This is a genomic window from Falsiroseomonas selenitidurans (genome assembly GCF_012103215.1).
Classification (GTDB): domain Bacteria; phylum Pseudomonadota; class Alphaproteobacteria; order Acetobacterales; family Acetobacteraceae; genus Falsiroseomonas; species Falsiroseomonas selenitidurans.
The window spans coordinates 110,398-157,048 of record NZ_JAAVNE010000007.1; the positions used below are offsets into that span (position 1 = coordinate 110,398).

Genomic DNA, 46,651 nt, shown 5'->3' on the forward strand with positions numbered 1-46,651 from the left:
TACGACGCGGATTTCGACCACGCGGCGATGGTCGCGCAGGCCGATGTGGTGGTGGTGCATGAATGGACCGACCCGGCGCTGGTGGCCCGGCTCGGCCGGCTGCGCCGCGCCGGCGGGCGCTTCTGCCTGCTGTTCCACGACACGCACCACCGTGCCGTCTCGGACGAGGAGGCGATCGCCGGGATGATGCTGCAGGATTACGACGCGGTGCTGGCCTTCGGCGAGACGCTGCGCGAACGCTACCTGGCCACCGGCTGGGGCCGCCGTGTCTTCACCTGGCACGAGGCGGCGGATGACCGCCTGTTCCACCCGATCGACACGCCGCGGCAGCGCGACCTCGTGTGGATCGGCAATTGGGGCGATGACGAGCGGACCGAGGAACTGCACCGCTTCCTGATCGAGCCCACGGCGGCGCTGGGCCTCAGCGGCACGGTGCATGGCGTGCGCTGGCCGGAGCCGGCACTGGCGGCGCTGCGCGAGGCCGGGCTGGACTATCGCGGCTGGCTGCCCAATGCCGCCGTGCCGCGCGCCTTCGCGCAGCACCGGCTGACGCTGCACATCCCCCGCCGCCCCTATGTCGCCGCGCTGCCCGGCATCCCGACCATCCGGGTGTTCGAGGCGCTGGCCTGCGGCATACCGCTGATCTGCGCGCCCTGGTCGGATGCGGAAGGGCTGTTCACGCCGGGCCAGGACTTCCTGATGGCGGGCGACGGCACGGCGATGCGGGGCTGCATCCGCGACGTGCTGAATGACCCCGCGCTTGCCGCCTCCCTCGTCCGCTCCGGCCTCGCGACGATCCGCGCGCGCCACACCTGCCGGCACCGGGTGGAGGAATTGCTGGCGATTCTGGCCACGCTGGCGGCGCCGGCGGAGGCGGTGCCATGAGGATCGCCTTCTACGGATCGAGCCTGCTGTCCTCCTACTGGAACGGCGCCGCCACCTACTACCGCGGCCTGCTGCGCGCCCTGGCCGCGCATGGCCACGCCATCACCTTCTACGAACCCGATGCCTTCGGCCGGCAGCAGCACCGCGACATCGAGCCGCCGGACTGGTGCCGCGTGGTGGTGTATCCGGCGACACCGCAGGGCGTGGCGCAGGCGGCCGCGGCGGCGGCCGGTGCCGAGGCGGTGGTGAAGGCAAGCGGCGTCGGCTACGCCGATGATGCGCTGCTGCGCGCGGTGCTGGACGCGGCGCCGCCACGGGCGCTGCGCCTCTTCTGGGATGTCGATGCGCCGGCGACGCTGGCGGCGTTGCGCGCCGCGCCGGATCATCCCGGCCACGCCGCGCTGCGCGAGCTGGACCTGGTGCTGACCTATGGCGGCGGCGATCCGGTGGTCACCGCGTATCGTGAGCTGGGCGCGGCGGATTGCGTGCCGGTCTACAACGCGCTGGACCCCACCACGCATCATCCGGTGCCGGGCGATGCGCGCTTCGCCGCCGACCTCGGCTTCCTCGGCAACCGTCTGCCGGACCGGGAGGCGCGGGTGGAGGAATTCTTCCTGGCCACGGCCGAGGCACTGCCGGCGCGCCGCTTCCTGCTCGGCGGCGCGGGGTGGGAAGCGCGCGGCCTGCCGGCCAATGTGCGCCATCTCGGCCATGTGCCGACCGCCGCGCACAACGCCTTCAACGCCACGCCCACGGCGGTGCTGAACATCAACCGCGCCAGCATGGCGGCCACCGGCTTCTCCCCGCCCACGCGGGTGTTCGAGGCGGCGGGCGCCGGCGCCTGCCTCATCACCGATGACTGGCCCGGCATCGCGATGTTCCTGCAACCGGGGGAGGAGGTGCTGGTGGCACGCGATGGGCGCGATGTGGCCGAGCATCTGGCGGCGCTGCACCCGGCGCGTGCCGGCGCCATCGGCCGCGCCGCGCTGCGCCGCGTGCTGGCCGAACACACCTATGAACGCCGCGCCGTGCTGGTGGACCTGCTGCTGCGCCGCGCGCTGGCGGCGAAGGCGGAGGGCGTGATGGCATGAACCTCCTCGTGCTCGGGCTCTCGCTCTCCTCCTCCTGGGGCAATGGCCACGCCACCACCTTCCGCGCCCTGCTGCGCGGCTGGCAGGCGCTCGGCCATCGCGCCACCTTCCTGGAACGTGACGCGCCCTGGTACGCCGCGCATCGCGACCTGCCGGCACCGGATTTCTGCGGCTTCGCCCTTTACGGGGATGTGGCGGGCCTGCTGGCGCGGCATGGCGCGGCGATCGCGCAGGCCGATGCCGTGCTGATCGGCTCCTTCGTCCCCGACGGCGTCGCGGTGATCGATGCGGTGGCGCGGATCGCGCGCGGGCCCGTCTGCTTCTACGACATCGACACGCCGGTGACGCTGGCCCGCCTGGCGCGGGGCGAGGAAGCGTATCTGGCGGCGCGGCAGATCCCCGGCTTCGACGCCTATTTCTCTTTCACCGGCGGGCCGCTCCTGCACCGGCTGGAAGCGCAGTACGGCGCACGGCGCGCCCTGCCGCTGTATTGTTCGGTGGAGCCGGAGCGCTATCGCCACACGGGCGCCGCGCCGCGCTGGGACCTCGGCTATCTCGGCACCTACAGCGCCGACCGGCAGCCGGTGCTGGAGCGCCTGCTGATCGAGCCGGCGCGGCGCCTGCCGCATCGCCGCTTCGTCGTCGCCGGGCCGCAATACCCGGAGGACATCGCCTGGCCGCCGAACGTGCAGCGCATCGCGCATCTGCCGCCGGACGCGCATGCGGAATTCTACAGCGCGCAGCGCCACACGCTGAACGTCACCCGCGCCGACATGGTGGCGGCCGGCTGGTCGCCCAGCGTGCGGCTGTTCGAGGCCGCCGCCGTCGGCACGCCCCTCCTCTCCGATGTGTGGGAGGGGCTGGAGGCGCTGCTGCCGGATGCCGTGCACCTGGTGCGGGACGCGGCGGATGTGGTGGCGGCGCTGGAGGCGCCGGAGGACGGCGCGCGCCAGGCCATGGCCGCCCGCGCCCGGCGGATCGTGCTGGAGGGCCATACCGGCCAGGTGCGGGCGGGTGAACTGGCGCAGGCCCTGGGCAGCCTGGCGGCGCCGCGGCCGGCCCTGGCGGCGGGGGGCTGAGGCCCATGGCATCCCAGCGCAGGGCGGCGCCACGGCGCCAGGATGATGGCGGCGGCGCGGCGCCGGCCCGGCGCCGCGTGCTGGTGGCGGGCGGCGCCGGCTTCCTCGGCGGGCATCTCTGCGCCTTGCTGCTGCGCCAGGGGCATGAGGTGATCGCGCTGGACAGCCTGCAGACCGGGCTGATGGCCAACCTGGCGCCGCTGCTGGAGCATCCGCGGTTCCGCTTCATCCACCATGACATCTGCGACAGGCTGCACGACGCGCCTTCGGTGGACCAGGTGTTCAACCTGGCCTGCCCGGCCTCCCCGCCGCAGTACCAGGCGGACCCGGTGCATACCATGCTGACCAATGTGCTGGGCACGCACAACCTGCTGGAGTTGGCCGCCGGCTGCGGTGCGCGCTTCCTGCAGGCCTCCACCAGCGAGGTCTATGGCGACCCGGAACAGCATCCGCAGACCGAGGCCTATCGCGGCCATGTCTCCCCCACCGGCCCGCGCGCCTGCTACGACGAAGGCAAGCGCGCGGCGGAGACGCTGTGCTTCGACATGCTGCGGCTCGGCCGCGTCGATGCGCGGGTGGTGCGCATCTTCAACACCTATGGCCCGCGCATGCGTGCCGATGACGGGCGCATCGTCTCCAACTTCATCTGCCAGGCGCTGGCCGGGGAGCCGCTGACGATCTACGGCAGCGGCACGCAGACCCGCTCCTTCTGCTTCGTCAGTGATTTGATCCGCGGCATGGCGGCGCTGATGGCGCTGCCCGACAATCCCCGGGAGCCGGTGAACCTCGGCAATCCCGGGGAACGCAGCATCGCCGAGATCGCGGAGCTGGTGCGGTCGATGACCAACTCGGCCTCCCGCATCGTACACCGGCCGCTGCCGGTGGATGATCCGCGGCGTCGCTGCCCGGATATCGGGCGTGCCCGGGCGCTGCTCGGCTGGCAGCCGGAGGTGGCGCTGGAGGATGGGCTGCGGCCGACCATCGCCTGGTTCGCCGGTGCCGGGGCACCGAAGCGCCTGCCCGCCGCCGCGGCGCCCTGAAGTCACACACCAACTGATGCAAGGTTGAGCGGCCGCAGCGGGCGGATCCGGCCGCTTGCCACATTCTTGCCTTAGATAGCCTGTGGAACGGGTGCGACTAGCGGCAAGCGCAGTTTTAGCCTGATTAGTATCACCCTATGGGAAAGGCGATACAAACACGACGGCGGGCGCTCATTTATTTGACCCTATTCGGCCTATTTGGCACGCCACAGCGAAGCTTCTCACTTCTATACCCGTGGGATGAAGCGAGACGAGGGTGGGGGCTTGTGGATGGCGGGTGCCGGTCACGGCGAAGCCACGTCTGGCGTGCGGCAGGAGGATGACCGGGTCGCCCTGGTCGTGCTGGCTGGCGGCACGCGGGCCTGTGCTGCCCTTCTGGCACGTCTGCCGGCGGCAGACGGCCTGCCCGCGATCCTGGTTCTGCCGGGCGAGTTGGCGGCCGAGACGATGCGCGCCGCCCTGGCCACGGCAGCGCCGATGCCCGTGCTGCTGGCGGAGGCCGGCATGGTTCTGCGTCGGAACCGGATCCACCTGGTCCCGCGCGGCCTTGGCCTCGCGGCGCGGCAGGACCGGCTGGAGGCGGCGCCGGGTGGCTCGGTCGAGGATCTGATGGGCGCGGTGGCGCGGCGCGGCGCGGCGACCGGCGTGCTGCTGGAAGGCGCTGAACCGGCGGCGGTGGCGGCGCTGGTCGCGCTGAAGCGGGCGGGCGGCCGCCTGCTGGTGCAGGCGCCGCCGGAGGGGGCGCCGGGGGCAGGGGCGCCTGGCGCGGATGCGGTGCTGACGGCGCCCGAGATCGCCGCCGTGCTGGCGGCGGCGCAGCCGATGCCGCCCGCATCCAGGCCGGATGCCGAACCGGTCCCCGGAACCGCCGCCTGGCAGGTGCTGGACGGCATCGCCGCCCTGGTTCTGGACGAGGCGCTGGCCATCCGCTTCTTCACCCCCGGCGCCCGCGCGCTGCTCCGGCTGGCTCCCGGCGCTGTCGGCCGGCCGCTGGCCGATCTGGCGCCGCTGTCGAAGGACCCGGCCCTGCTGGACGATGCGCGCGCCGTGCTGGACGGCGCTGCCGAGGAGGTGCGGGACGTGCCGGGACCCGGCGGCGCCTGGTTCCTGCGCCGCATCCGCGCCACGGGGCAGGGTCTCGTCGTCAGCTATGCCGAGGTGACGGCGCTGCGCCGCGCCGGCGAGGCGGCGGAAGCGGCACGCCTGCATCTGGAGGCGATCCTGCGCGCCATCCGGCTGCCGCTGGTGGTGCTGGACCCGGGGCGGCGCATCCTGCAGGCCAATCCGCGCTTCATCGCGCTGTTCGGCGGCATCGAGCCCGGCGCCCCGCTGCCGCCGACGCTGGCCGCGGCGTTGCGCGGCACGCCGGCGCTCGATGCCGTGCTGGCCGCCGCGCCGGGCGCGCCGGAGGCGGTGGAGGATTGCGTGGTGGAGGTGATGCTGCCGCGGGCCGGGCCGCGCATCCTGCAACTGGCTGCCAGCCGGCTGCCCGGCGCACCGCCCAAGGCGCTGCTGACGATGAAGGACATCACGGAGCGTGCCCGGCTGGCGGAACGGCTGGAGGGCGCGCGCGCCGCGGCCGAACAGGCCGACCGCGACAAGTCGCGCTTCCTGGCGGCCGCCAGCCACGACCTGCGCCAGCCGCTGCAGAGCATGAGCATGCTGCACGGGCTGCTGGCGGCGAAGGCGAGCGACCCGGCCATGCTGAAGCTGATCGGCCGGCTGGACGAGACGATCGATGCGATGTCCGGCATCCTGGACGCGCTGCTCGACATCAACCAGATGGAAGCCGGGCGCATCCACGCCGCCGTGGCGCCAGTGCCGCTGGGCGCGCTGCTGGCCAGCCTGGACCGTGAATTCGCCGAGGTGGCGCGCGCCGCCGGGCTGGGCTGGCGCCTGGTGCCGAGCGACGCGGTGGTGCTGACGGATGCGCGGCTGCTGCGGCAGATCCTGCGCAACCTGGTGTCCAACGCGCTGAAATACACGCGCCGCGGCCGCATCCTGGTGGGCTGCCGGCGCGCCGGGGCGATGCTGCGGATCGAGGTGTGGGACACCGGCATCGGCATTCCGGCGACGCAGACGCAGAAGGTGTTCGAGGAGTTCCACCAGATCAACAACCCGGCCCGCGCGCGCAGCCTGGGGCTCGGCCTGGGCCTGGCCATCGCGCGGCGCCTGGCCGACCTGCTGGGGCACCGCATCGGCGTCCGCTCCCGCGAGCAGGTCGGCTCCGTCTTCCATATCGACGTGCCGCTGACCGGGGGCGCCGAGGCGCAGGGGCCCGGGCACCAGACGAGGATGGCGGAGCCCTGGACGGCATCGCGCATCCTGGTGATCGAGGATGATCCGGCGGTGGGCGACGCGGTGCTGATGCTGCTGCAACAGGCGGGCTACGAGGTGATGCTTGCCGGCGACGGCGCGCAGGCCATCGCGATGGCCGCGCAATCGCCGCCTGCGCTCATCATCACCGACTTCAACCTGCCGGGCGCCTTCAACGGCGCCGAGCTGACGCTGCAGCTGCGCCAGCTTCTGCACACGCCGCCCGCGGCGATCATCCTGACCGGCGATACCTCCGCCGGGGCGCTGCGCGCGATCCGGCTGCTCGACGTGGCGCATGTGCCGAAGCCGGTGCGGGCGGATGACCTGCTGGCGCGGGTGCGCCGGCTGCTGCCTGCGGCGGCAGAGCCGCCACCGCGCGAGACACTCTTCCGCGCGCCAGCGGCGGGCGAGCAGCCGGCGCCGGCCGCCCTGGAGGAAGCCCAGGCGCCCGCGCCACGGCCCGCCGCCGGGCGGGACCGGGTCTTCATCGTCGACGACGATGCCGTGCTGCGCCGCGTCGTGGCGGAATGGCTCGGCGCGAATGGCTGGCAGGTGGAGACCTTCGGCTCGGCCGAGGCCTTCCTCAAGGCCGACGCGCCGGGCCGGCGCGGCTGCGTCCTGGTGGATGCCGTGATGCCGGCGATGGACGGCATCGCGCTGCTGGAGGCGTTGCGCCCGCATGCGCGGCGCCTGCCGGCGATCATGGTGACCGGGCATGGCGATGTCCGCATGGCGGTGCAGGCGATGGCGGCCGGCGCCACCGACTTCATCGAGAAGCCGATGCTGCGCGAGGACCTGCTGCGCAGCATCCACCGCGCCATGGCGCTGATCGCCGACCAGGCAGGGGAGGTGGCGGCGCGGGCGGAGATGGCGGGGCGCCTGGCCCGGCTGACCCCGCGGCAGCGGCAGATCCTGGACCGGGTGATCGCCGGCTCGCCCAGCAAGGTCATCGCGGCGGAGCTGCGGCTGAACCAGCGCACGGTGGAAAACCATCGCGCCGCGATCATGGCCAAGCTCGGCGTGCGGTCCTTGCCGGAGCTGATCCGCAAGGTGGTCTCGGTGGCATGAAGACGGTGGCATGAAGACGGGGGCGTGAAGGCGGCCCGGGCCTCCGCCCGGCGCGCCCCGGCTGCGGTCCGCGCCCGCGCCGGGCCGGCTATTCCGGCGCGGGCGCGGCGCCGGGCGCGGCCAGCGGCTGGCCACGCGCCACGGCCCGCGCGAAGGCCATCAGCGCGTGGCGCCGCCGCGGATCGTTGATGGTGGAGAACACCTGCACCAGCTCCACCAGCTCATCCGTCGCGCCGTCGGTGAAATCCACCAGGGTTTCGCTGCGCGGCGCGGCGGTGCCGACCAGCACTTCCGGCCGCACGCCCAGCGCCGTGGCGATGCCGAGCAGGCGGCTGGTGGCGATGCGCGTTGCGCCTGTCTCGTAGCGATGGAACTGCGCGCCGGTGACGCCGACGATGTCGGCGATCTCCTTCTGCGTGCGTCCGGCGGCGCGGCGCAGCTCCTTGATGCGGCCGCCGACGGAAGCGTCGGCGGAGGTGGGCGAGCGATTGCCGACCGCAACGGACGGCGGGGGGGACTCGATCGCGGTCTCCGCCCCGGCCAGGCCCTGGGGTCTCACGTCCATGGCGGCGGCCCGGGGGATGACGGGGATCGTCTTGGTCATGCCGTGCATAATTGGGTCCTCGGACGTTGGCGGCGGCCCGTGCCGCCGCTGGTCGCTGGCGCAGAAGCGTCTCACCGGGGAAGCCGGTTCCCGCATGCTGATGGCAGGGACACCCGTTTGGGCATCGATGCCAGAAGCCGCGGCGCTTGCACCGGCCTACAGGGATTTGCACCCCCGTGGCAGGACCGGAAAATACTCACGTAAAGAACAGCGTCAGGCGGCGCGCAGGGCATGACCCCGCGCGCCGCCCATGGTCCTGTCTCGTCAGGCTTGCTCAGAACTGCAGAAAGACGTCGCCGTTGCTCATCAGGGCGGCATGGCCCGCCACCGCGTCGCCATTGAGCGAGAGTTCGTCAACGTACAGGTTCCGGTCCTTCGCGGCGCTGCCGCCCCAGGCATCGTTCAGGAAGCGGATGCCAAGCACGTGATCGCCGGCGTCGAAATCGCCGAGGATCTCGTAGCGCTCGCCATGGCCCGTGGCGTGCGAGACGTGCGCGGCCTGCCGGCCGCCGATGGCGACGCCGTCGAGGTAGAGCTGGAACTCCGCATTGCCGTTCCAGGCATCCTGCGAGACCTCGAAGGCCAGCACGTCCGGCCCGCGGCCGAGCTGCACCGCGGCCGTCGGGGTTTCCTGGCCGAAGCCGAACTCGGCGGTGCCGTTGCTCTTCAGCGTGCCGCTGCGGTGCAGGTCGGCGCCGTTGAGCGAGACGGAGTCGACATACAGGTTGCGGTCCTTCGCCGCGCCGCCGCCCCAGGCATCGTTCAGGAAGGTCACGCCGAGCGTGTGCCGGCCGTCGAAATCGCCTGCCACCTCGATGAGCTGGGTCTGGCCCTGGCCATGCTGCGCGGTGGCGTTGCGGACGCCGCCCTGGACCACGCCGTCGACCGTGATGGTGTACTGCGCGTGGCCGTTCCAGCTGTCGCCGGAGATGCCGATGGTCAGCACATCCTGCTGCGGCGAGACGACCGGCGCCGGCGTGGACAGCGCGCCATCAATGGTGAAGTCGACCTTGCCGTTGGCGTTCATGAACCGGGTGTGGCCGGTGCCGGTGCCATTCACCAGCACGTCCTCGACGTACAGATTGCGGTCCTTCGTCGCGCTGCCGCCCCAGGCGTCGTTGGTGAACCGCACCGTGACCACATGGTCGATGCCGGCGGTGAACCTGCCGAGCTCCACGATCTCGCCGCCCGCCGCGTGCTGGACGTCGATGGTGCCCTGGAACACCTGCTTGCCGTCGACGAGGACCACCGCGTTGGGGTCGCCCTTCCAGCTCTCGGCACCCAGCCTCACCGCCAGCGAGACCAGCTCGGCAGGCGGGGGCGCGGGGGGCGGCGCCGGCGCGGGTTCCGGCGTCGGTTCCGGTGCGGGCGTCGGCGCCGGGGCTGGGGCAGGGGTTGGGGCGGGGGCGGGCGTTGGCAGCGGGGCGCCGATCAGCTCCGGCATCGGGTCGTAGCCCGACTTGTCCGGTGCGGCGATCGCATAGGTCGGGTTCTTCGCGTAGTCGGCGGTCTTGGTGAAGGGCGGCGCCGTCGCCAGCACGCGCTGGTAGGCGTCGCGCGCCTCGGCGGAGCCGGTCAGCTCCCAGATCCCGCCGAGCGTCGCCAGCGCCAGCTGCGCGTAGTCGCCATTGCTTTTCGCCCAGCCCTGCTCGCCATTGCTCCAGCCCTGCGCTTCGGTCTTCGCGCCCATCTCCTCCCACGTCGTGTAGAGGCGGCCGGTGGCGGGGTCGCTGATGGCGATGAGGTAGGCGGCGCCGTCGCGCAGGTCGAAGCCTTCATCCGCCGCGTTGAAGCGGCCGACCAGGAAGTTGGACTGCCATTCCAGGAAGGTCAGCGCATCGGCATTGCCGGCCCGCGCCGCGGCCAGGGCGGTGGAGGCGAAGTAGTCCTGCTGCCAGGGGGGCAGCGCGCCCTTGATGCCGTAATCGCCGGGCACCCAGCCATGTGCCTCGCCCTGCTGCGCGGTCCATTCCGGGATCTTGGAGACCAGCCACTTCCAGTTCGATTCGGAGGCGGCCTGGAAGAAGGCCTTTTCCTTGCTGCCATCAGGGCTGAGCTCGGCCGCCGCGTCCACCTGACGCAGGGCCCAGGCGGCGCTGCGCACCTGCATGCCGTTCACCACCAGGTCGGTGGCATCCAGCCGGTAGGCCGGCCAAGCGGTCATGATGCTCCAGGAGGCCTGGGCCTGGAGGTTGTCCAGGATCCAGCGCTCGCCGGTCATCAGGTAGGGCACGGAGGACAGGTCGGGCTGGTGCGCCGAGTCCATGGTCCAGCCGGTGGCGCTGTCCACCTGCTGCGTCAGGCCGGTGGATTTGGCGTCGCCGGGCTTGCCGGTGCCGCCGCGGCCGTCCACCCACAGCTTCGGATAGGCGTCCGTGTTCAGCCAGGTGTCGTTCGCCTCGTCCCAGAAATGCCAGGGCACGGCGGCGGCGGCTTCGGCCTGGCCCAGCGCATGGGCCGCGGCGCGGGCATCCTGGCTGATCAGCCAGGCGGTGTTGGATTCCGTGGTGAAGCCGATGTCGTCGCGCCCGCCCGCGGCCGGCATGTACTTGGTGACATCATTGGCGGCCAGCGGCGCGCCCCAGCCCGCCGCGGCGATTTCCGTGCTGAATTCCTTCAGCAGGCTGTCATCCAGCTTCAGGCTGAGATCGTAGTTGGCGACCGCGCCGGCATCCTGCATGTGCGCGACGTCGTGGCGGATGTTGAGCCAGCCGGAGCTGGGCGAGCCGAGGCCCTGGCCGCCATCCTTCGCGGTGGCGGAGAAGCCTTCGTGCCAGGTCTGGTACTGGCCCTGGTCCAGCGTCTCCTTCGCCACCTGCCTGCCGTCCATGGTGACGGTGGCGGTGTAGGCGGTGCGGCCGCCGCTGGCCTGCATGGCCTGGTCGTTGGCCAGCTGCATGTCCACGGCGAAGCCGCCGCCCTTGTAGATCGACACGTCGAAGATGCCGCGCATCGAGCCGGGCAGGTCGATCTCGACCCGCGCCTCGGTGGTCAGCGGGCCCTTCTGCCAGAAGCTGGCGGTGCCGTCCTTCAGCGCGGTGCGCAGCGCGGCGACCACGTCCACCGTCACGTCGGGGCCGGTCGCCATGTCCAGCGCGACGGTGAAGCTGTGGCCGTTCAGGCCCTTCGCCATGTCCAGCGCGGCCGGGGCAGAGGCCGGGGCCGCGGCCGCCTTCAGCACCATGTCGTAGCTGGCGCCGGCGGCGAGCGCGGGGCGGTCCACCGCCAGCACCGCCATCTTCACGGAGCCGTCCTCGTAGCGGGACTTCACGTCCATCTGGACCGGCAGGGTGGTGCTGCCATGCAGCACCGTCACCGTGGAGCCGGCCGGAATCTCACCTTTCTGGAAGGTTTCGCCAAACGTGGCCACACCGGCCGCGAGCGGCGCCGTGCCGGCGTTCTGGAAGACCAAATCGTGGGTTGAGCTCATTGGAAGCAACTCTCCAAGAGGGTGCCGGACGGGCCCCGCGTAACCGGAAGTTGCATCATATTCGCGCGAAGTTTGATGAAGATCACTACAGGAATAGCCCGCTTGCTGTAAAGTAAAGTCACCTACCGCCTATCACGGCCATTTGTGGCGGAAAACTGTAAGGAAACGTTTGTAACCAGACAGGTATCAACTGCAACCATGCGTGGTAGCACCACGCCGGTTCCATAGTTTCTCCACCAAAACCGCCGCAGTTACATGGCGATTTCTGAAGGCATTTGTGGCGGTGTTTGTGGCGAGGTGATGGCTGGCCCGGGAATCAGAGACCGTTTGAAAATGCCGCCGGACTGACCCGCCGGTGTTCTCGAGGGGTCTCTCAAGCCCGGTCCTGCAGAGTTGCCCGGCGCGCCTGACGCGCGGTGGCATCCTCGTGGCTGTGGATCACCGGGACGCGGCCGGCACGGGGCCGCCGGCGCGGGGCGAACCGGCTGGCCGTCCCGCCGCCGGCCGGGAAGTCTGAAGGGGGTGGGCCGGGCGCTTCGGCGCGCCCCGGTCAGGCCATGATGCGCGCGCCGGTCAGGCCGGGGTGGCCTGGCCCTCGATCAGCGCGGCATAGGTCTGGAACATCGTCTCCTCGCCGAAATCCAGCACGGCGCGGGACCGGTTGGCGGCGCCGATGGCGCGGCGGCGGCCCGGATCCTCCAGCAGCCCGGACAACGCCTGGGCATAGGCGGCATCGTCCAGCGGGGTGACGAAGGGCCCGTTCTCCCGCGTCACCATCTCCGCCACGTCGCCGACATCGGTGGCCGCCACCGCCAGGCCGGTGCCCATCGCCTCCAGCACCGAGAAGGGCATCTGTTCGGTGTCGGAGGTCAGGGCAAACAGGTCGAAGCCGCGATAGGCGGCGGCCGGGTCCGGCACATGGCCGGCGAAGGTCACCTGCGCGGCGATGCCCAGATGCTGGGCCAGGGCTTCCAGCCGGCCGCGCTCCGGCCCATCGCCCACCAGCACCAGGTGGAAGCGGATGCGCCGCCGCGCCACCAGCGCCGCGGCGCGCAGCAGGCGGTCCAGCGCCTTTTCCGGCCGCAACGCGGCGACGGTGCCGATCACCGGCGTGCCATCCGCCGGCGCCAGCACCGCCACCGGCCCGTCCGGGCGGAAGCGGTTCAGGTCCAGCCCGTTGGGCACGTAGTGCAGCCGCGCCGGCGGCAGCCGCCAGGTGTCGCGCGCCATCCGCAGCAAGGTGAGGGAGGGCAGCACCACCGCGCTGCGGCCAAGTGCCACGCGGCGCGCCAGCACGCGGCGACGAAACTGCGCCTGCGCCTCCTCCGGCCCGAAGCCGTCCTCGATATGCAGGTGCCGCAGCCCGGGCAGGGCGCGCTGGGCGATCGCCCAGTCCATGCTGCCCCAATTGCCGGTCACCAGCGCATCCGGCTTCAGGTGGCGCAGCAGCGCCTGGATGCGCCAGAGCCGCCCGGGCAGGCCGCCGCCGCCGGCGGGCGGGTCCAGCAGTGTCAGCGGCACCTGCGGGCCGATCCGCTCCTCGCAGGCGGCGTTGCCGTCCAGCGCCACCACCACATGCCGCCAGCGGGCGCGGAAGCGGTTGGCGAGCGCGGCAAAGCGCACCTGCGCGCCGCCCACGGCGAAGCTGGGGAACACATGCATCACCAGCGGCGCGAGGTTCTGCCGCTCCGCGCCGCGCGCCGTGATGGCGGGCGGCGCGGCGCGCGCGGCGAGATCGGCCGGCGGGGCCAGGCCGGCCCTCATGCCGCGGAGCCTGTGGCGAGCCCTGCGGCGCGGCCTTCCGGGCGGCGCGCCGCGCGCTCCGCCTCCGCGATCGCCACCACCCGGCGGGCATTGCCGGCCCAGGTCAGGTCACGGCGCAGCACCTCCGCCCGCGCTGCCGTGCCGAGCCGGGCGCGCAGCGCGCCATCCTGCGCCAGCCGCGCCACGGCGGCCCAGAAGCCGGCCGGGTCCGCCGGGTCGAACAGCAGGGCGGTCTCCCCCTGGTCCAGCACTTCCCGCAGATTGGGCTGGTCCGGCGCGACGATGGCGCGCGCGGCGGCCATGTACTCGAACACCTTCAGCGGCGAGGCGTAGGGCACCGCGGCCGGCTGCAGGGCGATGTCGAAGCCGGCGACGAGGCGCGGCACCTCCTGGCGCGCCGCCAGCCCGGTGAAGTGCACGCGCTCGGCGATGCCGAGGTCGCGGGCCAGCTGCTCCAGCCCCGGCCGCGCCGGGCCGTCGCCGACGACGACCAGCGACAGCGGCGTGGCGCCGCGCCAGGCGGCGATGCCGTGCAGCGCCTTGTCCAGACCGTGCCAGTCCCGCACGAAGCCGACGAAGCCCAGCACCAGCGGCCGGCCGGTCTCGGGCGGTGGCGGGGCAGGGTCCGGAAATTCGTCGGGGTGGATGCCGTTCGGCACCACGGTGATGCGCCCGGCGGGCACCCCGGCGGCGGCGATGCGCCCGGCCAGCACCGCGGTCACCGGCAGCACGCGGTCGGCACCGCGCCAGGCGAAGCGCTCGATCCAGGCGGAGAGCCGCGGCAGGCCAAGCCCGCCGAAGCGGGCGCGTTCCTCGGCCAGCGGGGCGTTCACCTCCAGCAGCAGCGGCACGCCGCGGGCGCGCGCCACCAGGCGGCCGGCCACGTGGTACAAATTGGCGCGTTCATAGATCACCTCCGGCCGGAACTGCCCGGCGGCGCGGTGCAGGCGCCAGGTGGCGGGCACCGCATAGGCGATCTCCGCCAGCGCCTGCGCCCATGCCGGCAGCAGTCGGCGCAGCCGCGCCAGGCCGCGGCTTTCGTCGCCCAGCGCCGCGGTGTCGTAGCCGGCGGGGCCGACCACCCGCACCACATGCCCGGCGGCGCGAAGCGCGTCCACCATGGCGTCCAGATGCACGCCCTGCCCATCGCGGGAGCGGATGCGGTGGCTGTAGAGAATCCTCATCGGCGCCATCCCGCCAGGGTCTGGCGGGCGATGGCCAGCAGGCCCGCCGGGTGGCCGGAATGCGCCAGCACCAGGCCGATGCGCTGCCGGCGGGTGCCGACCCAGAGCTTCTTGTAGGCGTCGTCGCCCCGGCCGAAATCGAGTTCCTGCACGGCGTCCTCCTCGATCAGGTGGCGGATCATCATCGCGGTCAGCGCCGTGCCCGGGGATGCGGCGCGGCTGGCCTCGTCATGCGCCAGCTTCAGCAGCCAGGCGCGACGGCCGGAGACGATCCAGTACTGGGCGGCCACCGCGGTGCCGTCCGGCAGCCGCAGCAGGCCGAGCCGCAGCAGGCCTTCGGCGGCGGCGGCGCGCATCAGCGCCGGATCGAAGCCGGGCGAGGGTTCCGCCGGCTTCCAGCTGCGCGCCAGCACGTCCAGGTAGCCGGCGATGCCGGCTTCCAGCGCCGGGCCGGGACGGCGCGGCATCTCGAAGCGGAAGTCGCGGCGGGCGCGATCCAGCTTGCGGCGGATGGTGGTGCGCAGCGCCGGCGGGCGGTCGGCCAGGTAGCCCTCCCAGCCGGCACCGGGGCGCAGCACCTCATGCCAATTGCCGAAATGGCGGTAGGGCAGCACCCGCAGCCCGGCGCGCTGCAGCCCGTCGCGCCAATCCGCCAGGCCCGGCGCATCCTCGGCCAGGGCTTCCAGGCGCATGGGCGGGCGGAAGCGCCGTTGCGCGCCGAGGCTGGCGCCGGCGGTCTGCAGCGCCGTGGGCCCGGCCAGCAGCGCCGGCAACGGGCGCCAGGCCAGCGAATAGGGCGTGGTGAGGCTGGTCAGGCCGCGCGGGCCGCGCAGCAGCGGCAGCAGCGCGACCTGCGCCGCGCAGAGGCCCAGCAGCGGCACCGCGCCGGCCGGCACGGCGTGCGCCAGGGTGGTGTCGTACCACAGCCGGGTGGCGAACAGGTCGCCGGCGTCCGGCGGCAGCAGGAAGGCGTCGCACCAGCCCGGCAGGTGGCTGCCGCCGGGCGGCAGCAGGCGCAACGCCTCCCCGGCGGAGCGCCCCGGGCTTTGCAGCGGTGTCGCGCCGGCCGGCAGCACGACCCGGATATCCAGGCCGGGCAAGGTCAGCCGTGCCGGGCGCGCGGGCGTGCGCCCGATGCGGCGGAACGGCCGCCGCCGCACCCGGAGCGGGCGGCGAGGGGGTGCTGCTTCACGGGGCGCAGGCGCATGCTCCGGTTCTCCTGGGGTGCGATGGGGTGGCGGGTGGCTTGGCGTGGCACGGTGCCGGAGCGACCGGACCGCGGCGCTGCCCCGCCCCGCGAAGTGCCAATGCAAGGAAGAGGCCAGGGTTTTTCACCACGGAAAACAAAAAGATACGCCCGACCCCGAGGGCGGGACGGCCCGCGCGTCAATGATTCCGACAAACGCCTCATGCCGGCACGCGGTCTGGTCGCGCCGCCACTGGTGCCCCGGCTTCGGCCACGCCGCGCACGTCGCGCCAGCTGCCGCAGCGGCCGCCGACCTCCTCCCGGAAGAAGGCGTAGTAGTCGTCGAGCCAGCCCAGGAAGCGGTGCAGCTGCGCCGCATCCCGCACATAGGGCGTGTTGCCCGGCGCCAGGGACGGCGAGTGGTAGGTCAGCACGAAGGTGCGGTGGCCGGCGGCCAGCATGTGCCGCGTCAGCCGCTTGGCTTCGTCGATCGTCATGCCTTCCGGGCTCAGCCGGATGCGCTCCATCAGCCCGGCGCGGGCCAGGGCGCCGCCCAGGTGCAGGCGCTGGCCGGCAGGGCCGAAGGCCAGCGGTGCCAGCCGTTCAGCGCGCGTGCCGGCCAGCCGGCCGACCAGGGCGGCGGAGACCGGGATTTCCATCAGCCTGCGCGCCTGGTCCGCCCAATAGGGCCGGGCGGAGAAGACCCAGTTGCCCGCCGCGCCGCCGGCCACGCCATGCGGCGGCCAATGCGGCGTCACGCTGCTGTCGGCCAGGTAGCCCAGCGCCTTCAGGATATCAGCCGTGCGCGGCCCGGCACCGAAGCGGCCGGTGCGGTAGATGCGCGGCATCTCGCCGAAGGCCTCCGCCAGCGCATCCGTCAGGCACCGCGCCTTGGCCAGTTCCAGGTCCACCGGCAGGTTGCCGGCGTAGCTGTTGCGTTCCGACAGCGCCTCCGTGAAGGGCGGCGTCACCCAGGGGTGCATCTGTGCGCCGATCTCGCAGGCGCCATCCGCCAGCCATTCGCGCAGCGGCGCCCGGCCGGCATCCTGCGAGGCCACCGGGTGGTCCACCAGGTACAGCGGCACCACGCCGTGGCGCTCGAAGACCCGGTGCGCATGGCGCTGCGCGGCCATGGAGGTGACGTCCGGCGCATCGCGGCGGAACGGGCCGGACCAGTCGAAGGCTTCCTCCGCATCCACCATGGTGACGAGCAGCGGCTGCGCGTCCGGCGCCGGCGTGATCGGGACATGGAAGCGGCGATCGAGGACGGAGGCGGTGGCGCCGAGGCGCGTTTCCTCCGGCAGCGCCGGCTCCACCGGCGCGCCGTAGACCGCCAGGTAGCGCTGCGCGACGCCGCGCATGCCGAAGCGGGCGCGCGCCAGCTTGCGGCCTTCCGTGCCGAGCCGCGCGCGCGCCGCGGCATCGCCGGCCAGGCGGAGCACGGCGGCGACGTAGCCATCCGCGTCGTCGAACAGGTGGCCGGTCTCGTCCTCCCGCACGAAGCTGTCGTTCACGCCGGGCAGGCGCCGCACCACCACGGGCAGGCCATGCGCCATGGCTTCCGGCACCACGGTGCCGAAGCCCTCCAGGTGGGAGGCGAAGACCAGCATGTCGGCGGCCTGGAAATAGGGGTGCGGGTCGCGCTGCTCCCCGGCCAGGATCACGTGGCGTTCCAGGCCGAGCTCGGCCACCGCGGCCTGGATCGCCGCCAGGTGGCCGGCTTCCAGCACCGGGCCGACCAGCACCAGCCGCGTGTCCGGATGCCGCGCCAGGATGCGCGGCAGGGCGCGCACCAGGAACAGCGGGTCCTTGCGGGCGCCGAGGCCGCCGACGAACAGCAGCACCAGCGCCGGGTCGCCCGCCGCCAGGCCCAGCGCGCGGCGCAGGGTCGCGCGCCCGTCCGGCACCGGCGTGGGGATGCTGACGCCGCACGGGATCAGGTGGCAGCGCGCCGGGTCGGCCATGGTGCGGGTCTCCGCGTCCAGTTTCGGGCTGATTCCGATGAAGGCGTCGAACAGTCGGAAGCCGCGCCGGGCGAGCGGCCGCAGGCTGGGCCGGTACTGGCCGACCAGCACCGGCAGGCTGTCGTCCAGCGTCGCGGACAGCACCAGGCGGCGTCGCGCCAGGCGGGTCAGCAGGTAGGTGGTGAAGTACCAGTCGGCATGGGTGCGGACATGCACCGTGTCGTAGCGATGCAGGCTCGCCGCGAACCACGCCGCCATCCGCAGGTGCAGTGCCAGCGCCCCCAGCGGCCGGTCGGCCAGGTAGATGACCCGCGCCAGTGTGGAACAGGCCGCCGGGTCCTGCGCCGGGCGGGGCGTGTGCGTCACCAGCAGGTCGTGCCCGACATCCGGCGCCAGTTCCTGCATCACCGCGCTGCTGCGTTCCAGGAACACGCCTTCGCCGGTGAAGGCCGGGCGGTAGTATTTCAGCACATGCAGCACCCGGCGGGGCCTGCGCACATCCGCGCGGGTCATGCCACGCCCCCTTGCGGCGCCAGCAGCCTTCGCGCTGCATGGTGGCAATGAAGATCGACCTGATCCCGCGCCCGGACCTCGACCAACTCGGACTGGACTGGCGTGCGCTGGAGGCGCTTGTGCCGGACCTGTCCTTCTTCCGCAGCTGGAGCTGGGTGGGCTGCCTGGCGGCGGAGCGCTTCGATGACGCGCTGCTGCTGCGCGCCGAGCGTGACGGGCAGGTGGTGGCGCTGGCGCTGTGCAACCGGCGGGGTGGGCGCCTGTGTCTGGGCGAGAGCGGCGATGCGGCGCGGGATGCGCCCTTCGTCGAACATAACGGCCCCCTGATGCTGGATGAACCCGGGCTCTGTGCCGCGCTGCTGGCCCGCGCCGCCGCCGCGCCGGGCGTGCGGCGGCTGGTGCTCGGCGGCGTGACGCCGGCGGTGCGGGCGGCGGCGCCCGGCCTGGTGCTGCGCTGCCAGGAACGCCAGGCGCCCTGCATCGACCTGGAGGCGGTGCGCCGCGCCGGCGGCGACCACCTGGCGACGCTCAGCGCCAATGCCCGCCAGCAGATCCGCCGCTCGATGAAGCATTTTGGCGGGCAGGGTCCGGTGGCGCTGCACCGCGCGGCGACGGAGGCGGAGGCGCAGGCCATGCTGGCCCGGATGATCGCGCTGCACGAGGCAAGCTGGCACGCCCGCGGCCAGCCCGGGGCCTTCGCCACGCCATATCTGCGCCGCTTCCACGCGGCGCTGGTGGCACGCAGCCTGCCACGCGGGGAGCTGGACCTGCTGGAATTGCGGGCCGGCGCGGCGACGCTCGGCATCCTGTACAATTTCCGCCTGCGCGGCCGGGTCTCCGCCTACCAGAGCGGCTTCGCGCCGGGCGAGGGGGCGCAGGCGCGGCCGGGGCTGGTGGCCCATGCGCTGGCCGCCGCCCGCAGCCTGGCGCAGGGTGATGCCGCCTATGACTTCCTCGGCGGCGCCGACCGCTACAAGCGCAGCCTCTCGAATGCCGAGGGCAGCCTCTACTGGGCGGAGATGGTGCCCTCCCGCAGCCCGACCGGCCTGGCGCTGCGGCTGGCCCGGCGGCTGGGCCTCGCCCGGCTGTAGCTGGCTCATCGGCTGGCTTCCGTCGCCTGGCGCAGCACGGGCAGGCGGCGCAGCAGGGGAAGCCGGCCGAGCAGGCGCCACAGCAGGCCGAACAGGTCGCGCTCCGCGCCCGCCGGACGGCCCGAGACGGCCCAGAACAGGGACAGCGCCGCCAGGTAGCCACCGGCGCCCAGCGCCATCGCCGCCAGCAGTGGCGCCACCGCCTGCCCCGCCGCGCCGGGCGGCGGCGCCCAGCCCAGGCCCGCCTGCCACAGCAGCAGCGCCATCAGCGCCGCCGCGGCGGCCGGCCGCCACAGCCGCGCCAGCAGCGGCGCCAGGCCCAGCCCGACCAGCCCCAGCCCGCGCAGCAGCAGCGCCACATGTTCCGCCAGCAGCGCCAGGCCGACGGCGATCGCCGCCCCCGGCAGCCCCATCGCCGGCACCAGCACCAGCAGCAGGCCGAGCCGCAGCACGCCCGCCGCGACCACGATGGCCACCAGGGTCGCCAGCCGCGCATGCGCGTTCAGCATCGCCGCGCTGACATTGCCGAAGGAGGTCAGGATGCCGGCCAGCCCCAGCACGGCCACCACCGGCACGGCTTCCAGCCAGGCCTGGCCGAAGCCCAGCGCCACCACCGGCCCGGCGACGGCGGAAATGCCGAGCCCCGCCGGCAGCGTCAGCAGCGCCAGCAGCGCCATGATGCGCAGGTAGTCCTCGGCCGGGGAGGCGCCCTCGCCCCGCCGGCTGGCGGCGAAGCCCGGCATGCAGGCGCGGCAGATCGGGTCGATCAGCTCCGTCGTCGGCAGCGTCGCCAGCTCCGCCCCCACGGCGTAGTGGCCGACCGGGGTGGTGCCCATCAGCCGGCCGATCACCAGGCTCTCGGAACGGTCCTTGGCGGTGATCGCCAGGTTCAGCAGCCAGCTCCAGGCCGAGATGCCGGCCAGCTCGCGCCAGGCGGAGAGCGTCAGCCGCGGCCGCCAGGGATGCATGGCATAGCCCATGCCGAGGATGCCCAGCCGGTTGACGAAGATGCCGGCGACCAGCGCCCAGTGGCTGCGCACCAGGAAGGCCATGCCGATGGCCACGACGATGCTGGCGAAGCGCGGGTAGATGTACAGCGCGAATTCGCGCTCGAACTGCAGGTTGCGGCGGAAATCCGCCACGCCGATGGACGCCAGGCCGCTGATGGCAGCGGAGACGGCGAGTGCCAGCAGCACCGGCTCCAGCCGCGCATCGCCGAAGAATTCGGCCGCCGGCGCGGCGGCCAGCGCCACCAGGGCGCCGACCAGCAGCCCGCGCAGCAGGTTCAGCGTGAAGCCGGTGTCGTACAGGGCGCGGCTGGGCGACGGGGCGCGTATGATCTGCTCCTCCACCCCGATCGCCAGGCAGATGTCGAGCGCGATGGCGAAGGTGGTGGCCAGGGCGATCAGGCCGAAATCCTCCGGCCCCAGCAGGCGTACCAGGATCAGCGTGTTGACCAGCCCGAGCAGGCGCGTGGCCAGGCGCCAGCCGACCACCCAGAAGGCGCCCCGGGCGGTGCGGGCCAGGATGCTCGGCGCGGGGTCCGCCACGGTCAGGCCTGCGCCATCTCGGCATCCGCCGGCTGGGCGGTGCCGCGCAGGAAGCCTTCCAGCACCAGCATCTGCCAGATCGGCTGGGCGTGGTCGGCCTGGCCGGCCGCATGCTCGTCCACCAGGCGCCCCAGGGCCGCGGCGTCGAACAACCCGCTGTCCAGCATCGCCTCGCCGGTCAGGCGGGCGCGCACGGCATCGGCGCGGTCGCGGAACTGCCCGGCCAGGCCCTGAGCGAAGCCGCGCTTCGGCCCGCCCAGCACCGATTGCGGCAGCAGCGGCGCCATGGCCTGGCGCAGCACCTGCTTGCCGATGCCGCCGCGCAGCTTCTGCGCCGCCGGCAGCGCCAGCCCCCATTCCACCAGCGGATGCGCCAGCAGCGGCGGCCGCACCTCCAGCGACACGGCCATGCTGGTGCGGTCCAGCTTGGTCAGAATGTCACCCGGCAGGTAGCTGTGCAGGTCGGCGTACTGCGCCTGCAGCAGCGGGTCCTCCGGGTCGCATTCCGCCATCAGCGCGGGGAAGCGCGCGGCGGGGTCGTAGCCGTCCAGCGCCGTGCGCAGGCTGGCGGAGAGCAGGCCGCGTCGGCGCTCCGCATGCAGCTTGCAGACGGTGCGGTAGTAGCCCAGCGCGCTGTCCAGGCTGAGCTCGGTCAGCGTGTTGCGCGCGCGCAGCCAGCGCGGCGCGCGGGCCAGAGCGGGGTAGGCGGCGGCCAGCCGGCCGATCACCTGCCGCCGCACGCCGGCCGGCAGCAGCCGGCGCACCCCGTCCGCCAGGCTGTGGAAGCGGTAGCGGCGGTAGCCGCCGAACACCTCGTCCCCGCCATCGCCGGACAGCGCCACCGTCACATGCTTGCGCGCCAGGGTGCAGACGGCCAGCGTCGGCACCGCCGAATGGTCGCCGAAGGGCTCGCCGAACAGCGCCGCCTGGCCGCGCGCGGCGGCCAGGTAGTCCGCAATCGCCGCCTGGGCGCGATGCGTGGTGCCGTGCCGCGCGGCGACCTCGGCGGCGATGGCGCTTTCATCGTCCGGCCCCTCGAAGCCGATGGTGAAGCTTTCGATCCCCGGATGCGCACGGGCGGCCAGCGCGGTGACGGCGCCGGAATCGAGCCCGCCGGACAGGAAGGCGCCGAGCGGGACATCCGCCATCAGCCGGTCGCGCACCGCCGTGTCCAGCCGCCGCGCCAGTTCCGCCGCCGTGCCCTCGGTGGCCTGGGCGGCGCGGATCGGCGGCTGCCAGTAGCGGTACAGCGCCGCCGGCTCCGCCCGCCCGCGCTGCAGCAGCAGCGCATGCGCCGGCGGCAGGCGCTGGATGCCGGCGTGGATGCTGTGCGGGTCCGGCACGTAGCCGAGCGCGAGGAAATCCTCCAGCGCCGGCAGGTGCAGCCCCTGCGCCACGCCGGGCAGCGCCAGCAGCGGCGCCAGTTCCGAAGCGAAGGCCCAGCCGCCGCCCGGCGTGCGGGCGTAGTGCAGCGGCTTCTCCCCCAGCCGGTCGCGCGCCAGCAGCAATTCGCCGCGCCCGCGGTCCCACAGGGCGAAGGCGAACATGCCGTCCAGCCGGTCCAGCACACCCAGGCCCCAGGCGCGCCAGCCCAGCAGGATCGCCTCGGTGTCGGAGCGGGTGCGGAAGCGGTGGCCCAGGCTTTCCAGAGTCTGGCGAAGGGCCGCGTGGTTGTAGATCTCGCCATTGAAGGTGATGACCACCTGGCCATCCTCCGTCGCCATCGGCTGCGCACCGCCGGCGAGGTCGACGATGGCGAGCCGCCGGTGGCCGAAGCCCAGATGCGGCTCGGCATGCAGCCCTTCCCCATCCGGCCCGCGATGGCGCACCGCCTCCGCCATGCGGTGCAGGACGCGCTGGTCGGGCGTTGCCGGGTCAAGCGGGTGGAACAGGCCGACGATGCCACACATGCGGGGCTACTCCTGGTGGTCGAGCCGTGGGGCTCGCGGATGATCCGCCGCGGCGCTGCGCTTGCGGGCGGCCTGGGCCGGCATCAATCTGACAATGGCAACGGTGGAGGCGCGGGACGGTGCGGCAGCGTGGCCGAGGGGCAGGCCCGGTGCTGGGTGCCAGGCGGGCCGGCGGCGCCGGGGGGGCGCGCTAGGTGCCGCGTCGCTGGTCCTGGCGGGCGTCCCTCGCCGTCATCCTTGGCCTGTCCGTCGCCTCCTGGCTGGTGGTGGGGGTGTTCCTCGGCTGGGTCTTCGGCTGAAGCCGGCGTGGCCGCGGCTTGGCCCGCGGCAGGGCGGCATCCGCCAGCCCGGGGCTGCCGGCGCGCAGCCAGGCAATCACCTGCGCCAGCCCGTCATCCAGCGCGACCGGCGGCGCCAGCTGCAGCGCCTGGCGGGCGCGCAGCACGGAGCCGACGGAATGGCGGATGTCGCCCAGCCGTGGCGGCTGGTGGCTGACCTGCGGCGGCGTGCGGCAGACCCGCCCGATGCTCGCCACCAGCTCCAGCAGCGAGGTGGGCTGCCCGGTGCAGACATTGAACACGGGTGCCTCCGCACGCGCCGCCGGCAGCGCCGCCAGCAGGGCGGCGACCACATCGGCGACATAGACGAAGTCCCGCGTCTGCCGGCCATCGCCATGCACCGCGATCGGCTGTGCCCGCGCCAGGCGTTCGCAGAAGATGGAGATCACCCCGGAATAGGGGGAGCGCGGGTCCTGCCGCGGCCCGTAGACATTGAAGAATCGCAGCCCGACGCTGGGCACGCCATGCACCACGCCGGCGACGCGGGCATGCAGCTCGCAGCCCAGCTTGTCGGCGCCATAGGCGGACAGCGGCCGGGCCGGCGCGTCCTCGTCCAGCGGCACCAGCTCCGGCACCCCGTAGATGGCGGCGGAGGAGGCATAGGCCACCGGTATGGGGCCGTTGGCGCCGGCCCGCGCCGCGTCCAGCACCGCGATGGTGGCGGAGAGGTTGATGCGGTGCGTCTCCAGCCACGCCTCCGTGCAGCGGGCGACGGAGGCGATGGCGGCGAGGTGGAAGCAGCCATCCACCCCCTGCATCGCCGCCCGCACGGTGGCGGGGTCCGCCACGTTGCCGACGAGGAGGCTGGCGCCCGGGGCCAGATTGGCGCGGGAGCCGGTCGAGAGGTCGTCCAGCACCCGGACCTCATCCCCGCGCGCCACCAGGGCGGCGCAGAGATGCGAACCGATGAAGCCGCAACCGCCTGTCACGAGAAGTAATGCCACTGGACTACCGCACCGTTTCCATGCGGACATCTTAATCATAAAACCAACAGAAAGAGACGGTTCGGATTATTGGTTCTCATGTTATTGATAAACTGTATGGTAATTATCCGGTTTGCACCAAGGTTAATTTGGTTGATTCAATTGCATCTGAAGTAAATTGCTTATTTTGGTTGGAACTTCGCAGGATGTGGAAAACCTCCGCGGCGGGCCCCAGAGACCCTTTGAGAATGCCGCCGAACCGACCGGCCCCTGTCGCCAAACGGTCTGTCAGCGGCAGCCGCGCCGAAGCCCGGGCCGGCGGGGCCGGTCGCGCGGCGTGATGTTGAAGGCCGGGTTGCGCTGGTAGTCGGCGATGGCGGTGTAGGGCGCCCCCGCCTCCACCAGCCAGCCATAGGCACGCCGCGCCTCCACCGAGCCGGTGACGTCGGACAGCGCCGCCAGGCTCTGCAGCGCAAGCTGCGCGTAGTCGCCCTGGGAACGCCGCCAGCCCTCGCCGTTGGAGATGCCCTTCTCCCGCATCGCGGCGGCGATGGCGGACCAGCTGCGCAGCGGTGCCCGTGCCTCCGGGTCCGCGTTCACCGCCAGCAGGTAGGCGGCGCCATCATGCGGCGGGAAGCCTTCCGCCGCCGCCAGGAAGCGGCCGGCGAGGAAATTCTCCATCCAGCCCAGCACCGCCCGCGCATCCGCCTGCCCGCGCCGCGCGGCGGCGGCGGCGGAGGAGGCGAAATAGTCCTGCTGCCAGGGCGGCAGCATCCCCGGCTCCCCGTACTCGCCGGGAATCCAGCCATGCGCCTCGCCCTGCGCACGGGTCCAGGCGGGGATCTGCTGGCGCAGCCAGGCCCAGTTGGCGGCCTCCACCTGGCGCAGCCACGCGACCGTCGGGTTGCCATCCGGCCCGGCCCAGGCGGCATTGCCCACCTGGCGCATCAGCCAGGCGGCGCTGCGCACCTGGTTGCCGCGCACCAGATTCACCCCCTCCGCCAGGCCCGGCCGCCCAGCCTCGCCGCGGCGCAGCGGCCAGCGGCCGGCGACGCACCAGGCGGATTGCGCCAGCAATTCGTCCAGGCAGGCGCGGCGGCCGGTCAGCAGCCAGGGCAGGGTGTTCAGGTCCGGCTGGTGCGAGGGCGCCAGGGTCCAGCCGGTATCGCCGGGGATCGGCTGCGCCAGGCCGCGGGGCGGGGTGCCGCCGCGCGGGTCGGTCCACAGCCTCGGCCAGCGCTGCGTGTCCAGCCAGCGGCCTTCCGCCGTGTCCCAGACATGCCAGGGGATGCTGCCGGCGGCTTCCGCCTGCCCCATCGCATAGGCCGCGGCGCGCGGGTCGCCGGTCTGCAGCCAAGCCGCCTGGGACTGCGTCATCGGCCCGATATCCGGCCGGCCGCCGGACTGGCCCATCTGCTGCGCCAGGTGGCGCGCGCCCAGCGGCGCCGCCCACGCCGGCGTGGCGGTGCGCGCGGCCAGCTGGTTCAGCAGCCGCGCCTGCACCCCCGTGGTCAGGTCGTAGCGTGGCGTCGCGCCGGCCTCCGCCAGATAGGCGGCATCGTGCCGGGGGAAGGGCGGCGGCCCGCCGGTGGCGACCAGCCTGCCCCAGCCGGTGTACTGGTGCTGGCGCGGAATCTCCGCCGCCAGGGCTTCCCTGCCGTCGATTAGCAGGCGCATGGCATAGCCCACCGCGCCGCCGCCGGGCTGCATCGCGCCATCGTTGCGCAGCCAGAGATCGACGCGCATCTCCCCATCCGCGCGCAGCGCCACATCCGCCACCAGCCGCAGCGAGGTGACGCCGCGCAGCGGCACCGGCTGTTCCACCCGGCCTTCCAGCCACAGCGGGCCGCGGCGCCAGGCGCCCTGCGCCAGCCCGTGGCGCAGCGCCGCCAGCAGGTCGAAGCGCTGGTCCGCCAGGTGCAGGATGGCGCTGCGCCGGGCCAGGATCGGCGCCGCGTCGAAGGCCGGGCCGGGCGGCGCGCCATCGCGTGTCAGCACCACCCCGGCCGTGCCGCCTTCCGTCAGCGGCGGCGCGGCCAGCGCCACCAGCACGATGCGGGCGGAGCCATCGGCGTGGCGCGTCTTGATGTCCGCCTGCACCCGCAGCGGCGTGCCATCCGCCAGCCGGGCGCCGAGCGCAGCGCCGCGCGGCAGGTCGCCGGGGCGGAAGGCCTGGCCGAAGCCGAGGATGCTGGCGCCGGGCGCGCCGGTGCCTTCAAGCAGCAGCCCGACGATGTCGCCGGGCCGATCCGCACAGGGCATGGTGGGCGCCGTCACCAGCCCGGCCGCACCGCCGGCGCCACGCGCCTGTGCGCAGGCGGCGCCCGGCAGCAGCAGCGCCGCCGCCGCCAATCCGCGCCGGGTCAGGCGCATGCCAGAACCCCCCGGAACACCGCCAGCTGCCCGGCGGTGGTCTCGTCCCAGGAAAATCCCTCGGCATAGGCGCGGGTCGCGGCCCGTCCGGGCGGCGTGGCCAGCAGGCGGCGGGCGGCGACGGCGATCGCCTCCGGCGTCGTCTCCGGCATCACCAGGCCCGCGGCCGGCGCGCGCACCGCCTCCCGGCTGCCCCAGGCCGGGCTGGCGATGACGGGCGTGCCGCAGGCCATCGATTCCAGCAGCACATTCGCCCAGCCTTCCCGTGCCGAGGCCAGCACCAGCGCATCCGCCGCATCGTAGAAGCGCGGCAGCTCCGCATGCGGGCGCGCACCCGGCATGTGCACGCGCCCGGCCACGCCCAGCTGCGCCGCCAGCGCCGCCAGCGCCGCACGTTCCGGCCCCTCGCCCAGGATCAGCAGCGCGATGTCCGGCGGCAGCCGCGTCAGCGCGCGGATCACGTGGTGGTGCCCCTTGCGCGCGATCAGGTGCCCGACGGACAGCAGCAGCGGGCCGTCGCCAAGGGCGAATTCCGCCCGCACCGCGGCGCCGGTCCCGGTCGGGCGGAAGGCCTCCAGGTCCACGCCGTTGCGCAGCACGGTGACCTTGCCGGCCGGCGCACCCAGCGCCACCAGCCCGTCCTTCAGCCCGACGCTGACGGCGATCAGCGCATCCGCTTCCCGGATCGCGCGCTCGATCAGCCGGCGCGGCATGGCGTGGTCCGGCAATTGGGAGATGTCGGACCCGCGCGCGGTGATCACCACCGGCAGGCCGAATGCGCGGCCCAGCCGCACCGCGGCGACGCCGTCAGGGTAGACATAATGCGCGTCGATGGCGTCGAAGCGGTGGCCATCGGCCAGCAGCCGCGCCAGCGCCCGCCTGGCGCTGGCGAACAGCGCGGCGGGGCCGCTGTACATGCCAAGGCCGGGTGGCGCGACGAAGCGCGGGTGCAGCACGGTCAGGCCGTGCCGGACCTCCTGCGCCGCCACGCCGGCCGGCCGGTTGCGCGCCAGCGGGAACCAGGGCACGGGCGCGAGCACCAGGCTGCGCGCCTCACCGCTGGCGATCAGGTGGCGCAGGCGGTTTTCGACGAAGACGCCATGGTTCGGCTGCGCCGCGTTCGGGAACAGCGTGCTGAAGGTCAGCAGGCGCAGCGCCGGGCGGCTGGCGGGGCGGGGGCCCGGCCGGGCCGTGGCGGGAGGCCCGGCCTGCAGCGGGCTCAGCAGGGTCTGGTCCGGCGATGTCATGGGCGATCTCCTCCCGCATGTCGAAGGGCCACCAGCCCCATTTGTCGGGCGGCTTCGCCCGGGCGGACCAGACGCACAGCCAGGCGAAGCCCAGCAGCGAGGCCAGGAAGAACAGGCCGTCCATGCCGCATCTCCATCATCGGGCCGTGTCGGCTCATGCCGGCCTCCAGCGCGGCCGGGTATCCGCCCAGGGGCGTACCGGCGCGGCGGCGGCCGATTCCTGCCGCACCAGCAGATGCGCCGCGCCGATGACGACCAGCAGCGTCCACAGGAAGTCCCAGTAGCTGAGCGACAGGAAGGTGCCGCTGACCAGGTAGGCGACGAGCGAGACCTGGGCCATGCGGCCGAGGTCATGGGCCCAGCGCAACGCCGAGCTGCCGCGCGCCCGCCGCACCAGCGCCTGCGCATACCAGGCACCGGCCAGGATGATGCCGCACCAGACGAAGAAGGTGGGGAAGCCCTGCTCCGCCAGCAGTTCGAACCAGATGCTGTGGATGGCGCGCGCCGGCGCTTCCGGCGCCACGCGGTCCACGACAGACCGCGTGTAGGTGCCGGTGAAGCCGGTGCCGAGCATCGGCCGGTCCAGCGCCAGGCGAAAGGCGACGCCCCACAGCATCAGCCGCTGCGACGCGGATTCGTCCTCCTGGTAGGTGCGCAGCGTCTCCATCCGCTGGGCCCATTGCGGCGGCATGAAGGTGATGGCGCCGGCGACCGCCACGGCCAGCACGGCCGCGGAGACCAGCTTGCGCCGGCTGCGCCACCACAGCGTCAGCGTCACCGCGACAAGCCCGAGCAGCGCGCCGCGCGAATAGGTGGCGACGGTGGAAAGCAGTGTCAGCGCCATGGCGGCGGCAAGGCCCGTGCGCACCAGGGCGTGGCGCGACTGCAGGCGCAGGTAGTTCATCAGCGGCAGGGTCACCAGCATGGCCGCGGCCAGGTGGTTGTTGTCCTCGATCATCGTCTGCTGCGGGCCCCAGATGCGGTAGTTGCCGCCGGTGATGATCGCGAAGATGCCGCCGCGCACGCCGAAATAGCCGATCGACAGCACCATCACCCAGATCAGCGCGTGGATGCGCCAGCGGTCCGTCAGCAGCGCGCCGGTCAGCAGCAGGCCGAGCAGCACCTTGCTCACCGCGCTGTACTTGGCCCAGACCGCGACCGGGTCGCCCAGCGCCGTCAGGCTGGTGACGGTGATGCAGGCCAGGAAGACCACCAGCATCAGCATCACGCCGTTGAAGCGGGCGCGGCGCAACTCGCCCGACAGCACCAGCCCGGCCAGTGCCACGGCGAAGACCACCATCGCCCAGGGGATGGCGGTGGTGAAGCCGTAGACCAGCCGGTGCGGGTTCAGGAAGGCGATCCAGCACCACAGCAGCACGCCGACGAAGGGGCGGAACAGCGCCAGCGGCAGCAGCCCCGCCATCGTCGCCATGAAGACCGCGTCACGCATGCCGGGGGTTCAGCGGGTCAGCGTGGCGCGCAGGCTTTCGGCCGCGGCGCGTTCGGGGAAGGCGTCGGCCGAGGCCAGCACGGGCTGCAGCACACCCAGCGCCGCATCGCGCTGCCCGGCGTGGTGCAGCGCCCAGGCCAGGTGGTAGCGCGCCGCGGGCCCCGCGCCCTGCGCCACCGCCTGGCGCAGCAGCGGCAGCGCCGCCTCCGCGCGGCCGGTGCGGGCCAGGATCCAGCCGAGCGTGTCGGCGGATTGCGCGCTCGGCGCCAGGTGGTAGGCGCGTTCCGCGAAGCCCTGCGCCTCCTCCAGCCTGTCCTGTTGCCCCAGCGCCCAGGCTAGGTTGTTCAGCGCCACCGCATCCTCCGGCCGCGCCGCGACCACCTGCCGCAGCCGCTCCACCGCCGGTGCCATCCGCCCCGACAGCATGTCGAGCTGCGCCAGCAGCGAGAGCACGTCGAAATCCTCCGGATTGGCGCGAACCCAGTCGTCCAGCGTGCGGGTCGCGGCCTCCGCCTGACCAGCGGCGCGCTGCGCATTCGCCAGCCGGATCGCCAGCAGGGCGCTCGGCCGGCGCTGCATCGCCTGGGCATAGGCGGCCACGGCCTCCGCCGGCTTCTGCCGGCTCATCAATACGTCACCGGGCAGGGCGAGAGCGGTGTCCGGCGCATCCTGCGGCCGGGCCAGGCGCGCGGCTTCCGCCGTCGCCGCCTCCGCCCCGCCGGTCTGCAGCATCAGGCCGATCAGCGCCTGTTGCAGGTTGGTGTCGCCGGGCGCCGTCACCAGCCCCTGGCGCAGCAGCGATTCGGCGGCGGTGGAATCGCCGCGGCGCTGCATCAGCGCGGCCAGCTGCCGGCGTGCCGCGACCGAGGTGGGATCCTCGGCCAGTGCCTCCCGCGCCGCAGTCTCCGAGGCATCCCACTGCCCGGTCGCGGCGTGCAGTTCGGACCGGGCGAGTGGCAGCCGCGCGCCGCGCTGGTTGCGCAGCGCCGGCGTGTCCAGCAGCGCCAGCGCGCCGGCCGCGTCCCGCCGTTGCAGCAGCTGCCCGGCCTGGGCCAGCGCCAGGTTCGGCGCCCCGGGCGAGGCCGCCTGCGCCTCGGCCAGCGCCGTCGCCGCGGCTTCCGCCGCCGGGCCGGGCGCGCGCGCCAGTTCCAGCAGGCGCGCCGCGGCTTCCGCATTGCCGGGGTTGTCGCGCAGCACATTGCGCAGCAGCGGCACGGCCTGTGCGGCTTCCTCCTGCAGCGTCAGCACGCGGGCCAGGCCGAGCCGCCCCGGCACGCTGTCCGGCTTGCGGGTGACGACGCCCTGGAACGCCTCCCGCGCCGCCGGCAGGTCGAGGCGCGTCAGGCGCAGCGTGCCTTCCAGCACGCCGGCCAATTCGGCGTCGCGGGCCGCCCCGCCCAGCTTCTCCAGCTCCGTCGCCGCCTGCTGCAGATCGCCACGCCCGAGCGCGGCGGCAACCAGGATCTCCCGCGCCCCGGCCTGGTCCGGCGACAGGCGCAGGGCGCGGCGGGCCGCTTCCTCCGCCCCCGCGGCATTGTCGGCCGCGAGGCGGGAGACGGCGAGGCGTGTGGTCAGCGCCGCATCCTGCGGCGCGATGGTGACCGCTTCCTCCAGCGCCGCGGCGGCTTCCGCCGGCCGGCCGGCGGCGGATTGCGCGCGGCCGAGCATGTCGTACAGCGCCGCGTCGCGCGGGCGGTTCTGCGTGGCACGGGCCAGCACGGCGGCGGCTTCCTCCGCCCGCCCGGCGGACAGCGCCATGCCGGCCAGCAGCCTGGCGCCGCGCGGGTCGTCCGGCGCGCGGGCCACGTGGCGCCGCGCCGCATCCTCGGCCTGTGCCCGCTGGCCCAGCCCGGCCTTGGTCAGCGCCTGCAGCAGGTAGCCATCCGGGAAGTTGCCGAGCTGCGGCGTGATGCGCTGCAGCGTGGTGTCGGCCGCCTGCCACGCCTTCAGCGTCGCCTGCTGCATCGCGCGCAGATACAGCGCGGTGGGGTTGCCCGCCGCATTGGCCAGCACGGCGTCGATGTCGGCGCCGGCTTCGGCCGGCCTGCCGTCGCGCAGCAGGGCCTCCGCCCGCCGCAGCCGGGCGCCGACATCGCCCGGCGCGGCCTCGATGGCGTGGGTGAAGCTGGCGATGGCGCCGGCCAGGTCGTTGCGCTCGAACAGCATCGTGCCCTTGGCCAGGCGCGCTTCCCGGTTGGCCGGATGCGCGGCCAGCACGCGGTCCAGCGCGGCTTCCGCCGCGGCGCGATCCTGCCCGGCCAGGGCAACGGCGAAGGCAGCCATGCCGACCGCCGCCGCATCGGGGGCCAGGCGCTGCGCCAGGGCGGCGGCCTGCTGCGCCGCCGGCACGTCGCGCGCCGCCAGATGCGCCAGGGCGCGGCCAGCGGCGACCTGGGCGGCCAGCGCCGGCGGGCCTTCGATCTGCGGGAATTCCGCCAGCAGCGCACGGCCCTTGTTCTGCACCAGCATGGCGCGCAGCAGCAGCGCGGTGCCGGCGGCGCGGTCATGGCCGCGTTCCAGCGCCGCCCGCGCCTCGCGCTCCGCCGTTTCGCCATCCCCGACATCGAGGCTGGCGGCGGCCAGCGCCGCGCGCACGGCCGCATCATCCGGGTTGGCGCGGGCGGCGTTGCGCCATTCGATCTGCGCGGCGCGCAATTCGCCGCGTGCCGCCGCCGCGCGGGCGCGGTCCTGCGGCGTCTGGGCCAGGGCCGGGCCGGCGGCAAGCAGCGCGGCCAGGGCGATGAGCGGCAAGGAACGGTTGGTCATGGCGGTGGCTCCGCGATCGGGGCTTCAGGTCGTCGTCGGCTCGGCGCGCTGCGCCGTGAGCCCATGGGTGTCCAGCAGGTCGTAGAGCGTCGGGCGGCTGATCCCGAGCAGCCGGGCGGCGGCGGAAAGGCTGCCGTTGCAGCGCGCCAGGGCGCGGGTGATCATCTCCCGCTCCGCCCGCGCGCGGGCCGCACGCAGGTCCAGATCCTCCTCGCCGGAGCCGGCTTCTTCCGGCTCGGTCAGTTCCAGGTCGGCGGCCGACAGCAGCGGGCCTTCCGCCATCAGGGCGGCGCGCTGGATGCGGTTGCCGAGTTCCCGCACATTGCCTGGCCAGGGATGGGCTGCGATGGCGGCCAGCGCGCCATCGTCGAAGCCGCGCAGCCGGCGCTGGCCCTGCTGCACCGGCCCCTGGCGCGCCAGGAACCAGCGCGCCAGCAGCAGCGCGTCGTCGCCGCGCTCGCGCAGCGGCGGCACGCGCAGGGTCAGCGCGTTCAGCCGGTACAGCAGGTCCTGCCGGAAGGCGCCTGTCTCCGCCTGCGATTCCAGCGGCTGGTTGGTGGCGGAGACGACGCGCACATCGACGCGGATCCTGGTGCGGCCGCCGATGCGCTCGATCACCTGGTCCTGCAGGAAGCGCAGCAGCTTGGCCTGCAGCGACATCGGCAGGTCGCCGATCTCGTCCAGGAACAGCGTGCCGCCATGCGCCGCCTCGATCTGTCCGGTCACCTGCTTCACCGCGCCGGTGAAGGCGCCGCGCTCATGCCCGAACAGCTCGCTCTCCAGCAGCGTCTCCGGGATCGCGGCGCAGTTCAGCGCGATGAAGGGCTTGGCGGAGCGGGGGCCGAGCGTGTGCAGGGCACGCGCCAGGGCTTCCTTGCCGGTGCCGCTCTCGCCCAGCAGCAGCACGGGCACGGAGACCGTCGCCAGGCGCTCGATGCTGCGGCACAGCTTCAGCATGGCCGGGTCGGCGGTGACGATCTCCGCGATCGGGCTGGGCCGCGGCGCGGCGGCCAGGCGCTGGTTCTCCTCCTCCAGCGCGCGCACATGCAGGGCGCGGTCCAGGATGGTGCGCAGCACGTCGAGATCCACCGGCTTCTCGCAGAAATCATAGGCGCCGAGCGCGACCGCCTTCAGCATCGTCTCCCGCTGCCCCTGGCCGCTGGCGACGATCACCGGCAGGCCGGGCGCGAGGGCGCGCAGCGCGGCCAGCGTGGCGAAGCCTTCCGCCACGCCTTCGGCATCCGGCGGCAGGCCGAGATCCAGCAGCACCATCGCCGGCTGTTCCCGCTTCGCCATCGCCTCCGCCTGGCGGCGGTCATTGGCGATCACCACGCGGCAGGCGGGAAACGCCCAGCGGTACTGCGCGCAGAGGCCCGGGTCATCCTCCACCACCAGAAGCTTCGGCTTGCTCATGCCGCGATCTCCTTCAACCGGTTCGTCGCGTTGTCGTCGGTGCAGGGCAGGGTCAGGCGCATGGTGGTGCCGGCGCCGGGGCGGCTCATCGCCTCCAGGTCGCCGCCGGCGCCGCGCAGCAGGTCGCGCGCCTGCCAGGCGCCGATGCCGTTGCCGCCGGTGCGGCCGGAGACCAGCGGGCGGAACAGACGGTCGCGCACGAATGCCGGCGTCATGCCCGGGCCACGATCGACGATGTCGAGCACCAGCCGCCCGCCCTCCCGGCGCAGCGCCAGGCGCACCGGCACGCCGGGCGGGGAGGCCTCGATGGCGTTGTCCAGCAGGTGGCGCAGCGCGGCGGCGAAGCGGTCCGGCGCGATGGCGATGCGCACGGCGTCGGCATCCGGCGCGTCCAGCTGCACCGGATGCGCGACCTCCCGCAGGATGTCCCGTACCGTCTCCAGCGGCGCGATGCGGGCGGGCGTGGCCTCCGCCTCCGGCTCCCGCAGCCGGGCGATCAGCGCGGTGATGCGGCGTGCCGCGGCGCCGACCGTCAGCAGCATGTCCTGCTGGAAATCGGGCTCCGCCATGTTGTGCTCGGCGTTGCGCAGCACGAGCGTCAGCTGGTTCGCCACGTTCTTCACGTCATGCGCGACGAAGGCGAAGCGCTGCGCGTGCTCGGCCAGGGCGCGCTGGTCGTGCAGGCGTTCCGCGGCGCGGCGCTCGGCCAGGAACATCGCCACCTCGCGGCCCACGGCGCGCAGCAGGTCGAAGGCCTCCGCATCCAGCCTGAAGGCGGCGCGCGGCGGCGCCAGCAGCACCAGGCCCAGCAGCCCTTCGCGATGGTGGCGCAGCGGCACGGCGAGCCACAGCGGGTCCAGCGCCGGTGACAATCCTGGGGCCAGCCCGGCCGGCACCTCGGTCACGATGCGCGTGCCGTCCTGCGTCGCCTGCAGCAGCGGATGGTCGGGCGGCAGGGCAAGATCGGCCACGGGGCGGTTCCAGGACCCGGCCCAGCGCATCGGCCCGGCTTCCGCATCGCGCAGCAGCAGCACGCCGGCGGGGCTGTCCACTGGGTCGGCGATGGCGGTGATGGCGCGGCTCTCCGCCTCCGCATCATGGGCCGACAGGGTGGCGACGCAACGCAGCCATTCGGCGCGGTAGTCGAAGCGCGCGGTGAAGAAATGGTCCACCACCCGTCGGCGCAGGCGCGAGCGCATGGAGGCGGAGGAGGCGGCGACCGCCAGTGCCAGCACTGCGCCCGCCAGCAGGCTGGCCTGCGCCGCGCCCGCCCAGCCCGCGCCCAGGTAGCGTAGCCCCTCGCCTACCGCGCCGACGCCGGTGAGGAAGGTGCCGGCGAGGACCAGCGTGGCGCCGTGGAACACCACCTCCCGCGAGACCGGCGGGTTCTGCCGCCAGCGCCGGTCGCGCGCCGCGGAGAGGATCAGCAGCGCCAGGGCGAGCGCCGTCAGCACCGCGCGCGCATCCAGCAGCGCCGGCGCATAGCCGCGATGCAGCGCCGCATCGGCGTGCAGCAGCACGTCGAACACCGAAAGCCCGCCCAGCGCCAGGCAGGGCAGGATGGCGTGCCAGCGCGCGGCGCGGTCCGCGTTGCGAAACAGGTTTTCCGCCACCAGCAGCACCAGCAGCGCCAGGCCGAGCCGCGCCAGCAGGCCGGGGGAGCCCAGCGTCGGCAGCACCGGCACCGGCAGCAGCGCCAGCAGCGTCGCCGCCAGGCCCACCGCGCCGAAGCGCCAGGCCTGGCGCCGCGCCGCGCCGCCGCCCAGGCGGTGCGACAGCACCAGCAGCACGCCGAGCCACACGGCGCTGCGCAGCACCTCCAGCGCCCCGGGCAGGCCGGCCAGCGACGCCGCCGGCTGCCAGGCCACCGCCGCCGCCCAGGCCGAAGCCGCCGCCGCCGCCAGCGCCGCGCCATAGCCCGCGCGGCCGCGCCCCGCCGCCAGGATCAGCACGACCCAGGCGAGGCAGAGCGCGGCCGCCACGCCATGCGCGGCGGAGGAGGCGGCAGCCGTCACCGCGCGCCTTCCTGGAACAGCACCACGCGCACGGTGCCCAGCAGGATCAGCAGGTCCAGCAGCAGGCTGCGGTGGCGCACATAGTACAGGTCGTAGGCGAGCTTCATGCGCGCATCCTCGACGGATGCGCCATAGGGGTAGTTCACCTGCGCCCAGCCGGTGATGCCGGGCTTCACCACGGCGCGGTCGTGGTAGTGCGGGATGATCTCGCCAAGCTGCGTCACGAAGGTCGGGCGTTCCGGCCGCGGCCCGACGACGGACATGTCGCCGCGCAGCACGTTGATCGCCTGCGGGATCTCGTCGATGCGCGTCAGCCGCAGGATGCGGCCCACGCGCGTCACCCGCGGGTCGCCGCGCATCGCCCAGCGCGCCACGCCGCCGGCTTCCGCATCCGTCACCATGCTGCGGAACTTGAACAGCATGAAGCCGCGGTTGTTCAGGCCGACACGCTCCTGCCGGTAGAAGACCGGCCCGCGGCTGTCGAGCTTGATGGCCAGCATGGTCAGCAGCAGCAGCGGCAGCGTTGCCAGCAGCAGCGTGCCGGCGATCACGATGTCCAGCACGCGGCGCAGCGCGGCTTCCGCACGCCCGGTATGGGCCGCCTTGGCCCCGGCCATCCAGCCCTGCGGCAGCGCCTCGATGTCGAGCCGGTTCAGGCCGTGCTCGGCGAATTCGGCGGCGGTGAACACCTGCAGCCCGGCGCGGGCGCAATCCTGCCGCGTGGCGGCCGGGATGGGCGCGGGGCCCGGCGCCACCACGGCCCAGATGCGCCAGGCCCGCAGCCGGCCCCGCTGCAGCGCCGGCAGCAGGGCTTCGGCCTTCGGCAGCGACAGCAGCACCTCGAAGGGCTGGAAACCGCGCTCCGAGACCGGCTTTTCGCCGAGCAGCGCCACCCGGCGCAGTGGCGGGCGCAACATGGAGAAACCGAGTCGCGTCAGCGTGATGGCCGCCGCGGTGCCCAACATGACCGAGATCATGGCATGCCGCTGCACCGGGGAGACGCCATGCCCTTCGGTGAATTGCAGCGCCAGCACGGCCAGCAGGAGCAGGATGGTGGTGCCGGCGAGGCCGGCCACCAGGGTGGAGCGAAGCCCGCCGATCGTGGCGGGTTCGTAGAGCCCGACGGCGCCGGCAACCAGCAGCGCGGCGCCGGCGGTCAGGCCGGCGAGTGCGGCGGCGGCCAGCGCGCCCTCGGCGGGGCCAAAGGGGCCGGCACCGAGCAGGAGGGCGAACACAAAGAGGAAGACAGCGCCAGCTTCGCCCACGCAGAGCGCGAAGATTTCAGATCGAACGCTGTGACCGAACAGATTTGTCATGGGAATTGCCCCTCGTCGATCAGCATAATGCGGGAATGATCGACGTCTGTGATCCGAATAATAATCACAAAAGATTGTAAATGAGATGAAGCAGACACGAATGGGACGAAATTACGCTCAATAAAAACAGAGACTGCAAATTTACCGAAATTTTTCATCGAGATAAATCAATTATACTTTGTTTTCGCCAGAAGCAAAAACCGCAACCGTAATTTTAGATGGCTTTGTGGAGCGCGCTTTTGTATCGCTCTCGCCGTCAAATGGCGCACTCCTCGCAGCTTGTCGCGGCGATGGGCGTGCCCGCAGTTCAGCAGGGGCCATCGGCATGAACAGCTTCCGCTTCGCAGGCATCGCGGCCCTTCTGGCGGCCGGACTCGCCGGGTGTGGCACCGCGCCGCAAGGCCTGCAGCCGGCAACCACCACCGGCACGGAGGCTGCGGCCAGCCGCTACCTCATCGGTCCGGGCGATACGCTGAGCGTCTTCGTCTACCGCGCGCCGGAGCTTGGCGCGGCGGATCTGCCAGTGCGCCCGGATGGCCGCATCTCGCTGCCCCTGGTGCCGGACATCGACACCGCCGGCCGCACGCCCACCGAACTGGCCCGCGCGATCGAGGAGGCACTGAAGGAGTTCGTCATCGATCCGAACGTGACGGTGATGGTGCGGTCCTTCGTCGGCCAGCCGAACCGCCAGATCCGGGTGATCGGCGAGGCGACGCAGCCGCTCGCCATCCCCTACCGCGAGGGGATGAGCGTGCTGGACGTGATGATCAACGCCCGCGGCCTGACGCGCTATGCCGCCGGCAACCGCGCGGAAATCATCCGCCGCCCGCCCGGCGGCGCCGTGCCGCAGGCAATTCCCGTGCGGCTCGACGACCTGCTGCGCGGCGGCGACATCAGCCAGGACATGGCGATGCAGCCGGGCGACACGCTGGTGATCCCGCAAGGCTGGTTCTGACCCATGGACCTGAACGGGCTGTTCCGCCGCGTGCTGGCGGCCGGCGCGCGGCATCGCTGGCGTGCGCTTGCGCTGGCCTGGGTGGTCTGCCTGGGCGGCTGGGCGGGGGTGACGCTGATCCCCAACCAGTATGCCTCCACCACCCGGATCTACGCCGATGCGGATGCCATCCTCGGCATGCTGCTGCGCGGCATCGCCATCGACAGCTCCCCGGCCGGGCAGGTGGAGACGCTGCAGCGCACGCTGCTCTCGCGCCCCAACCTGGAGAAGATCGTCGCCCGCACGCCGCTCGAACAGCGGGTGCACGACCCGGCCTCGCGCGAGGCCATGCTCGACCGCCTGGCGCGGGAGATCCGCATCCGCACGCAGACGCGCAACCTGTTCACCATCGAGTTCCAGGACCGTGATCCGCGCATCGCCCATGCCGTGGTGCAGACGGCGCTGAACCTGTTCATGGAGGCGGCCGCGGTGACGGACCGCCAGCAGATGGACAGCGCCCGCAGCTTCGTCTCCCAGCAGATCGCGTCCTACGAGGTGCAGCTGCGCCAGGCGGAACGGCGGCGCGCGGAATTCCGCACGCGCTACATCGACATCCTGCCGAACGACCAGCTCGGCGGTGCCTCGCGCCTCGAAGCCGCACGCCTGCGGCTGGCCCAGGTACAGGGCGAACTGCAGGATGCGCGGCGGCGGCGGGAGCTGACGCGGGCGCAGATCGGGACGGCGGCGGAAGCCCCCGCGCCCATCGTCACCGGCGGCGGCAATCCGCAGCTTGCCGCGGCGCAGCGCACCCTGTCCGACTTGCGGCTGCGCTTCACCGATGCGCATCCGGATGTGCGCGCGGCGCTGGGCGCCGTGGCCGCGGCCCGCGCCAGCGGCGGCAGCGGCCCCACCACCCGCGCCGCGGCGCCCGCCGCCAACCAGGCGCTGGAGATGATGCGCCTGCGCCTGGTGGACGCCGAGTCGGAGATCGCCTCGCTCGAGCGGCAGGAACGCGAGGGCACGGCGGAGGTGGAGCGGCTGGAGGAGATCGCGCGCAGCGCGCCGCAGGTGCAGGCGCAGTTCCAGAACCTGGACCGCGACTATACCGTGCTGCGGCGCAACTATGAGGAATTGCTGGCGCGGCGTGAATCGCTGCAGCTGGCCGGCGCGGCGCGCGACAGTTCCGACCGCGTGCGGCTGGAGGTGGTGGACCCGCCGACCAGCCCGACGCAGCCCGTCTCCCCCAACCGCCTGCTGCTCTCGGCCGGCGTGCTGGTGCTGGGGCTGGGCGCCGGTGTCGGTTTGGTGCTGCTGATGATGCAGTTCGACCGCCGCTTCTATTCCGTGCAGGACCTGCGCGGCATCGGCCTGCCGGTGCTCGGCGCCATCTCCGCGCCGCCGCGCCGGCCCCGGGTGCTGGCCGGCATCGGCTTCGCCTCCGGCCTGGCGCTGCTGTTCGTGGCTTTCGGCGCCGTGCTCGCGGATGCGCCCCGCCTCATCGCAAGGATGCTCCTGGCATGACCGGCTTCACCGCCCCGCGCAGCCACCTGGCCGAGCGCGCCGTCGCCGCGATGGGGCCCCTGCGCGGCGAGGACCGGCTGGCGCCGGACACGCTGGCCACCCAGGCGCTGGCGCCGGACCCGCCGCCGCTGCGCGAGGCGAGGCGGCCCAACACGGAAAGCTTCGCCAGCGTGCCGGTGGCCGCCGCCGCGCCGCCGCCTGCCATCGACATGGAGGCGCTGCGCGCCGCGGGCCTCGCCTTCGACCCGGCGGCGGAGGTCCGCAGCCGGCTGGCGGAGGAGCTGACGCTGATCCAACACCAGGTGCTGCGCGCCATGCCGGCGGCGGATGCGGCGCGCAACCGCGCGACGGAGGCGCGCAACGCCTGCCGGCAGATGGTGCTGGTGACCAGCGCCCGCCCGGCGGAAGGCAAGAGCTTCATCGCGCTGAACATCGCCGCCAGCCTGGCCGCCGGCACCGGGCATCCGGTGGTGCTGGTGGATGTGGATGGCAGCGACGGTGCGCTGACCGGGCGGATGGGCGTCGGCGAAGCACCGGGCCTGCGGGCCCTGGCGCGGGATCCGGGGCAGTCCGTCTCGCTGCTGCTGCGCAGCACGGCGATCACCGGCCTGACGGTGCTGCCGCATGGCGCGCGGCAGGCCGGGGAGGGGGCGCCGAGCGGCGCCGCCCTGGCCGGCGCGCTGCGCGCCCTGGCGCTGGCCCTGCCGCGGCATGTGGTGGTGCTGGACGCGCCGGCGGCGCTGGCATCCGCCGATGCGCCGACGCTGGCGGCCACCGTCGGCCAGGTGATGCTGGTGGTGCGGGCGGAGATCACGCAGCGCGACGCGGTGGAAGCGGCGCTGGACGTCCTGGAAGCCTGCCCGGTGCTGCAGCTGGTGCTGAACGAAAGCCGCATGTCGAGCGCGGACAGCTTCGGCGAAGCCGCCGATGCGTAGCGCCCTGCCGCCCTTCGCCCTGGCCCTGGCGCTGGCGGCCGGCGGCGCTGCCGCGCAGAGCGCCGCGCCGCCGCTGCCGGGCGAAACCGGCCCTGGATCCCTGCCGCAGACCCGCGCGGCGGCGCGCATGGCTGAGGCCGAGGCCACCGGCACGCCGCTGGCGGAGCCCGCAGCCCCACCGATCCGCCTCGGCGATTTCGGCCTGCCGATCACCGGCACGCCGGCCGCTTCGGCCGAGCCCGACCGCGCCTGGACCATCGTCCCCAGCATCGGTGTGCAGGCGCTGGCGACGGACAATGCCGAGTTCAGCGCCACCCGCAAGCATGCCGATGTCATCACCACCGTCACGCCCGGCCTGCTGGTCTCGGCGGATACGGCGCGGCTGCAGGGGGTGCTGAACTATCGGCCCACCGCACGCTTCTACGCCGATGACAGCGAGCAGAACCGGCTGGACCACAGCTTCAACGGCCAGGCGCTGGTCGGCGTGGTGCCGGGCGTGGTCTTCCTCGACCTGCGCGGCGCGTCCAGCCTCCAGAGCGTCAGCGGCGGGCGGGCCGCCGGCGACGGGGCGTCCGACGATGAGCGGGACGTGCTGCAGACCACCAGCTTCCAGGTCTCGCCCTATATCGTGCACCGCTTCGGCGACACGGCGACGGTGCAGATCGGCTATGCCTTCCAGTCCGTGGACCAGAGCGGGGAGGATACGCGGATCGGCGTGCAGCCGGGGCTGGACGGCGCGCCGCTGGGCAATGCGGCGCAATCCTTCACCGCGCACCAGGGCTATGCGGTGGTGCGCAGCGGGCCGGATTTCGGGCGGCTGGCGCTGGAAGGCCGGCTGGAGGCCACCAGCTATATCGGCACCGGCGTGCTGGACGATGCCTATCGCCGGATCGGCACGTTGCAGGCCCGCTACGCCATCCTGCGCGGCGTCGCCGTGCTGGTGGAAGGCGGCTACGAACAGCAGCGCTATGCCGGCACGCCGGGTATCGCGATCGACGAGCCGATCTGGGCCGTGGGCGTGCAGTTCACGCTGGCCAATGATGGCCGCGTCACGCTGCGCTACGGCCGGCGTGACGGCGTCAACGCCTTCAGCCTCGATGCCTCCGTGCCCGTCGGCGGCCGCACCCGCCTTTCCGCCCGCTATGGGGAGCAGCTGACGACGAATGCGCAGCAGGCGGCGGACCTGCTTTCCACCACCTCGCTCGACCGGTTCGGCAACCCGATCGACCTGCAGACCGGGCTGCCGCAAGCGCGGCCCTTCTCCGGCTCGCTGCTCGGCACGCAGAACAACCTGGCGCGGGTGCGCACGGCGTCACTCGGCATCGTGCAGACCTGGCCGCGCGACATCTTCGCCCTGACAGTGACGCGGGAGGAACGCATCCCGGTCTCAAGCGCTGAGGGCGGCACCGGCTTCGCGCAGCGCGGCACCTCCGCCAGCTTCACCTGGTCGCACAGCCTGACACCGCGCACGGATGCCATCGCCTATGTCCAGTACGGCCGCAGCAGCAGCGATCTGCGCGGCGACGGCAGCACGGCGGCGGCCAGCCTGAGCCTGGTGCACCAGCTGCGGGAGAAGCTGACGGCCACCGTGCAGGTCGGCACCAGCCTGCGCGACTATGACGACCAGGACGGGCGGGCGGTGCAGAACTTCATCCTCATCGGACTTCGGCAGACCTTCTAGGAGGCACGCGATGCTAGGCGAGATCTACGGCTTCCGCGCGCATCCCTTCCAGATGACGCCGGACCACCGCCTGTTCTACGAAAGCTCCGTCCATGGGCGTGCCTATGCGCACCTGCTCTACGGCATCGCGCAGCGCGAGGGCTTCGTCGTGGTGACCGGGGAGGTCGGCGCCGGCAAGACCACGCTGGTGGAACGGCTGTGCAGCCAGCTGGACCCGAACGGATTCGCCATCGCCCGCGTCTCCACCACCCAGGTGGCGGGCGACGACCTGCTGCGGCTGGTGGCGGATGCCTTCGGTGCGGAGCCGGAGGGCAACAAGGCCGCCGTGCTGCGCGGCATCAGCACCGCGCTGCGCAACGGCGTACGGCGCTACCTGCTGATCGTCGACGAGGCGCAGGGCCTGGCGCCGCCGGCGCTGGAGGAGCTGCGCATGCTGTCCAACGTGACGGAAGGCGGCCAGGCGCCGATGCAGACCATCCTGCTCGGCCAGCCGCAGCTGCGGCGCACGCTGGCGAGCCCGGACCTGGACCAGCTGCGCCAGCGCGTGCTGGCCTGCTACCACCTCGGCGCGCTGTCGCGTGAGGAGACCCACGCCTATGTCGAGCACCGCATGCGCGCGGTGGGCTGGCTGGATCATCCGCGCTGGGACAGCGCCGCGCTGGACCTGGTGCACCACCACAGCGAGGGCATACCGCGCCGCATCAACCGGCTGTGTTCCCGCGTGCTGCTCGGCGCCGCGCTGGAACGGGCGGAGGTGCTCTCCGTGCCCCTGGTGGAGGCGACCGCGATCGAGCTCGAGGAGGATCTCGGCGGCGGCATGGCGCCACCGATCTTCGGCCTGCCGGCGCCCGAGGCGGGCGCGGTGCTGCGCGAGATGGAAAACCGGATCGAGGCGCTGGAAAGCCTGACGGCCCGGCGGGAGCGGGTGTTCCAGCAGATGGCCGAACTCTTCGGCGGTGGGCGGAGGACGCATCGGTGAACATGCAGGGCAGGATCACGCCGGCGGATGCCGGCGAGACGATCAATGCGATGAGCGTGGACGTGGAGGACTGGTTCCAGGTGCAGGCCTTCGCGGAGGCGATCCCGCGCGAGGAATGGGACTGGCTTTCGTGCCGCGTGGAGGCGAACACGGAACTGGTGCTGGAACGCTTCGCCGAGGCCGGCGTGCGCGGCACCTTCTTCACGCTCGGCTGGGTGGCGCAGCGCCACCCGGCGCTGGTGCGGCGCATCGTCGCTGCCGGGCATGAACTGGCCAGCCACGGCCATGGCCATGAGCGGGTGGATTCGATCGGCGCGGAGGCCTTCCGCGCCGACATCCGCCGCGCCCGGCGGCTGCTGGAGGATGCCGGCGGCGTCGCCGTCCACGGCTACCGCGCGCCCACCTTCTCCATCGGGCCGCACACGCCCTGGGCGCATGCGATCCTGGCGGAGGAGGGGTATCGCTACTCCTCCTCGGTGTTTCCGGTGAAGCACGACCTGTACGGGGCGCCGGACGCGCCGCGCGGGCCGCACCGGCCGCATCCGGACGGCGTGGTGGAACTGCCGATGACCACGGTGCGCGCCTTCGGCCGCTCCCTGCCCTGTTCGGGCGGCGGCTGGTTCCGCCTGGTGCCCTATCGGCTGTTCCAGGCCGGGCTGCGCCGCGTGAACCAGGTGGAACGCCGCCCCGGCATCTTCTACTTCCACCCGTGGGAGGTGGACCCGGAACAGCCGCGCGTCTGGCAGGCGAGGCGCCTGTCGCGCTTCCGCCACTACACCGGGCTGGACAGCATGGTGCCGCGGCTGGACCGGCTGCTGCGAGACTTCGCCTGGGCCAGCATGGCGGATGTCTTCGCCGCCGAGATCGGCGAGCCGGAACCGGCGCTGCCGCAGACCGCGATGGCAGGCTGACCCATGCTGCGAATCCGTGAGCTTGAGCAGGGCGCCTCGGGCGCCTGGGACGCCTTCGTGCGCGCGACGCCGGAGGCCACCTTCTTCCACCTCTCGCCCTGGCGGCGGGTGATCGAGCGCGCCTTCGGGCATCGCACGCACTACGTCTATGCCGAGCAGGACGGCGCGATCGTCGGCGTGCTGCCGCTGGCGCGGATGCGCACGCTGCTGTTCGGCGATGCGCTGATCTCCACGCCCTTCTGCGTCTATGGCGGGCCGGTGAGCGCGACGCCGGAGGCCGCGCAGGCGCTGGAATCGCACGCGAGGGAGCTGATGCGCCGCACCGGCGTGCCCTGCCTGGAATTCCGCCGCCGCGATGCGGCCGATGCTGGCTGGGACGAACGCCCGGCGCTGCACCACACCTTCCGCCGCGCCATCACCGGCGAGGCGGAGGCGGACATGAAGGCGATTCCGCGCAAGCAGCGCGCCATGGTGCGCAAGGGCATCGCCAACGGCCTGCGCAGCGTGGCGAACCAGGACACGCGCACGCTGCACCATGTCTATGCGCGGATGGTGCATGCCCTCGGCACGCCGGTGTTCTCGGCGCGGTACTTCCGCCTGCTGGGGGAGGCCTTCCCGGCGGCGCACGACGTGACCACCGTGCTGCACGAGGACCGTCCCGTGGCTGCCGTGCTGAACTTCCATTTCCGCGACGAGGTGCTGCCCTATTACGGCGGCGGCACGCCGGCGGCGCGCAACCTGGCGGCGAACGACTTCCTGTACTGGGAGGTGATGCGTCGCGCGGGCGCGGAACGCGGCGCGCGGCTGTTCGACTTCGGCCGCAGCAAGGCCGGCACCGGCGCCTTCGACTTCAAGCGCAACTGGGGGTTCGAGGCGCAGCCGCTGCATTACTGCTACCAGCTGCGAGAGGGCGCGACGCTGGCGGAGAACAACCCGGCCAACCCGAAGTTCAGGCTGATGATCGCCGCCTGGCGCCGGCTGCCGTTACAGGTGGCGAACCTGCTGGGGCCGCGGATCGTGCGGGGGCTGGGCTGATGGCCCGTCGCCTGCTGTTCCTGTGCCACCGCATCCCCTACCCGCCGGACAAGGGCGACAAGATCCGCGCCTGGCATATGCTGGACCGGCTGGCGCGGGACTGGGCGGTGGATCTCGGCTGTCTGGTGGACGACCCCGCCGACCTGCGCCACCTGCCGGTGCTGCAGGGGCGCTGCGCCAGCGTGCTCGCGCGGCCCACCGGCAGTCGCCGCCAGGCCGGCCTGCGCGCCCTGCTGCGCTGCCGGCCGGGGCAGCCGCTCAGCCTCGGCTGGTTCCATGAGCAGGGGCTTTGGGACTGGACGCGGGCGCATCTGGCGGCGCGGCGGCACCAGGCGGTGTTCGTTTACTCCTCCGCCATGGCGCCCTATGCGATGGGCCTGCGCGGCCCGCTGCGGGTGCTCGACATGGTGGATGTCGATTCCGAGAAATGGCGCGCCTATGCCGCCGATGCGCGGCCGCCCATGCGCCACGTCTGGGCGCGGGAGGCGCGGACGCTGCAGGCTTTCGAGCGCCGCGCGGCAGCGGATTTCGACCGCACCCTGTTCGTCTCCGCCGCCGAGGCCGCGCAGTTCCGCGCCGTGGCGCCGGAGGCGGCGGCGCGCGTGGACCATGTGGACAATGGCGTGGACCTGTCCGCCTTCGATCCGGGGCAGCCAGGCGAGAGCCCCTATGCGCCGGGCGCGCGCGCGCTGGTCTTCACCGGCACCATGGATTACCGCCCGAATGTGGAAGCCGTGGCCTGGTTCGCCGAACGGGTGATGCCGCTTCTGGTCGGCGTCGTGCCGGGCGTGGAGTTCCACATCGTCGGCGCCAACCCCGCCCCCGCCGTGCGGGCGCTGGCGGCGAGGCCGGGGGTGCGCGTGGCGGGCGCGGTACCGCGCATCCAGCCCTGGATCGCCCATGCGGCGGTGGCCGTCGCGCCGCTGCGCATCGCCCGCGGCATCCAGAACAAGGTGCTGGAGGCGATGGCGATGGCCCGCCCCGTGGTGGCCTCGCCCGAGGCCTTCGAGGGCGTGCGCGCCCTGCCGGGCCGCGACATCCTGGTGGCGGAGGGCGCGGCGGCCATGGCGGCGGCGGTGCGCCAGGTGCTGGACGGCGCGCATCCCGGCCTCGGCGCCCGCGCGCGGCTGGCGGTGAAGCAGGCGCATGACTGGGACGCGACGCTGCGCCGGCTGGATGCGGTGATGCAGCCCGCCCAGGGGCGGCGTGTGGAGGAGGCGCTGCCATGACCATCGCCCTGACGGCGCGGCAGGCGGAGGCGGCGCGGCAGGCCTGGACGGTGCCGCTGGCCGGGCTGGGGCTGGGGCTGCTGGCCCTCGGCATTGGCTTCCGGGCCGAGATCGCGGCGGCCATCGCCACCTGGGACCGCTCCGCCGCCTATACCCATTGCTGGCTGGTGCTGCCGATCGCGCTGTGGCTGGCCTGGCAGCGGCGTGCCCGGCTGGCGGGGATGGTGCCGCTTCCCGCACCGCTGCTGGCGCTGCCGGCGCTGGCCGGCGCACTGGCCTGGCTGATGGCGGAACGGCTGGGCATCATGGAGGGGCGGCAGCTTGTCCTGGTCGGGCTGGTCTGGGTGCTGGTGACGGCGGTGCTGGGCTGGCGCATCGCGCTGGCGATGGCGGCCCCCCTGGCCTACCTGGTGTTCCTGGTGCCCTTCGGCGAATTCGCCACGCCGCTGCTGCAGGACATCACGCTGCGGATGATCCTGTTCGGCCTGCGGCTATGGGGGATTCCGCATTACGCGGATGGGCTGGTGATCGAGATTCCCGCCGGCACCTTCCTGGTGGCGGAGGCTTGTGCCGGGCTGCGCTTCCTGATCGCCGCCCTGGCCTTCGGCGCGCTGTACGCGCTGGTGATGTTCCGCAGCCCCGGGCGCCGGCTGCTGGTGATGCTGCTGGCGCTGCTGGTGCCGATCCTGGCCAATGGCGTGCGCGCCTTCGGCATCGTGCTGCTGGGCCACTACCTGGGCAGCGCGGAAGCCGCGGCGGCGGATCATCTGGTGTATGGCTGGGTGTTCTTCTCCGTGGTGCTGCTGCTTCTGGTGGTGGCCGGGCTGCCCTTCCGGCAGGACGGCGCGCCCGCCGCCGCGCCGCGGGCCGGGCCGCGCCCGGCGGCGTCGGGCGGGCTGGCCGTGGCGGC

31 protein-coding genes (1 of these 31 cut by a window edge) are annotated in these 46,651 nt (G+C 73.3%); 15 read left to right on the plus strand and 16 right to left on the minus strand.

What is annotated here, in order from left to right; genetic code table 11:
• The 5 genes from HEQ75_RS06660 to HEQ75_RS06680 form a co-directional block, all read left to right on the plus strand.
• Positions 1 to 885, plus strand: partial view of a CgeB family protein gene (locus tag HEQ75_RS06660; protein WP_168028478.1) — the 3' portion only. The gene continues 219 nt to the left of window position 1, outside the view; only the last 885 of its 1,104 coding nucleotides appear in the window; the start codon falls outside the window, past its left edge; the stop codon is at positions 883 to 885.
• Positions 882 to 1,976: a CgeB family protein gene (locus HEQ75_RS06665; RefSeq protein WP_168028480.1), complete on the plus strand. Its 1,095-nt coding sequence runs from the start codon at positions 882 to 884 to the stop codon at positions 1,974 to 1,976. The genes HEQ75_RS06660 and HEQ75_RS06665 overlap by 4 nt, the downstream gene beginning before the upstream one ends.
• Positions 1,973 to 3,055 carry a CgeB family protein gene (locus HEQ75_RS06670; RefSeq protein ID WP_168028482.1) on the plus strand — a complete coding sequence of 361 codons (1,083 nt, stop codon included), beginning with the start codon at positions 1,973 to 1,975 and terminating at the stop codon, positions 3,053 to 3,055. Before HEQ75_RS06665 ends, HEQ75_RS06670 begins: the two co-directional genes overlap by 4 nt.
• Positions 3,056 to 3,060: 5 nt before the next feature.
• Positions 3,061 to 4,095: a UDP-glucuronic acid decarboxylase family protein gene (locus tag HEQ75_RS06675; RefSeq protein WP_168028484.1), complete on the plus strand. Its 1,035-nt coding sequence runs from the start codon at positions 3,061 to 3,063 to the stop codon at positions 4,093 to 4,095.
• A gap of 306 nt (positions 4,096 to 4,401) precedes the next feature.
• On the plus strand, positions 4,402 to 7,479 hold the full coding sequence (locus HEQ75_RS06680) for a response regulator (RefSeq protein ID WP_168028486.1): 3,078 nt from the start codon (positions 4,402 to 4,404) through the stop codon (positions 7,477 to 7,479).
• Between the two features lie 88 nt (positions 7,480 to 7,567).
• Here HEQ75_RS06680 and HEQ75_RS06685 read toward each other — a convergent pair whose 3' ends face one another.
• From HEQ75_RS06685 to HEQ75_RS06710, 6 genes are all read right to left on the minus strand, one after another.
• Positions 7,568 to 8,083, minus strand: a complete 516-nt coding sequence (locus tag HEQ75_RS06685) for a helix-turn-helix domain-containing protein (protein ID WP_168028488.1) — start codon at positions 8,081 to 8,083, stop codon at positions 7,568 to 7,570.
• Between the two features lie 274 nt (positions 8,084 to 8,357).
• On the minus strand, positions 8,358 to 11,513 hold the full coding sequence (locus HEQ75_RS06690; protein ID WP_168028490.1) for a carbohydrate-binding domain-containing protein: 3,156 nt from the start codon (positions 11,511 to 11,513) through the stop codon (positions 8,358 to 8,360).
• A 573-nt stretch (positions 11,514 to 12,086) separates the two neighbouring features.
• Positions 12,087 to 13,277 carry a glycosyltransferase family 4 protein gene (locus tag HEQ75_RS06695; protein WP_168028492.1) on the minus strand — a complete coding sequence of 397 codons (1,191 nt, stop codon included), beginning with the start codon at positions 13,275 to 13,277 and terminating at the stop codon, positions 12,087 to 12,089.
• Positions 13,274 to 14,461, minus strand: a complete 1,188-nt coding sequence (locus HEQ75_RS06700; protein WP_168028494.1) for a glycosyltransferase family 4 protein — start codon at positions 14,459 to 14,461, stop codon at positions 13,274 to 13,276. The genes HEQ75_RS06695 and HEQ75_RS06700 overlap by 4 nt, the downstream gene beginning before the upstream one ends.
• Positions 14,458 to 15,561 (minus strand): GNAT family N-acetyltransferase, encoded by a 1,104-nt coding sequence (locus HEQ75_RS06705; RefSeq protein ID WP_168028496.1) that lies wholly within the window; start codon positions 15,559 to 15,561, stop codon positions 14,458 to 14,460. The genes HEQ75_RS06700 and HEQ75_RS06705 overlap by 4 nt, the downstream gene beginning before the upstream one ends.
• A 307-nt stretch (positions 15,562 to 15,868) precedes the next feature.
• Entirely contained in the window at positions 15,869 to 18,124 is a 2,256-nt protein-coding gene (locus HEQ75_RS06710; protein WP_168028498.1) for a glycosyltransferase, read from the minus strand.
• Positions 18,125 to 18,171: 47 nt separating this feature from the next.
• Here HEQ75_RS06710 and HEQ75_RS06715 point away from each other — a divergent pair, with 47 nt between their 5' ends.
• Complete coding sequence (locus HEQ75_RS06715; RefSeq protein WP_168028501.1) at positions 18,172 to 19,215, plus strand: GNAT family N-acetyltransferase; 1,044 nt, start codon at positions 18,172 to 18,174, stop codon at positions 19,213 to 19,215.
• A gap of 5 nt (positions 19,216 to 19,220) precedes the next feature.
• Here the strand turns inward: HEQ75_RS06715 and HEQ75_RS06720 are convergent, their stop codons facing one another.
• The 10 genes from HEQ75_RS06720 to HEQ75_RS06765 form a co-directional block, all read right to left on the minus strand.
• Positions 19,221 to 20,765 carry an oligosaccharide flippase family protein gene (locus HEQ75_RS06720; RefSeq protein ID WP_168028503.1) on the minus strand — a complete coding sequence of 515 codons (1,545 nt, stop codon included), beginning with the start codon at positions 20,763 to 20,765 and terminating at the stop codon, positions 19,221 to 19,223.
• 2 nt (positions 20,766 to 20,767) lie between these two features.
• Positions 20,768 to 22,675, minus strand: a complete 1,908-nt coding sequence (asnB, locus tag HEQ75_RS06725; RefSeq protein ID WP_168028505.1) for an asparagine synthase (glutamine-hydrolyzing) — start codon at positions 22,673 to 22,675, stop codon at positions 20,768 to 20,770.
• A gap of 190 nt (positions 22,676 to 22,865) precedes the next feature.
• Complete coding sequence (locus HEQ75_RS06730) at positions 22,866 to 23,942, minus strand: NAD-dependent epimerase/dehydratase family protein (RefSeq protein ID WP_328733475.1); 1,077 nt, start codon at positions 23,940 to 23,942, stop codon at positions 22,866 to 22,868.
• 282 nt (positions 23,943 to 24,224) lie between these two features.
• The gene (locus tag HEQ75_RS06735; protein WP_168028509.1) at positions 24,225 to 26,309 is read right to left on the minus strand and encodes a hypothetical protein; all 2,085 of its coding nucleotides are present in this window, start codon (positions 26,307 to 26,309) and stop codon (positions 24,225 to 24,227) included.
• Positions 26,300 to 27,556: a glycosyltransferase gene (locus tag HEQ75_RS06740; protein WP_209318382.1), complete on the minus strand. Its 1,257-nt coding sequence runs from the start codon at positions 27,554 to 27,556 to the stop codon at positions 26,300 to 26,302. The genes HEQ75_RS06735 and HEQ75_RS06740 overlap by 10 nt, the downstream gene beginning before the upstream one ends.
• Before the next feature lie 154 nt (positions 27,557 to 27,710).
• On the minus strand, positions 27,711 to 29,006 hold the full coding sequence (locus HEQ75_RS06745; RefSeq protein WP_168028511.1) for a putative O-glycosylation ligase, exosortase A system-associated: 1,296 nt from the start codon (positions 29,004 to 29,006) through the stop codon (positions 27,711 to 27,713).
• A gap of 9 nt (positions 29,007 to 29,015) precedes the next feature.
• Positions 29,016 to 31,772 (minus strand): XrtA/PEP-CTERM system TPR-repeat protein PrsT, encoded by a 2,757-nt coding sequence (gene prsT, locus HEQ75_RS06750; RefSeq protein ID WP_168028513.1) that lies wholly within the window; start codon positions 31,770 to 31,772, stop codon positions 29,016 to 29,018.
• A 24-nt stretch (positions 31,773 to 31,796) separates the two neighbouring features.
• The gene (gene prsR / locus HEQ75_RS06755) at positions 31,797 to 33,185 is read right to left on the minus strand and encodes a PEP-CTERM-box response regulator transcription factor (RefSeq protein ID WP_168028515.1); all 1,389 of its coding nucleotides are present in this window, start codon (positions 33,183 to 33,185) and stop codon (positions 31,797 to 31,799) included.
• A complete protein-coding gene (prsK, locus tag HEQ75_RS06760) occupies positions 33,182 to 35,200 on the minus strand; it encodes an XrtA/PEP-CTERM system histidine kinase PrsK (protein ID WP_168028517.1) in 2,019 nt (672 codons plus the stop codon). Before prsK ends, prsR begins: the two co-directional genes overlap by 4 nt.
• Positions 35,197 to 36,435, minus strand: coding sequence for an exopolysaccharide biosynthesis polyprenyl glycosylphosphotransferase (locus HEQ75_RS06765; RefSeq protein ID WP_168028530.1), 1,239 nt, complete (start codon positions 36,433 to 36,435; stop codon positions 35,197 to 35,199). Before HEQ75_RS06765 ends, prsK begins: the two co-directional genes overlap by 4 nt.
• Before the next feature lie 406 nt (positions 36,436 to 36,841).
• Between HEQ75_RS06765 and HEQ75_RS06770 the strand changes: the two genes are divergently transcribed.
• The 9 genes from HEQ75_RS06770 to xrtA form a co-directional block, all read left to right on the plus strand.
• Positions 36,842 to 37,471, plus strand: a complete 630-nt coding sequence (locus HEQ75_RS06770; RefSeq protein WP_168028532.1) for an XrtA/PEP-CTERM system exopolysaccharide export protein — start codon at positions 36,842 to 36,844, stop codon at positions 37,469 to 37,471.
• Between the two features lie 3 nt (positions 37,472 to 37,474).
• Positions 37,475 to 38,971: an XrtA system polysaccharide chain length determinant gene (locus tag HEQ75_RS06775; protein WP_168028534.1), complete on the plus strand. Its 1,497-nt coding sequence runs from the start codon at positions 37,475 to 37,477 to the stop codon at positions 38,969 to 38,971.
• Complete coding sequence (locus HEQ75_RS06780; RefSeq protein WP_168028536.1) at positions 38,968 to 39,906, plus strand: P-loop NTPase family protein; 939 nt, start codon at positions 38,968 to 38,970, stop codon at positions 39,904 to 39,906. Before HEQ75_RS06775 ends, HEQ75_RS06780 begins: the two co-directional genes overlap by 4 nt.
• Positions 39,899 to 41,587: a TIGR03016 family PEP-CTERM system-associated outer membrane protein gene (locus HEQ75_RS06785; protein WP_168028538.1), complete on the plus strand. Its 1,689-nt coding sequence runs from the start codon at positions 39,899 to 39,901 to the stop codon at positions 41,585 to 41,587. Before HEQ75_RS06780 ends, HEQ75_RS06785 begins: the two co-directional genes overlap by 8 nt.
• Positions 41,588 to 41,597: 10 nt before the next feature.
• Entirely contained in the window at positions 41,598 to 42,566 is a 969-nt protein-coding gene (locus HEQ75_RS06790) for an AAA family ATPase (RefSeq protein ID WP_168028540.1), read from the plus strand.
• Positions 42,567 to 42,568: 2 nt separating this feature from the next.
• Complete coding sequence (locus HEQ75_RS06795) at positions 42,569 to 43,477, plus strand: XrtA system polysaccharide deacetylase (RefSeq protein ID WP_168028542.1); 909 nt, start codon at positions 42,569 to 42,571, stop codon at positions 43,475 to 43,477.
• Positions 43,478 to 43,480: 3 nt separating this feature from the next.
• The gene (locus HEQ75_RS06800; protein ID WP_168028544.1) at positions 43,481 to 44,512 is read left to right on the plus strand and encodes a FemAB family XrtA/PEP-CTERM system-associated protein; all 1,032 of its coding nucleotides are present in this window, start codon (positions 43,481 to 43,483) and stop codon (positions 44,510 to 44,512) included.
• The gene (locus HEQ75_RS06805; protein ID WP_168028546.1) at positions 44,512 to 45,741 is read left to right on the plus strand and encodes a TIGR03087 family PEP-CTERM/XrtA system glycosyltransferase; all 1,230 of its coding nucleotides are present in this window, start codon (positions 44,512 to 44,514) and stop codon (positions 45,739 to 45,741) included. Before HEQ75_RS06800 ends, HEQ75_RS06805 begins: the two co-directional genes overlap by 1 nt.
• On the plus strand, positions 45,738 to 46,651 hold a 914-nt coding region (gene xrtA, locus HEQ75_RS06810), incomplete at its 3' end, for an exosortase A (RefSeq protein ID WP_168028555.1). The genes HEQ75_RS06805 and xrtA, both read left to right, overlap by 4 nt.

Bases quoted from the DNA above. Each gene is read 5' to 3' on its own strand.
- HEQ75_RS06800 (WP_168028544.1), top strand. From the start codon at position 43,481: ATGCTGCGAATCCGTGAGCTTGAGCAGGGCGCCTCGGGCGCCTGGGAC.
- HEQ75_RS06775 (WP_168028534.1), top strand. From the start codon at position 37,475: ATGGACCTGAACGGGCTGTTCCGCCGCGTGCTGGCGGCCGGCGCGCGG.
- HEQ75_RS06740 (WP_209318382.1), bottom strand. From the start codon at position 27,556: ATGACATCGCCGGACCAGACCCTGCTGAGCCCGCTGCAGGCCGGGCCT.
- HEQ75_RS06695 (WP_168028492.1), bottom strand. From the start codon at position 13,277: ATGAGGGCCGGCCTGGCCCCGCCGGCCGATCTCGCCGCGCGCGCCGCG.
- HEQ75_RS06805 (WP_168028546.1), top strand. From the start codon at position 44,512: ATGGCCCGTCGCCTGCTGTTCCTGTGCCACCGCATCCCCTACCCGCCG.
- HEQ75_RS06710 (WP_168028498.1), bottom strand. From the start codon at position 18,124: ATGACCCGCGCGGATGTGCGCAGGCCCCGCCGGGTGCTGCATGTGCTG.
- HEQ75_RS06665 (WP_168028480.1), top strand. From the start codon at position 882: ATGAGGATCGCCTTCTACGGATCGAGCCTGCTGTCCTCCTACTGGAAC.
- HEQ75_RS06700 (WP_168028494.1), bottom strand. From the start codon at position 14,461: ATGAGGATTCTCTACAGCCACCGCATCCGCTCCCGCGATGGGCAGGGC.
- HEQ75_RS06685 (WP_168028488.1), bottom strand. From the start codon at position 8,083: ATGACCAAGACGATCCCCGTCATCCCCCGGGCCGCCGCCATGGACGTG.
- HEQ75_RS06735 (WP_168028509.1), bottom strand. From the start codon at position 26,309: ATGCGCCTGACCCGGCGCGGATTGGCGGCGGCGGCGCTGCTGCTGCCG.
- prsR (WP_168028515.1), bottom strand. From the start codon at position 33,185: ATGAGCAAGCCGAAGCTTCTGGTGGTGGAGGATGACCCGGGCCTCTGC.
- HEQ75_RS06770 (WP_168028532.1), top strand. From the start codon at position 36,842: ATGAACAGCTTCCGCTTCGCAGGCATCGCGGCCCTTCTGGCGGCCGGA.
- HEQ75_RS06780 (WP_168028536.1), top strand. From the start codon at position 38,968: ATGACCGGCTTCACCGCCCCGCGCAGCCACCTGGCCGAGCGCGCCGTC.
- asnB (WP_168028505.1), bottom strand. From the start codon at position 22,675: ATGTGTGGCATCGTCGGCCTGTTCCACCCGCTTGACCCGGCAACGCCC.
- HEQ75_RS06690 (WP_168028490.1), bottom strand. From the start codon at position 11,513: ATGAGCTCAACCCACGATTTGGTCTTCCAGAACGCCGGCACGGCGCCG.
- HEQ75_RS06790 (WP_168028540.1), top strand. From the start codon at position 41,598: ATGCTAGGCGAGATCTACGGCTTCCGCGCGCATCCCTTCCAGATGACG.
- HEQ75_RS06785 (WP_168028538.1), top strand. From the start codon at position 39,899: ATGCGTAGCGCCCTGCCGCCCTTCGCCCTGGCCCTGGCGCTGGCGGCC.
- prsT (WP_168028513.1), bottom strand. From the start codon at position 31,772: ATGACCAACCGTTCCTTGCCGCTCATCGCCCTGGCCGCGCTGCTTGCC.
- HEQ75_RS06745 (WP_168028511.1), bottom strand. From the start codon at position 29,006: ATGCGTGACGCGGTCTTCATGGCGACGATGGCGGGGCTGCTGCCGCTG.
- HEQ75_RS06795 (WP_168028542.1), top strand. From the start codon at position 42,569: ATGCAGGGCAGGATCACGCCGGCGGATGCCGGCGAGACGATCAATGCG.
- HEQ75_RS06715 (WP_168028501.1), top strand. From the start codon at position 18,172: ATGAAGATCGACCTGATCCCGCGCCCGGACCTCGACCAACTCGGACTG.
- HEQ75_RS06675 (WP_168028484.1), top strand. From the start codon at position 3,061: ATGGCATCCCAGCGCAGGGCGGCGCCACGGCGCCAGGATGATGGCGGC.
- HEQ75_RS06670 (WP_168028482.1), top strand. From the start codon at position 1,973: ATGAACCTCCTCGTGCTCGGGCTCTCGCTCTCCTCCTCCTGGGGCAAT.